This window comes from Leifsonia sp. PS1209 (assembly GCF_012317045.1).
In the GTDB taxonomy this organism is placed as follows: domain Bacteria; phylum Actinomycetota; class Actinomycetes; order Actinomycetales; family Microbacteriaceae; genus Leifsonia.
The window spans coordinates 3,645,092-3,699,691 of the sequence record NZ_CP051154.1 but is presented as its reverse complement, the minus strand read 5'-3'; the positions used below and the strand labels follow the sequence as shown (position 1 = coordinate 3,699,691).

Sequence of the window (54,600 nt, the reverse complement as noted above, 5' to 3'; positions counted from 1 at the left end):
GCGCATGTTCCCGACGCTCGGCTACGCCGACTCCGTCGAGGAGGCGGTGAACGGGGCAGACGTCACGGTCGTGCTCACGGAGTGGCCCGAGTTCGTGGAGGCCGACCCGGCCGCGCTCGCCGCCATCGTGCACGGCAAGACCGTGATCGACGCCCGCAACTGCCTCGACGCCACCGCCTGGTCGCGTGCCGGCTGGGCCGTGCACGTCATGGGCAGGGTGCCGGAGGGCGCCCCCATCGCCGACGACCTCGCCGCCCTTGCCGGCGTGCGCTGAACGAGAGGAAACCATCATGTCCAGTTACGTCACCAAGGCCGTCATCCCCGCCGCCGGGCTCGGCACCCGCTTCCTGCCCGCCACCAAGGCCATGCCGAAAGAGATGCTGCCGGTCGTCGACAAGCCGGCCATCCAGTACGTGGTCGAGGAGGCGGTCGGCGCGGGGCTCCACGACGTGCTGCTCGTCACCGGCCGCAACAAGAACGCACTTGAGAACCACTTCGATCGCAACACCGAACTCGAGGACACCCTCGCCAGGAAGGGCGACCTCGACCGCCTGGAGAAGGTGAACCAGTCCACGGCGCTCGCCGACATGCACTACGTGCGCCAGGGCGACCCGAAGGGCCTCGGCCACGCCGTGCTGCGCGCCAAGATGCACATCGGTCACGAGCCGTTCGCCGTGCTCCTCGGCGACGACATCATCGACGCCCGCGACCCGCTGCTGTCCAGGATGCTGGAGGTGCAGCAGCAGCTGAACACGACGGTCGTGGCACTCCTCGAGGTGGACCCCAGCCAGATCCACCTCTACGGCGCCGCCGCTGTGGTGGAGACGGACGAGGACGACGTGGTGCGCATCACCGGACTGGTCGAGAAGCCCGACCGCGCGAGCGCTCCGTCGAACTACGCGGTGATCGGCCGCTACGTCCTCCGCCCGGAGATCTTCGACATTCTCGAGAAGACGGAGCCGGGCAAGGGTGGCGAGATCCAGCTGACGGATGCGCTGCAGGGCCTCGCGACGGCTCCGGACTGGACAGGCGGCGTGCACGGCGTGGTCTTCTCCGGTCGCCGCTACGACACGGGCGACCGTCTCGACTACATCAAGGCGATCGTCCAGCTGGCCGCCGCCCGCGACGACCTCGGCAAAGACCTCGTGCCGTGGCTGCGCGAGTTCACGGCGGCGGAGGGCGCCCAGGATGCTCCTGCCGTGGATGCGCAGGCACCGAATGCGCAGGCACCGGCCGCCCCGGCGAAGCCCGCCGTTCCTGTCAAGCCGGCAGCGCCCCCCGAACCGGCCGTCGCCACCGCGCCGGCCGCTGACCGGTCGCCGCGCAAGCGCGACCTCGTCCCGGTCGCCGGAGCGTAACCTCGGCCGCACGCATCGAGCAGGCTCGGGCTAATCCAGCCCGAGCCGCTTGAGCGTGTGGTGGTCGCTGTGTCCGGGGTCCGACTCGATCTCGTCGACGGAGACCGGGATGCCCGGCCCGATCGCGAGCCACACGAAGCCGTCCCTGTGCACCAGGGGAACGAGATCGGTGGTGCCGTCTTTGAGCAGCGTCCGGATGCGCTTCAACAGCGCATACCCTTCGGACGGCTTGGTCACGTAGGTCTTGCGTCGGTAGTGGACCACGTGCGCGACGGTCTTCGCGCCCAGTCCGGCGACGACGGATTCGGTCAGCGTCTCGGTCATTTCGGTCCTTTCGGGTGCGGCATCAGCCGCTCACCGACGCTACTCGCCTCCCCGGCGGAGTCAACCGGCGATGCCATCGTTCCGGGATAGCGTTGCCGTCATGCAGTCCCTCCCGTCGCCCGCCGAGCTGGACGTGCTCGCCGACCGCGGCTGGCCCTCCGTCCAGCGCGAACCCCTCGGCTCCTGGACCCTCCGCTTCGCCTCCGGCGTCACCAACCGCGCCAACTCGGTCCTCCCCACCGGCCGAGTGGATGCGGAGAGCCTGCCCGCCACGCTCGCCGCGGCCGAGCGCGCATACCGCGACCGCGGCCTCCCCACGGTGTTCCAGGTCAGCCCGGCCACCGACCCCGCTCTCGTCTCTGCGCTCGCCGCGAGGGGCTATCGCGAACACTCCGACACCCTCGTCCTCGTCGCCGACCGAGCCGCTGTCGCGTCAGCCGGTGTCTCCACCCCTGCCGCACCGCTCTCCATCGCCACCACCCCATCCCGTGCCTGGATGGACCTCTGGTGGTCCGTCGACGGGCGCGGCGACGCCGACGCAGAGGCCGTCGCCGAGCGCATCCTCACCGGCGGCCCGGCGCTCTACGCCTCAACGGGCGACCCCGACCATCCGGACGCCGTCGCGCGCCTTGCCATCGTGGGCGAGTGGGGCGGCGTGTTCGCCGTGGCGACCAGGCCGGACCAACGCCGCCGCGGGCACGCAGCGGCCATCATCCGAGCTCTCGCCGCCGACGCCGAACGGCACGGGATCCGGTACCTGTGGTTACAGGTCACAGCTGCCAACTCCCCGGCTCGCGCTCTCTACGAGCGGCTCGGTTTCGTCGAGGCGTCCCGCTATGCGTACTGGACCGAACCCGCCACCGAACCCACCCGTTAAACCCACGATGCCGGGTGCGGGGACCTAGGGAATCCACGCAGCCCGGCATACGTTCGGGGTTACCTTCGGAGGATATTCGGGTTCCTCCGCCGGCTATTACAGACTAGCGAAAAAAGTGCTCGTGTGGGTCATATGGAGGACACGTTTTGTACCCCAGTAGGAGTGTCATTCTGGCCCTCACTTGGGGTGTTCGCACCTCTTGACGTCAGAAATCCGACGCTGTAGCGCAAAAACCGCACTGCTTAGGCGGCGAGCTCCTGCTTCAGGGCGTCCACGAACGCGTCGATGTCGTGCTCGGTGGTGTCGAACGAGCACATCCAGCGCACCTCGTGACGCGCCGCATCCCAGTCGTAGAAGCGGAAGTGCTCGCGCAGGCGGTCGGCGACGCCGGCGGGCAGCGTGGCGAACACGCCGTTCGACTGCGTCGCCTGGCTGAACCCGACACCCTCGATGCTCCCGTCGGCGATGCCGGCTTCGAGCGCCGTACGGAGACGGTGCGCCATCGCGTTCGCGTGCGATGCGGAGCGCAGGTAGAGGTCGTCCGTGAGCAGCGCGATCAGCTGGGCCGAGATGAAGCGCATCTTCGACGCGAGCTGCATGTTCAGCTTGCGCAGGTAGATCAGCCCCTCGGACGCCTCGGGGTTGAGCACGACGACGGCCTCGCCGTAGAGCATCCCGTTCTTGGTGCCGCCGAAGCTGAGCACGTCCACGCCGGCGTCGGTGGTGAACGCGCGCAGGGGGGCGCCGAGCGATGCTGCAGCGTTCGCGATGCGTGCGCCGTCCATGTGCAGCTTCATGCCGAGCGAGTGGACATGGTCGGCGATCGCCCTGACCTCGTCGACGCTGTATGCCGTGCCGAGCTCGGTGGTCTGGGTGATGGACACGACGAGCGGCTGGGCCCGGTGCTCGTCGCCCCAGCCCCACGCCTCCTTGTCGATCAGGTCGGGGGTGAGCTTGCCATCCGGGGTCTCGATCTGCAGCAGCTTGATGCCGGCGACCCGCTCGGGAGCCCCTGCCTCGTCGGTGTTGATGTGCGCCGTCTTCGCGCACACCACCGCGCCCCAGCGGGGGAGCATCGACTGCAGTCCGACGACATTCGCCCCCGTGCCGTTGAACACAGGGAAGACCTGGACGCCCTCGCCGAAGTGCTCGGCGAACACGTCGTGCAGGCGTGCCGTGTAGACGTCTTCGCCGTAGGCGATCTGGTGGCCTTCGTTGGCGGCCGCGATGGCGTCGAGGATCTCGGGGTGGACACCCGCGTAGTTGTCGGAGGCGAATCCGCGCAGGTTGAGGTCATGGAGTTGTAGCGTCACGTATCCATCCTTGCAGGAGTGAGAGAGTCAGTTCGCGGCGTCGGCGGAAGTTGTGAGCAACTCGCGCGTGCCGTTGATTGTGGAGGGATCGCCCTCCCAGAGCTGCACGACGGCTGCGCCGAGCGTGTCCTCGAGCCCGGACAGCGACGTCACCACGAAGACGACGGCCGCCGCGTTCGGCGCCTCTTTCGCGAACCCCTGCGCGACCGACCTGGTCCACGCGTCTGCGGCCGCCTTCGCCGCGGCGTAGTTCGCGCCACCGGCGTACGGCCGCTCCACCGCGGTGGACGACACGATGGCGAGCCGCCCGGCCGGCGACGCGACGAGGTCGTCGTAGACCACCCGCGTCGTGTTGCGCAGCGTGCGGAACCCGCGCTCCAGGAAGTCCCAGTCGTCGTCGGACTGCCCCGCGATCCCGCCGCCGCCTCGCCAGCCGCCGACCAGGTGGATCAGCCCGTCGATCGCGCCGAACTTCAGGTGGATGCGCATGGCCAGCTCGGCCACAGCATCCCGGTCGGCCAGGTCGCAGACCCGGGTGTCGACGCCCGGCACGGCAGCGGCCAGGGCGTCGAGCGCCTCCGGCCGCGTGCCGACGGCGAGGACCGTCGCGCCCGCCTCGACGAGCGAGCGCGACACGGCCTCGCCGCTGGTGCTGGTCGCACCCGCGACCAGCACCAGCCGCCCGGAGAGGGGCAGGCTTTCCGTCACTTGTCGTCCGAGTGGCCGGTGATGCCTGCGGTGGATTCGATGACGGTGGCCATCTTCTTGTTCAGCGCCTCGTAGAACATCGAGAGCGGGAACTCGTCGTCCAGCACCGCGTCGGTGTAGCCCTTCGGCACCCCGGCGAGGATCTCATCCGGAAGCCCTCGCGCCCAGTTGGATGCCGGGTTCGGGGTGAGCGTCTCGGTCAGCATCTCGTACGCGGCCAGCCAGTGCGCCACCTTGGGACGGTCGATGGACCGCCAGTACAGGTCGTTGATCCGGTCGCTGAGTGCGACGACGACCTCGGGAACACCGTCCCAGTCGATGGTGAGCTGCGTGTCCGTCCAGTGCAGCACGTCGTGCTGGTGCATCCACGCGAACAGCAACTGCCCGCCCAGGCCGTCGTAGTTCCGGACGCGGCTGCCGGTGATCGCGAACCGGAAGATCCGGTCGAAGATCACCGCGTACTGCACCAGCTTCGCGTGGTCACGGATCTCCCGCTGCGAGTCGGAGAGCTCCGCATCCGGCAGCGCCTTCAGCTCACGCTCCTGCCGCACGGACTCGCGGAACGCCGTCAGGTCGCAGCGCAGCTCCTCCAGCGAGTAGAGGAAGAACGGCATCCGCTGCTTGATCATGAACGGATCGAACGGCAGATCCCCGCGCATGTGACTGCGGTCGTGGATGAGGTCCCACATCACGAAGGTCTCCTCCGCGAGCTTCTGGTCGTCCAGCATCGCCGCCGCATCCTCCGGCAGTTGCAGCTTCGTGATCTCCGAAGCCGCGCGCACCACCCTGCGGTATCTGGCGGCTTCGCGGTCCTGGAAGATCGCGCCCCAGGTGAACTGCGGGATCTCGCGCATGGCCACCGTCTCGGGGAACAGCACGGCGGAGTTGGTGTCGTATCCGGGGGTGAAGTCAACGAACCGGAGCGGCACGAACAGCTTGTTGCCGTAGTCGCCCGCTTCGAGCTCCGCGATGAACTCCGGCCAGATCACCTCGACCAGCACGGCCTCGACGAGGCGGTTGGTCGAACCGTTCTGCGTGTACATCGGGAACACGACCAGGTGGCCGAGCCCGTCGACGCGGTGCTGCTGCGGCTGGAACGCGTTCAGCGAGTCCAGGAAGTCCGGGACGCCGAGGCCCTCGTCCGCCCAGCGGCGGAAGTCGGCCTGCAGCGCATCCAGGTAGGCGGCGTCGTGTGGGAAGTGCGGAGCGAGCTCGGCGATCGACGCGATGACCGCATCCACCTGCTGTGCTGCGCCGGCCTTGTCGGCCTCCTCCGGCACGGACCCATCCTTGACCTGCACCTGCTGCAGAGCGACGGCGGCCTCTTTGAGGGCCAGCCACGCGGGATGCGTCGCCAGCGACCGCACGGAACGGACGTCCTCGACGACCTCGGGCTCTCCGACAATGGCGTTTGCACTGAACTGGGAAACGAATTGTGACATGACGAACCTCCCGTCGTTGGTCGTCCGCGGCTGCGGCGCTTGGTCCGGACGCAGAGCGCGCCCGCATTCGAGCCTATCCACTCGTCTTCGAACTTTTATTGCCCATCCGGTGTCGTCCCTTGCGCCCCGCGGCTCGCCGACGCACTTTTCCAGCGCCAGGACGCCTCGCTATGCTCGCCGGGTGACGGCAGCAGAGGTGCGGGATGCGCTCGCGAAGGTGGCCAGCCCGGAGGACGCGGTGTTCCTGCAGCGCTTCTTCAAGGCGGGGAAAGGGGAGTACGGGGAGGACGATGTCTTCATCGGCGTGCGCGTGCCGCAGACCCGCGCCGTCGCCAAGCGCTTCGGCGGCCTGCCTCTCGACCAGCTGCGCGAGCTGCTGGACAGTGAGGTGCACGAGCACCGCCTCGCCGCGCTCATCATCCTCAATCGCGAGTTCGAGCTCGCCAGCCGTCCCGCGGCCCGTGACGACGCGCGGCGCGAGGAACTGGCGGCGTTCTACGTAGATGCGGTGCGACGAGGCCGCGTGAACAATTGGGATCTGGTCGACTCGTCCGCCGAGTACATCCTGGGCGCGTTCCTCTGGGATCGCCCCCGCGACGTGCTCGACGAACTGGCGGCCAGCAAGGTGCTCTGGGAGCGTCGCGTCGCCGTGCTCAGCACCTTCGCGTTCATCAAACGCGGGGACGCATCCACCACCGTCGACCTCGCGGCCAGGCTCCTCGACGACCGGGAGGACCTCATACACAAGGCGGTCGGCTGGATGCTCCGCGAGGTCGGGAAGCGCGTCGACCGGGAGGTGCTGCTCGCGTTCCTGGACGAGTACGCGCCCCGGATGCCGCGCACCATGCTGAGCTACGCCACCGAGCACCTGACGCCGGAGGTGCGGGCGGAGTACCGCGCCCGGCGGTGACGCAGCACGGGGCCTCCCTCGACTTGGGATGATGTACCTATGACGAGAACGGTTCGGGGTGCGCGCGTGCTGATCACGGGCGCCGCCTCCGGGATGGGATACCTGTTCGCGGAGCGCGCCGTGCGCGAGGGTGCGGCGGCCGTCGTGCTCTGGGACCGGGATGAGGCTGCACTGTCCGCGCTGACCGCCCGCCTGCGCGCGCAGGTGATGGAGCAGCGCTCGGCGTCGCCGTGGGGCGGCCCCACCCGGTCGCCGAGTTCGTCGGCCGGACGGCCCGGGACGACCGTGCATCCCTTCGTGCTCGACCTGGCGGAGCTGGGCGCCATCGCGCAGACGGCGCAGGCGGTCCGCAAGGAGCTGGACGGCGTGGATGTGATCGTCAATGCCGCGGGAATCGTGCGCAGCTCCCCGTTCTGGGAGCACGACAACGGCGACGACACCCGCCGCACCATGCTGATCAACGCGCTCGCCCCGATGCACATCGCGCGCGAGTTCCTTCCCGCCATGATCTCGAGCGCCAGGGAGGCCCGCATCGTCACCATCGCGGGCGGCACCGGCGCTGGGGCGGGCGCCGGGGCGGGCGATGTCGGGGCTGTCCACAGCGCGTCCGTGGCAGCGGTCGTCGCCTGGAGCGACAGCCTGCGTGCCGAACTGCGGCACCAGGGCTTCGGTCACGTCAGGGTCACCGCGGTGGTCCGGCCGTGGATGCTCGACGGAGCCGTCGACCCGCTGCTCGCGCGGGTGCTCACCCCCGAGCGAATGGCCGACGGGGTGTGGAAGGCGATGCTCGCCGGCCGCAAGCGCTGACTACGCCCCGCGAAGGCTGCTCGGCTTCCGCGTCGACCGGCCGCCGCGAGGGTATACCGGCATGTCGCGCCCCCTTCGGGTGACATTCCTGAGAACTTTCACATAAAGTAGCTCCCACCGTCGACCGACAACGGAGCCATCGTGAGCAATCCTTCCTGGACCCAGGTCATCAAGACCGCAGACAGCGAGCAGCCTGAACTGAAGCGCGCACTGGGCCCCGGCCTGCTGCTGCTCTTCATCGTCGGGGACATCCTCGGCACGGGCGTCTACGCGCTCACCGGCCAGGTGGCCGCCGAGGTGGGAGGCGCGGCCTGGCTGCCGTTCCTGCTCGCGTTCGCGGTGGCGACGGTCACCGCGTTCTCCTATCTGGAGCTCGTGACCAAGTACCCACAGGCCGCTGGCGCAGCTCTGTACACGCACAAGGCGTTCGGCATCCACTTCTTCACGTTCATCGTCTGCTTCATCGTGATGACGTCCGGCATCACGTCGGCGGCCACGGCATCCCGGGCGTTCGCGGTGAACCTGTCCGTCGGATTCGGGCTGCCGTCGGACAACCTCTTCACGATGATGGTCGCGCTCGCGTTCATCGTGCTGATCATGCTCGTGAATCTGCGCGGCGTGACGGAGAGCGTCTGGCTGAACGTGGTGCTGACCCTGGTGGAGCTGTCCGGTCTGCTGCTGGTCATCATGATCGGCCTGTGGGCGATCGGCGGCGGTAACGCGGACCTCTCCCGGGTGGTGGCGTTCGAGACGCCGGAGGATAAGGGCATCCTGCTCGCGGTGAGCACGGCGACGTCTCTGGCGTTCTTCGCGATGGTCGGCTTCGAGGACTCGGTCAACATGGCGGAGGAGACCAAGGAACCGAGCAGGATCTTCCCCAAGATGATGCTGACGGGCCTCGGGATCGCGGCGGTCATCTATGTGCTCGTCTCGATCTGCGTGGTCGCGCTGGTGCCGATCGGAGAGCTGGCCGGTAGCGAGACCCCGCTGGTCACCGCGGTCAACGCCGCGGCACCGGACTTCCCGATCGCCGACCTGCTGCCGTTCATCTCGATGTTCGCGGTGGCGAACACGGCGCTGATCAACATGATGATGGCGAGCCGCCTGCTCTACGGCATGAGCAAGCAGAAGGTGCTCCCGGGCTTCCTGTCCAAAGTGCAGAAGAAGCGCCGCACGCCGTGGGCAGCGATCCTGTTCACCAGCGCGCTCGCCCTCGGCCTGATCGTCTACGTGTCGCTCGACCCGAAGGGCTCGATCGTCGCCCTCCTCGGCGGGACGACCTCACTCCTGCTGCTCGCGGTGTTCGCGGTCGTCAACATCGCGGTGCTCGTGCTGCGCCGCCAGCCGGTCGACCACAAGCATTTCCGCACGGCGCGCGTCCTGCCGATCATCGGCGCGATCACCTGCCTGTACCTGGTCTTCCCCTGGACCTCCGGCCGTCCGGTCGGCCAGTACGGCATCGCGCTGGCCCTCCTGGCGATCGGCGTGATCCTGTGGGCCATCGCCCGCGCCTTCACCGCCGCCGCGGAGCGCCGCTCCCGCTGAGCGGTCCCGCCACGCGCCGCCCCGGTCCTGACCGTTCGACCGCAGCGCGCGTCAGCCCCAGCGCTTCGCCGACCAGCGTTCGAACAGGCCCACTAGGGAGTCGCTGAGCTTGCCCAGGATGGCGAGCAGGATGATCGCCAGGAACAGCCGGTCGGTGCGTCCGTTGCTCGCGGAGTCGTTCAACATGAAGCCGAGACCCATCGACGACGCGATGAGCTCAGCAGCCACCAGGAACAGCCACGACTGCGCGAGCGCGAGACGCAGCCCGGAGATGACCGTCGGCAGCACGAACGGCAGCTGCACCGTGGTGAACAGCCGCACCCCGCCCAGCCCGAACGCCCTGCCCGCCTCGACCAGATGCCGGTCGACGTGCTTGAGCGCCGCGGCGACCGTCGTGTAGACGGGGAAGAACGCCCCGATGGCGATCAGGATGACCTTGGACTCCTCGCCGATCTTGAACCAGAGGATCAGCAGCGGCACCCAGGCCAGCGACGGCACGGCCCGGATGGCGCTGAGCGTTCCGCTGAAGAAGATGTCCCACAGCCGGGACAGGCCGACCAGGGCGCCGAGCACCAGTCCGAGCAGCGCACCGCAGGCGAAGCCGATCAGCACGCGCTGGGTGGAGATCGCAATGTAGAGCCCGAGCAGTCCGCGCTGCGCCAGGTCGACCGCCGCGTCCCACACCATCGCGGGCGACGGGAGCTGCGCGGAGGTGAACGCACCGGAGGTCGAGGCGAGCTGCCACGCAACGAGCAGGATCAGCGGGAGGACGAAGCCGCCCACGATCCTGGTCGAGCGCCGCGACAGGAACGGGATGCGCGCATCCCGCGCCTGCACGCCGCCGCGCCCACCGGGCACCCGGCGCTCCGGCTCCTGCTCGCGTGACTCGCCGTCGCGCGCCACCGAGGTGCCGTACATCGACGTCGCGACGAGCGCCCCGTCGCCCTCCGGTGCGTTCTGGTAGCTCATGCGCTCACTAGCCTCCGATGGCGCTCGGGTCGGCCTTCTTGGCGAAGGTCGGGTCGAGCAGCGTGTCGAGCGCCTTGTCGATGTCGGACTGGCTGCGCACGTCACCGGTCGTCACGAAGATCGGGCCGACCTTCTTCAGGACCTTGAGCTGTGCGTCGCCGGGGATGTTCGACACGTCGAGGTTGGTGCGCTCCGTGATGACGGTGGTGGCGACAGCGGGGTCGATCGACGCGACATCGGACAGGATGCTCGCCGTCTCGTCCGGGTGCTTGAGTGCCCAGGCGCGGGCGTACTCATACGTGTTGACGACGGTCTGCGCCACATCCGGCTTGTTCTTGAGGAACGACTCGGTGGCGTTGAGGAAGCCGTAGGTGTTGAACCCGACGTTGCGGTAGATCAGCTTCGCGCCGGACTTCTCCGCGTTGGCCATGATCGGGTCGAGACCGGCCCAGGCGTCGACCGAGCCGTTCTGCAGCGCAGCCCAGCCGTCGGCGTGCTGCAGGTTCTGGATGGTGACGTCGCTGGCGGACAGGCCGTTCGCCTCGAGCGACTGGAGCAGGAAGAAGTAGGGGTCCGTGCCCTTGGTGGCGGCGACCTGTTTGCCCTTCAGGTCTTTGACCGACGTGATCGTCGAGTTCTGCCCGACCACGATGGCCGACCACTCCGGCTGCGAGAAGATGTCGATCGTCTTGATCGCCGAACCGTTGGAGCGGGCCAGCAGCGCGGCGGAGCCGGCGGTCGATCCCACGTCGATCGCGTTCGAGCGGAGCGCCTCGTTGGCCTTGTTCGACCCGGCCGACTGCACCCAGTTGACGGTGATGTCCTGCTTCTTCAGCGCCTTCTCGAGCCAGCCCTCCTTCTTGATGACGAGGCTGAGCGGGTTGTACGTCGCGAAGTCGATGTTGAGCGTTCCGCCCGTGGTGCCGGCCGACTTCGCGGGGTCTGCCGCTGCCTGCCCCTCTCCGGCGACGCAGCCGGTGAGCATCAGGCTGGCGGCGGCCGCGATGGCGGCGACGGCGGTGACGATGGTGGATGTGCGGCGCATGATGCCTCTCAGGTTGTCAGTCGTGCTGTGCTGTGGAAGTGCGTGGGTCGAGCATCCCGGACCTGCGCGGCCTGCGGGGGCCGCCTGCCAAAACTGTGGATGACTCGGGGCTGTGGATGATGCGGTGCGGTGGGAGAAGCACCGGCGGCCCGCACCAGTGCATCCGGGTCCCGGGTCCCGGATCCCCGATCAGTACGGGAAGGCCGGGATCGTGCTGGTCGCCGGGATCCCGCGCGCGTGACCGTGACGGTCGATGCCGAGTCCGTCGAGCAGTTCGGCGCGGAGCTCGGCGAGTTCCGCTGAACCCCGGTCGCGCGGGCGGCTGCCCGGCACGGTGACGACGCGGCGGATGGTCGCGCCCTGTCGTCCTTCCTCGGCGCCCAGCAGGATGATGCGGTCGGCGAGTTGGAGGGCCTCGTCGACGTCGTGGGTGACGAGGAGGATCGTGGTGGGGGCTGCTCCGTGCACGTCGAGGAGCAGGTCCTGCATCTTGAGGCGGGTGAGCGCATCCAGGGCCCCAAAGGGCTCGTCGAGCAGCAGGACGCCGGGGTTGCGGGCGAGCGCCCGTGCGAGGGATGCGCGCTGCGCCATCCCACCGGACACCTCACGGGGCCGCAGCCCGGCCGAGGCGGACAGGCCCACCAGGTCGAGGAGCTGGGCGACGCGTTCGCGCCCTGCCGTCCTGTCGATGCCGCGGGGGAGTCCGAGGGCGACGTTGTCGGTGATCGAGCGCCAGGGGAGCAGTCGGGGCTCCTGGAATCCGACGGCGCAGCGTCCGTCGATTCCGGCCACCGCCGTCCCGTCGATGAGCGCTGCCCCAGCGCTCGGGCTGTCGAGGCCACCCGCGATGCGCAGCAGCGTCGACTTGCCGCATCCGCTCGCGCCGAGGATGGCGACGACCTCGCCGGCCGCGACGGTCAGCGACACGTCGCGCAGCACGACCCGCTGGGTGGTGCCCCGCTCGCCCTTGGCCCGAGGCGCGACGAACGTGCGCCCCACGTCGACGAATTCGACGGGGTATGCGGACGGGGTGGCGGGCATGGTGGTTCGACGCTATCGCTCGGCACTTCTCCCCGCAGCGCCCGCTGAAACGCGGCGTAACGAAACCGTGCGTTCCGTTCGTTGCCGCCCGAAAAGGAATGCAACGTTATTGCGACCGCTGTCTCGGCTCTAACAGCGTGAACATTTCGCACACCACCCGGAGAAGACAGAGCTATGAGCGTGCTATCACCCGAACGAGACATGGAGGGCGGGATCGACGCCCCGCCGCCGGAGCGCGGCAAACGCAGAAGCCGCGGAGCCCGGATCGCGCTCGCCATCGTCGCCTTGGTCACCGTGTGGCACATCTTCGCGAGCTTCCTCTGGATCGGCCCGCCCACCCCGCTCCGCCAGGTCGTGCCAGGCAATCTGCTGACCCAGTACATGATCCCGTGGCTCGGTCAGAGCTGGAGCGTGTTCGCGCCGGAGCCGATCAACGGCGACTACGACCTCAAGGTCCGTGCCATCCTGGCGGACAAAGACGGCGCCGAGATCGCCACGGAGTGGATCTCCACCGTCGACGCCGAGCAGAAGATGCTGGTGCACAACCTGTTCCCGCCCCGCGCATCCAACCTCGCCGTCAAGCAGGCGTCCGCGCTCAAGGGGGCGTGGGATGCGCTGACCCCCGAGCAGCAGAAGATCGCCGAGCTCAATTACTTCAAGGGCGACGACTGGCTCGGCAGGATGCAGGCCGCGATGAACGAGGCGAACGGCCAGAAGAACCCGATGGTCGTCGCGTCGTACATCGTGCAGGAGCGGTACACCGACGCATATGCGGTCCAGGCCGCCAGGGCCGTCTGGGGCAAAACGGTCGTGCGGGTGCAGTACATGACCAGCCGCCAGAACATCATCCCGTTCGCCGAGCGGAACAACCCGAACGCGAAGCTGCCCCCGCTGCAGTTCGCGACCACCGGCTGGCGCGGTCTCATCGTCATGCCAGGACAGTCGGAGGAGCAGTTCGCCGAGATCTTCGCTCCCCTCCACGCGAAGGTGAGCAAGAAATGACCGTCTCCGGCTTCTTCCGCAGGCTCGGCGCCCTGGTCGCCGACCTCCTCCAGCGCGGGATGCGCGGGGCGCTCGCCCTCGTGAGGTCCCTGTATCTGCAAGGCGAGTCCTGGATCCTCGACGGCAAGCGCGCCTCGTACGGCCTCGCGGTCACGCGCATCCTGCTCGGCACGATGATGCTCGGGCTGATGCTCACGAACTTCTCCACGCGGTTCTACACCTGGGGCGCCGGCATGGCGTGGAGCGGACAGTTCGCCTATCCCGCCAACGACTTCGTGAAGCTGTGGCCGTTCCGGATGTTCCTGGATCAGGCGCAGAATCCGTTCCTCTTTACTGTGCTGTATCTGATCGCGATCCTGCTCGCGGTGAGCTTCGCCATCGGCTACCGCACCAGGCTCTCGCAGTTCCTCCTTTTCTTCTTCTGGGTCGCGCTGGTCGAGTCGAACTCGAACGTCAACGACCAGAGCGACAACCTCACGCGCATCGCACTGATGGTCATGTTCTTCACGGCAGCGGGCGACCGGTGGTCGATGGATGCGCGTCGCCGCAGGAAGGCGGAGGAGCGGGCGCAGGAGAGGGGCACGAACGCGGTGTTCCTCGTGCGCTGGTGGCGGTACCAGCGGGTCGTTCCCGAGCACTACACGAACATCCTGCACAACTTCGCCATCATCGCGCTGGCGGCGCAGGTCTCGTTCATCTATGTCTCCGGCGGCCTCTACAAAGCAGGGGGTGCGCCGTGGTCGGGCGGCACGGCCATCTACGACCCCATCCACGTGACCCAGTTCGGTCCGTGGCCGGAGCTGAGCGCCTTCGTCACCACGTGGGGGCCCGGCGTCGCCTTCGCCACCCTGCTGACGCTGATGGTGCAGGTCAGCTTCCCGCTGCTGCTGATGCGCCGCGGCACCCGCATCTTCGCGCTGGTTGTGATGCTCGGCTTCCACATCGGCATCGCCGTGCTGATGGGGTTGCCGTGGTTCTCGCTGGCGATGATCGCGATCGACGCGATCTTCATCCGCGACGTGACGTACCTGCAGCTCAGCGGCGGTCTGGCCAAGGCGTGGCGGAGGACGCGCACAGCCGGTGCGTCGATGGAGGCACCCGCCGACGCCGCGGCCGACGCTGACGCCGCCCCCGCCCGGGACGCCGACCACGACACCGACCCCGCCGAGGAAGACGTCCCCGTGCTCGCGTCCACCGCCTCCGCTCCGTGACGGACAGTCTCGACGCCATCGTCGTCGGCAGCGGCCCCAATGGACTGGCCGCTGCCGTCACGATGGCCAGGGCCGGGATGCGCGTCCGCGTCTACGAGCGAGCGGCCACCGTGGGCGGAGGCACCCGCACCAGCGAGCTGACCCTCCCCGGCTTCCACCACGACGTCTGCTCCGCCGTGCACCCGATGGCGTTCGCCTCCCCGTTCTTCCGGGCGTTCGGGCTGGCGGAGCGGGTGGGGTTCGTGATTCCCGAGGTGTCGTACGCGCATCCACTGGCCGATGGCACCTCCGGGATCGCCTACCGCGACCTGGACCGCACGGTCGACGCCCTCGGCGTGGACGGGCGGGCCTGGCGTGGGCTGATGGAGCCGCTGGTGCGGCACGCGGCGGACATTGCAGGCATCTCCGCCGGGCACCTCTTACACATCCCGACCCCGCTGTCGGCCGCGGTGCCTCTCGGGCTGGCGGTGCTCGAACACGGGACCCCGGCTTGGTCGGCGCGCTTCCGCGGCAGGCACGCTCCGGCCATGATCGCCGGTCTCGCGGCACACTCCATCCAGCCGCTGCCGTCTCTGGCGGCCGCAGCCACCGGCATCGTGATCGGCGCGTACGCGCACGCCCACGGCTGGCCCATCCCCGTCGGCGGCAGCCAGGCCATTGCCGACGCGCTCGCCGCGGAGCTGGTGCGGCTCGGCGGCGAGGTGGTGCTCGAGCATCCGGTGTCGTCGCTCGCCGAACTGCCTCCGGCGCGTGCCGTTCTGCTCGACGTGAGTGCTCGCACGATGCTCGATCTCGCGGGCGGGGCGTTCCCGCCGAGGTACGAGCGCGCTGTCCGGGCGTTCCGGTACGGCCCCGGCGTCGCCAAGGTCGACTTCGCGCTCTCCGGTCCCGTGCCGTGGACAGACCAGGAGCTCGCGAAGGCCGCCACCGTGCACCTCGGCGGCACCCAGGCCGAGGTGCAGGCCGCGGAGCGCGCCGTCGCGCGCGGTAGGCACGCGGACGCCCCGTTCATCCTGGCGTCGCAGCCGAGCACGTTCGACCCGTCCCGCGCCCCCGACGGCGCACACACGCTGTGGACGTACACGCACGTCCCGTCCGGCTCGGACGTCGATCAGCGCGAGACGATCACTCGCGCCATCGAGCGCCTCGCCCCCGGCTTCCGTGACCTCGTCGTCGGCTGCCACAGCACGACGGCCGTGGATGCGGCCCGCTACAACCCGAACTACGTGGGCGGCGACATCTACGCGGGTGCTCCGAGCATCCGGCAGCTGCTCAAGCGGCCCGTTCTGTCCGCCGACCCGTGGCGGACGCCGCTCCGGGGGGTCTATCTGTGCTCGTCCTCCACCCCGCCGGGGCCGGGCGTGCACGGACTGTCCGGCTGGAACGCCGCCCGTTCAGCACTGCGTCACGAGTTCGGCGTGCTGGACGATCCGATGGGCGCGGACGACGGCGATCGCACCGGCGGCATCGCCGCCGGGTGACCGTCCGCATCCTTCGACGATTCCCATGCCTTGCGCAGCCCCTGCCGAGCGCGGAACGCCAGCATGGCCGCCGCGGACGACGAGATGCCGAACACCTCGCCGAGTTCTGCGGGACTGAGGTCTTCCACCTCGCTGTACCAGAGCGCCTTCCTCCACCGCTCGGGCAGGGAGCGGAACGCTTCGAATCCGGCGAGTCTGTCCAGCCGGTCGAGGCCGGTGGACGTCTGCGGCAGGTCGTCCAGGTCGTCGTATTCCTGCAGGGTGAGCCTGGCCGCGTGCCGTGCCCATCCCGCCGCGACGTTGCGCATCGTCACGATGAGGTACGCGCGGAACGACAGGTCGGGGCCCCGCCCGGCTTGCAGCGAGACGAGCACGCGTGCGAACGCCTCCGATGCGAGGTCCGCCGCTTCATAGGAGAGCGTGATGCGTCTCGCCGCGGCGAGGGCCGCGGGCAGGTGGCGCTTCCACAGCTCAGCGAACGCCTCCGTCGCCTGGCACTCGCCCGCGCGCACCAGGGCGATCAGGAGATCGTCGCCGAGGTCGTCGACGGGCCCGAGCTGCATCTCCGATGGCTGGGACGAGCGGGGTGCCAGGTAGCTGGTCTCTCCGGGATGGGTCATTCTCTGAGCTTCGAACCGAGGTTTCTCATACGTGTAGTTAGAAATACCTAATCTACTGCCTCAAGTGAGGTATCCGCGAGTCCGCAACCGCCAGGCCGCCACCTGAGTGCGCGACGTGAAGCCGAGCTTGGCCAGGATGCGTTGGACGTGGTTGTTCACGGTGCGCACGGACAGCACGAGCCGTGCGGCGATCTCCCGATCGGTCAGCCCCTCGGTGATCAGGTCGCACACCTCCAGCTCGCGCGCGCTCAGCTGCCCGTCGACCAGGCGTCGGGCAGACGTCGGCGGAACGGCGATGGCCTCGCCCAGAGCGAGGCGGATGGCGTCCTCCATCGGAAGCTCGATCGCGCTGTCCTCGCCGTCGGCGGCCCGCCCCTGGCGGGAGGGCGAGCCGTTCCGCGCGCCCAGCCGGGCGGCATCGCCGGGAAACGGTCCAGGCTGCGGAAGCTCGCCCGCTCCCCGCCACACGGCTTCCGCTGCATCGATGATGACGTGACCCTTCGCGAGGTCCCCGGCCGCCAGGTCGGCCCGCCCGATCGCGTGCAGCGCGTGGGCGATGCCGAGCGGGGCACGCAATTCCCGCAGCAGCACGAGCGACTGCCGCGCGAGCTCCTGCGCCTCCTTCGCGTCGCCGCGGCGCAGGCGGTACGCGGCCGAGTGCAGGAGCAGGGCGGCTCCCTCGTAGCGCTCGCCGTTCGCCGCTGCGGAACGCAGGAAGCGTTCGCGCACGATGGTGGCACTCTGATCGAAGCCGAGACGTTCGTATGCGAGCGCCAGCCCGGAGGTGAAGAAGGCGACGTCGGCCGGTGATCGCGGTTGAGGGTCGAGCCGCAGCGCGCTGTGGAAGAGCCGGATGGATTCGCGAGCGTCCCGAGCCGCCGACGCGGCAGCTCCGTCGACGAAGGCCATCGTCGCCGCCTCGCAGAGTGCGCGGGCGATACGCCGGGCCTCCGCGAAGACGCCGTGCGCGCCGGCGTCTCCGTCGAGGCCGAGGAACGTCCCGCTGATCGCCAGGGCGGTCGCGTGCTCGGCCGTCTCGAGCCCGGACGCCGCCTCCAGGGCGCGGTCGAGTAGCGTGCGGAACTCGGCGAGCCTGCCGTGGCTGCCCCAGGCGATCCTCCACCCCCGCACCAGCAGAGCGAGCGCGGCGTCGGGGCCCAGCTCGGCGAGGGAGAACTCCACCGCGGCCGTGAGGTTGGGCAGCTCGTGGGCGAACCGGGTGAGCCACGCGCCCTGCCGGTCGCTGAGCCAGGTCTCGTTCGCCTCGACGAGCTGCTGCAGATACCACTCGCGGTGCCGCATCCGGGTCGCCTGGTACCCGGGATGATCCTGGAGGAGTTCGCGCCCGAACCGCCTGGTGCCGTCGAGCATCGAGTACCACACCTGCCCGTCGGTCTCCTCGCTGTCCACGATCGACTTCGCCACGAGCGCCTGCATCAGGTCGAGCATCCGGATGGGGGAGAGCGCGCACGGCGCGAGGACGGCCGCCGTCGCCTCAGGACACCAGCGACCGTCGAACACCGACAGCAGCGTCCATGCCTCCTGCTCGAGCGGTGTGAACGCGTCGTAGCTCCACTGCAGGGCGGCGCGGAGGCTGTGATGCCTCTCCGTCAAGCCCCTGTCCTGGCTCGACAGCAGTTCCAGGTCGAGCCGTTCCAGGATGTGTCGCGCCGAGAGCACGACGCGTCGGCCCGCGGCGTGCTCGATCGCGAGCGGAACGCCGTCGAGGCTGCGGCAGATCGCGGAGATGGAGGCGAGGTCCGGGCCGCCGGCGGGTGGTGCATCCCGGTCCGGTTGGGAGCGATCCAGGAAGAGCTCGACAGCGCCCGTCGTGCTCTGCCGAGGGTCGGCGGCCTCGGACGTCGGCGCCGATAACGGGTGCACGACCTGGATGCGCTCCCCGGCGATGCGCAAGGCCTCCCTGCTCGTCGTGACCACCTTGACGTGAGGGCACGCGTCGATGATCGAGACGATGAGGCTGGCACATCCGTCGAGCACCCTGTCGCAGGTGTCGAGCACGAGCAGCAGTTCTCGTCCAGCGAGCGCTGAGATCACCTCAGCGTGCGTGTTCTCGGTCGAGGTGGAGCGCCCCAAGCCCTCGGCGACCGCGTGGACGACGTCGTGCGCGTCCGATGCGTCATCCAGCCGCACGAGGAGTGCGCCGTCGCGGAAGCGCCGCTTGACGTCGTGCGCGAGCCGGAGAGCGATGCGGGTCTTGCCGATGCCCGCCGCACCGACGATGGTCAGGATGCGGGTCTCCCCCAGCGCAGAGCGCGCGTCGGCGATATCCGCCTTCCTTCCGATGAGGGGCGTTGTCTCGGTCGGGAGGTCGGCGGTCGACGACATGGCGGTGCTCTGTTCTCGGGCGGGTTCTCCAGTCAACGCCGGCGCAACCGTCGCCGAAATCCGCTCAGGGTGTGCGAACTATCCACTTTCGGCCGCCCGGCGACGCGATAACGCGGTCGCCGCTCCCATCGGCTCGCGCCCGCGTTATCGCGTCGCTGTGCCGGGCTCTTATCCATCGAATGGATGCCAGAGGCAAGGAGCGACATGACGATCGAGGAGAGCGGGTTCACGGAGCCGCTGCGAACGACGATGACGGTCCGCGTGCGTCTCTCCGTGAAGAAGAGCGCAGAGACCGCCGTGCTCAGTACCGCGGGCAGGGCAGGAGGCCATTCCTCGATGAACTCTCTCGTCGAGGCGGCCATCCAGCGCGAGCTCGAGAGCCTGGCGACGCAGTTCAACGAAGGCGACCCGTTTCCGCCGAACGACGGCCGGTTCCGCAAGGGCAGACCGGCCATGACGAACACACTCGATGGAGATGAAGCATGAGCACGATACCGTCCGACCGTCCCACCCAGCAGGTGGCAGACGCGTCCCACTTCGAGCAGTCGATCAGCGGCGTGACCGGGGAGCTGATCCGCATCGAATGCGACTGCCCGATCGGTGAAGACCACACGTACGCCGACTGGCTGGCGCGGTTCACCAGGGCGGGGTTCTGATGCAGCGCTACGAAGCGGTCGTCGAGACCGCGCAGCAGCGCAGGTTCGTGGTCGAAGTCGAGGGGGACGACCCGGTGACCGCCACGGCGCGGCTCCGTCGCGCCTTCGGCAGCGACGTCGTGGTCTTGACGTTGAAAGCGTCCCGTCGTCGCCTGTAGCGCTCAGCCCTCGACCGCCGCTCGATCGTCCGCCCGCTCCGCCGTCCCTTTGGCGGGGCGGGCGGACGGCCGTCTGCGCCCCAGGATCATGATGGCCACGAGCGCGAGCACGTACAGCCCGATTGCGGTCAGCCCGAACGGCGTCCGGGCTGCGAGGGCGAGCGTGCCGACCCACGGCACGTGGAAGAGGTACATCCCGACCCTTGTCGTGACGTACGGCAGCGGGTCCTCCGTGGTGTTCGCATCGCCCTTCAGCCGCAGCGTGGTGGTCGTACCTGCGGTCTCCACGCTCACGACCCGGTGTGTGATGAGGCCCTTCGCGCCGTCCTGACGCTGCGTCGTGACGATGTCGCCGACCCGCACCGTGCTGGCGGGAACGTCCTGCGCGAAGACCATCGAGCCGACCGGGAGGACGGGCTCCATCGAGCCGGAGATCACGACCACGGGCCGGATGCCGAGGATGGCGCTCGCCGCGACGGCCAGCACCGCGGCGACACCGACGATCGCGGCGATGGTGAGCATGACCGAGCCGACCATGCCGAGCACGCTCCGCCTCGGTCGAGCGCGCCTACGAGCTCGACGAGCCATCGAACACCACCTCCAGTGCCGTCGCGCCGCCGTTGTACGCGCTGGTCTCCGGTGTGTCCACGTAGTAGAGGACGATCGTCAGGTCGCGGCGGCTGTCCGCTGCGCCCGGCGCCCACGTGTCGCCGTCGGTCAACGGGGCCGCCCCCCGGGCGCCGAGGCGCCCGATCACCGCGTTCGCCGCGCCGACGGACACGCCCTGCGATGGATCGCTCGCGCTCCCGCCGAGCAGGAGCTGACCGGTGCTGGTGTCCACGACGGTGACCCGGATGAACGGGGTGATGTTCGGCGCGCTGCCCACCTGGCCCGTGCCCGCCGCATCAGAGGGGCCGATCGTCATCGTCACCTGTGCGGCGACGCCGGGAGAGTTGTTGGCGACACCGAGGTCGACGGAGAGGGAACGGCCGGGCACGAACGCGTCGTCTCCTGTCAGCGGGACCGCGGCGGCCGCTCCGGGCGGGGCGTGGTGCACGGTGCCGTCCGGATGGACTGTCACGATCCCGAAGGGCACGTCAGTGCCAATGCCGCCCTGGCCGAGGTTGAGCGCGGCCGTGTCGGTCAGGGCGCTCATCGTGGAGGTCGTGCCGAGGACCGCCAGGGCGGTCGCGACAACGCCGGCGGTGATCAACGGGAGGGTGATTCTGATGCGCGGCATGTCACAGTCCTGGTGGGGTCATCGGCAGAATGCCTTGGACGGCATTGTTCGTCGGTTGGGTCGTATACCAGTCGGGCCTGATCGAGTTGTACAGGTTGCTGTTCCCGCCCTGGGTGCTCCCTCCCCAGGAGGCAAGCGTGCCGTCGGCCAGCAGCGCGGTGCCCGAGTACCCGAAGCCACCGACGGCGGCCACCGGCCCGGAGAACGCCGTGATGGCTGTCGGGGTGACGATGTTCGTCGCCGAGACGGCACCTGTGGCAGGGTTCGGACCCCAGGCGAACGAGTACCGGCCGTAGATGTAGAGCGTTCCCGACGCTGCGAGCACCTCCACGTAGTCGACGGTGACGGAGACGGATGCGACCGTGTCGCCGTTCGGAAGCGGCACGACCGTCGGCGTGGCCGACTCGGCCCCGCTGACGTATGGGCGGCCTGTGCCGTACTGGTTGCCGGCTCCCCAGGTGACGAGTTGTCCGTCGGAGGTGACCAGCTGGTTCCCGAAGTAGTGCCCGTTCAGCTGTTTGATCGAGCAGTGATCGTCCGCCGAGCCCATGATCACACCGACGGTGTCGCATCCACTGGTCGCGTATGCAGACAGCGCCGTCGAGCGGGTGGGAGAGTTGGCGTTGGCCCCGATGTTGTCTCCGGACGGGTCGGAGGCGTACAAGGAGCCCGTGTTCGCCCAGCCCCACCAGAACACGCCTGTCGTCGTGTCGCCCGGGCTCGAGTCGCCTCTGATCGCCCAGCCGTTCCACATCCCGGATCCGATGCTGTGGACACCGGACATGATGAGGGAGGGGGCGGCCGACGAGGCGGTCGCTGTGCCCTGCCCGGTCGCGCCCCTGGCCTGCGCATAGCCCCAGGTGTAGAGGTCCCCGGTGTCGGTGAGCGCCATGTACACCGTGGCGGACGAGGTGAGATCGATTACCCTTCCCGGGATGGAGACGAGGCCGGGCAGGGTGAACGGAGTCGGTGCGGACGGGCGCCCCATGATGTTGTTGGCCGAGTTCCCTCCCCAGGTGTACACCTGCCCGTCGTCGGAGAGCGCGGCCAGCCCGGTGGTGTTGATGTCGGTCGGGTAGTAGTTGTCCTGGCTGGTGCCTGCGACCTTCACGATGCTGCGGCGGCCGGGGCCGGCGTACCCGTCGTTCGGGAGGATCACCGCGGACGGCGCGGTGTTGTTGTTGGGGACGGTGGCAGACCCGGACCCGGAGAGCCCGTTGCCGCGGAAGCCCCACACCCACAGCGTCCCGTCGCTCTGCAACCAGGTGATCGTGTTGGCGATCCGCGTCTGCGTCGGGAACATCCTGGCCGACTGCGAGGTCAGCGGCGTTTGGCTCTGCGAGGTCTCCGCCGCCGTGGTGTCGGTGTACGCGGCGGTCGTGGTGCCTGCACCGAGTCCGAGCGTTGCGAGCACCAGCCCTGCGGCGGCGACGGCGCCGATGGATGCGGTAAGGATGCGCGATCGAGGTGCGCTCACGGCTCCTCCCTCCTCGTCTTCTTTCGTCGGACGATGAGCAGGATCGCGCCGCCGAGGATGGCGACGGCCGCGACCGCGATGGCTGTGACGGCGATGATCGACCCCGTGTCCGGCAGTGCGATGGGCAGGGCGACCGGCGGGTGAGGCTGCGTCTTCTCGACGGCGGTGAGCTGGAATACGACCGCTGCGCTGAGACCCTGGAACTCGTCCCCGGCATCCCTCGCCAGCGTGACGGTGCCGCCGATGGTGACCGTGGCTCCTGCGGCGATAGGGCCGAGGGGGATCGGCGCTCCGCCGAGCATCCGGGCGACCGGCGTCTCCGCGATGAGCACCCTGACGGACGGGAGGGTGACGGTGGCCGTCAGCAGATCGCCGAACGCGTCGGCGGAGCCGCCGACCTCCGTCACCGTGAGGAACGCCTCCGCCGCATCCCGTCCGGGGTTCGCGATGGAGCCGGACCAGGAGGAGGAGTGACCGGGACCCGGCATGGCCACGCTCACGGTGGACGATCCGGAGGGTGCGGCCTCGGCGGCGCCGGAGGGAAGGAGTGCGCTGCTCAGCGCGAGCGACGCGGCGACTGACACCGCGACGATGGAGGTGGTCACGGCCCGGATGGCGCTCACGGCGCGCGCGCCGCCCATCCGCCTGGTCACGATGTCGCCCCGTCGAAGCGGATGCCGATGGCGAACGACCTGTTGAACGCGTAGGCGTTGCCCGCCGCGCGCATCATCTGCGGCTGGACGGTGATGGTCTTCGGCACATCCTTCGTCCATCCGCCGATGACGATGGCTGCGGCGTTGAGGTCGGTGGCGGACAGTGCTGTGGCCACGGGTGTCCCGTCCACACTGACCGTGTAGAGGGCGTAGTCGTACGGGTCGGCTCCCGCCCCCGCGATGCCGGGGTCGCCGGGGCGCGTGCCCTGGTACGCGTTATAGAGCGTGAGGTGCACGGGGCCGGTCGCAGCGGTGGTGGTCACGACGCGCGTCTCGACGGAGGTGGACGCCGAGGCGTCGAGGGTGACCGTGCCGGTGTTCGTGGTGTCGAGGATGACGGGGTCAGGGTCGCCCTGCACGACGGAGTCGTCCGGTGCGAGCTGGGCGATGTCGTACGAGCCGCCGACAGAGCCGTTCGTGCCGATGGCGCTGGCGGCCTGGTCGGTGAAGCTCGCCGACGTGACGCCGATGGATGCGACGGCCGCGACCGTCGCGGTCGTCAGCAGGGCGGCGACGGCGACGCCGGGAAGCCGGCGGACGTGGGGTCCGCGGAGGATGCGGGGTCTGCTCGTCATTCGCTCACTCCGGAGAATCGGACGGACACGGGGGTTCTGAGCCCTTCGAGCTCGTCCGTGGCATCTGTAGGGACGGACACGGTCACGTCGAGCGTCCGCGACGCTCCGGATGCGGTCGGTCCGGTCAGCGCGATGGCCGACGCGTGCGCCGCATCCACATCGCTGGCGTAGACGTGGCCGCCCTCGGAGACGGTGAAGCGGAGCTGGTCGAAGAGGGGGTTGGGGGTGGCGGGGCGCATCACATGGAAGACCACGATGGCGCCGAGCCGCGGGCTGGCGTTCCGCACCGCGACGCGCGTGGCGATGGACGTGCCCGGCCCGATCGTCGCGTCCCGGAGGACGACGACGATCGGGTCGGGGCGGCCCTGCTCCCACGACGCCGCGGTGGGTGTCCAGCCCGGCTCGTCACTGCCTGCTGCCTGCAGGTCGAAGGTGTTGTCCGACCCGTCGACCGCGACGATCAGCTGACCCCAGTCGACCGTGCTCGCGGCGGTGAGGCCGACGAGAGCGAACGCTCCGACGCCGACGAGCGACGCGAGCACGCGGACCACCGGGGGTCGACGCGACGACGGGCTGAACAGGCTCACGGCGGTGATCAGACAGACGTGCCGTTGAACTGCGCCTGCACGAACGCCTTCGCGCCGTTCAGCGAGTTGTCGTCGAAGGCGGCGCCGGACTCGGCCTGGTCGAGCAGTCGGACCGTGATCGTCACGCTCGACTCCTCGCCGGCGGCGAGGCCGTTGAGAGCGACGTCGTTGAGCTGAGCGAAGGTCAGGTCGGTGCCGCTGATGGCGGTGCCGTCGACGGACGTGGCGGCCTGCGCGTATGAGAACCGCAGGCTCGACAGGTAGTTCGCGTCCGTCACGTTCGCGCCGGCATCCGGGAGCTGCGCCAGGGTGAGCGTCAGCGTGGAGCCGAGTGTGGTGGATGCGTTGCGGACGGGGATGTCGACGCTGATCGCCGCGCTTCCGGGGAAGAGCGTCTGCGCGCCGACGAGCTCGATCGGAGCACCGGCGGGGGTGTCGGCCTCCTGCCAGGATCCCGGGTTCTGAACGCCGGTGATCGGGTCGGTGTCGACGACCTGGATGTTGTACTGGTCGGCGCCGATGCCGTTCGCCCCGAGGTTCAGGTTCGCGAAGTCGGTGAAAGCCGCTGCGGTGATGCCTGCGCCCACCGCGACCACTGCGCCGAGGGCGAGGAACGCCCGCTTACGGCTGGAGCGTCGCCGAGGCTGCGCATTCTCGATTGTCATGCTGATCTCCTTGCTGTGGGCACGCTGTCGGTGATGCGCGGAGCTCCGGTCGAGCCACCGCGCTGCCCTCAGGCGCTCATTCTTGCCCGCCCGACATGGTTACGCAATGCATGCTTAATATCAGTTTGGAAGCGGCATCAAGAACTGAAGAGCGACCATTCCGAGATGGGCAGCACGACGCGGTCTGTGCCGCTCTGAAGCAGCCAGTGCGTGGTGTTGTGCGCCACGTAACTGCCGGCGCGCACATCGAAGGCCCACCCCTGCTTGGTGCGTCGCCACGAGATGAGGGTGATCGCCTCTCCTGTCCGAAGATGCGGGATGCCCAGCCCGACCTGATCGGTGCGGCTCGGCGACGTGATTCGATGAGGGTCATTTGCCATGCGCAAATACTGACCCAAAAGTGTTCCGAATACCAATATCAATTCTAGGCAATATGGACGTTTGTTACGCTCGCCTCGTGAACGACGCTGACGACCAGGGCTGGACGACCCCAGCGTTCCGTCACTGGGCGCCCAGCGTTCCGGGCTACCGACGCTCGGAGGTCTCCGCCCCCATCGGCTCCGGAGACGAGCAGTGGATGCGCGCGGCCACGGACATCCTGCGCTGGCGGGTGAAGACGGCGAGCGGCTTCCTGGTCGGCGGCACGGCCGACCCGCCGCGCGTGATCCCGGGGCAGCGGCAGGTGATCACCGCGCGCGTCCTCGGTGTCACCGTGACGGAGCCGGTGGAGGTGGTGCGCGTGGTGGACGACCCGGATCGCGTCGGATTCTCCTACCGCACGCTCCCCGGGCATCCGGTTGCCGGCGAGGAGGCGTTCATCGTCGAGCGCGACGGCGACGAGGTGCGCATCGTGGTGCGCTCGCTGACCAGGGCGGCGCCGCAGCAGCCGTGGCGCGCGCTGTTCCCGGTGCTTCTGGTCGCGCAGCGCGTCGCGAAGCGGCGGTATCTGCGGGCGTTGCGCTGAGCGTGGGCAGGCTACTCTCGCTGTCGTCGAACGTTTACCACGACTCCGACTGCGCACGCTAGGGCGGCGATGGGGATGCCCGTGCTGAGGAGGGTCTTCCCCGTGTGTTCGACGCCGAGGATGGTGAGAGCGGCGCCCAGCGCAAACAGGAGCAGGCCCACGATCAGGATGCTCACGCTGGCCCGATTGGGACGGAGCAGCCGCGGGTCGAACGGTCGCCCGTCGCGCCGAAGGTTGACGAGAAACCCCACGACGGCTGCCGCGAGCGCCGCCACCGTCGCGAGGAGGAAGAGTGTCTGGGAGCCGCCGTCGGCACCCGGTATCCCCGCGACGGCCAGAATCACGCCGCCCGCGAGGAGACCCGCTCCGATGCCGAGGATGGTGATGCTGGCGGCGTTGGGACGGAAGTCGTCAGCGATTCTCCGCATTTCACGTCCATTCGTGAGGTCCCCGTCGATGGGGAATCACGACCAGGAAACCGTCACAAACGCAGAATGTCAGGATATTCTCCGGCCGCAGACGCGACCGCCGACCCCTATCCGAAGATCATCGGCCGGTCGTCGTCGTCCTCGTCGCCCCCGAGATCGAGTTCGACCAGCACCGGCACGTGGTCGCTCGGGGCTTCGCCCTTGCGCTCGTTGCGGTGGATGCTCGCCGACGTGACCAGATCGGCGAACGGCTTGGAGCCGAGGATGAAGTCGATGCGCAGGCCTTCGTTGCGGGGGAAACGCAGCTGCTTGTAGTCCCAGTACGTGTAGCCCTCCGGCACGAGCGGGCGCACGACGTCCGTCAGCCCGATCGCCTCGAACGCGCTGAACGCGCTGCGCTCCGGCGGGGAGATGTGGGTCGAGACGCCCGGGATGAGGCTTGGGTCGCCGACGTCGGAGTCGAGCGGGGCGACGTTCCAGTCGCCCATCAGCGCGAGCGGCAGGTCCGGCTGTTCGGCGAGCCAGCGCTGGGTGTCTGCGGCGAGGGTGGCCAGCCAGTCGAGCTTGTAGTGGAAGTGCGGGTCGTCGAGCGCCCTGCCGTTCGGCACGTACAGGCTCCACACCCGGATGCCGCCGATGGTCGCACCGATCGCCCGCGCCTCCTTGGGCAGGTCGGGGCCCTCGTGTCCTTTGAGGAAGCCCGGCATGTCTGGGAAGCCGATCTCGACGTCCTCGATCGGCAGACGGCTCGCGATCGCGACGCCGTTCCACTGGTTGAGCCCGTGCAGCACCACCTCGTATCCGGCGTCCTCGAACTGCTGCATCGGGAACTGCTCCGGCTTGCACTTGATCTCCTGCATGGCCAGCACATCCACGTCTTCGCGGACCATCCAGTCGACGGTACGGCCCACTCGGGTGCGGATCGAGTTCACATTCCAGGTCGCAACGCGCATGCCTCGATCGTATCGGCCACCGCAGACAGCCACGGGTCACGGCCTGGTGGGGAGGCGTTTTCGCCGTGTTCCCCCCTAGAATCGGGGACGTGACCGACGCAAGACAGCAGCTCATCGACTACATCTCGGCCGAAGCCGTGTTCCACGGGGACTTCACACTCACGAGCGGCAAGAAGGCGAGCTACTACGTCGACCTGCGCAAGGTCAGCCTCGACCACCGTGTCGCGCCCCTCATCGGCCAGGTGATGATCGACCTCATCGCCGACGTCCCCGACGTGTTCGCGGTCGGTGGGATGACGATGGGCGCAGACCCCGTCGCCGCCGCGATCCTGCACCAGGGCGCCGCCCGCGGGCTCGCGTACGACGCGTTCGTCGTCCGCAAGGAGCCCAAGGACCACGGCCGCGGCAAGCAGGTCGAGGGCCCGGACCTCGCCGGCAAGCGCGTGATCGTGCTCGAAGACACGTCCACGACGGGCGGTTCGCCGCTGAAAGCGATCGAAGCGCTGAAGAAGGTCGGTGCGGAGATCGTCGGCGTCGCCGTCGTGGTCGACCGCAACACGGGCGCGCGCGAGGTCATCGAAGAGGCCGGCTACCCGTACTTCGCCGCCATCGGCCTGAAGGACCTGGGGCTCGAGTAGTGACCGACGAACGCCACCCGGGATCGGACGACGCCGAGGGCGACGAGCGCCCCGACACGCACGAACCCGAGTTCGGCAGTTCGGAATGGCTGCTGCAGCAGCTCACCGGCGGGCGGCGCGTGGCGCGCCCGGCGGAGCAGGCGGATGCGGCGGATACGCCGGATGCGGGTGGGGTGGATGCGCCGGATGCTGGTGCTCCGGACGCTCCGGACGCTCCGGATGCTCCGGATGCTCCGGATGCAGATACTCCGGATGCTCCTGCCGTCCCCGCCGCCCCTGTCGCGCCGGAGACCGCTCCGGTGCCCAGCCGCGAACCGGAGGCCGCAGACCCGACGGTCGCGTTGCCCGTGGTCTCCGAGGCCGAACAGCACCCCTCCGTCGAGGCGCCGTACGCCCAGGACACGTTCGAGTTGTTCCTGAACCCGGTGGTCGAGCCTGAGCTCCCGGCCGAGGGTCCGGTGCAGCCCGAGCAGGCAGCCGAACCGGTCGAGGAGCCCGAGCAGGGTTCCGGCTTCAGCTGGCACCTCACGCCCGGCGTCGGGACGGACCCTCTCGTGGACGAGCCCGCCCAGCCCGCCCCCAGCACCGTCTGGCACCTCGACGACACCAGCACCGAGCAGGCGGAGACCCCCGACGCGTCCGCGCCGGCCGCGGAGCCCGTGGCGGAGCCGATCGCTCCCGCGGCGCCGGCAGTGCCGCCGGTGATCCCGGTGCCGTCGTTCGATTCCTACGAGTCGTCGTCCCACACGGAATCCGCGGAACCGGCGGCAGCCGAGCCGGAGCGCCGCGAGCCGACGCCGCCGGACACCACCACCTTCGAGCCGCCCAGCTTCTACGAATCCCTCCGCCTCCCGCAGCCCCCCGTGTGGAACATCGACGCCGAGCCCGAGGCGACACCCGTGCCCGCCGCCGAGTCTGCTGCTCCCGCCGAGCCTGCGGTGGCACCCGTGCCCGCCGCCGCCGAGCCTGCTGCACCCGCCGTGCCCGCTTCCTCCGCGCCGGACGAACCAGCAGAGCCGCCGCTGTTCCGCCCATCCATTGCTGTCCCCGTGACGCCCGAGCCAGTGCCTGCGCAGCCAGCACCGGAGCCTGAGCCGGAACCAGCGCCCGAGCCCGAATCGACACCAGCGGGCGAGCCCGAGGAGGAGAGCCACGGCCTCGCCGCGCTGCTCGGCTTCTTCGGGGAGGACGACGAAGAGCCCACCTCCACCAGCCGCTCGGTGATCGGCGACACCACTGGCATCATCCCGATCCCGCCCGGCGCGCTGACGCCTCCGGAAGCCGCACCCGCCGCCTTCACGCCTCCTGCGCCTCCTGTCCCACCGACGTCGCCCGTGCTCCCGCCCCCGGACGCGTCGCGCCTCTTCGAGCCGACCGCTACCCCGGAGCCGAGCCAGGCCGACGTCCCCACGGCCAAGCTCGACACGGCGGAGATCGCCGCACTCCTCCGCGCCAGGCCCGGTGACCCCGAGCCGGGCGAGCCGGAGCCCAGCGAGCTCGCCCCCACCGACACCGACTCGATCCCGGATGTTCCTCCGGCCACGGTCCCGCCGATCGAGGAGGCGACGCTGCTGCTCGGCGCTCTGCCGTCCCCGGCCACCCAGCCTCTCGACGCCGAGAGCATCGGCGAGGCCAGCGAGCCCGCACCGTTCACCGGATCGACCGCGGCAGTGGATGCGGGAGCCCCCGACGACCACGACAGCGAGCAGGACGACGACACCCGCGACACCGACGAGGAGGGCCAGGCACCCACGGCGGCGACCATCCTCTTCCCCGAGCTCGCCTCCCCCGCGACGGCGGAGACCATCGCCCTCGTGCCGCCGGTTGCGCCAGCCGCCCCCGCGCCGGTAGCCACCGGCCAGACTCCCACCGCCTCCGGCCCCACACCTTCACGCTCCGGCGGCCCCGCCGCTCCCACCGGCCCCACCGCACCGCCGCCCACCGGACGCGGCGGCTCGCACCGGGTCAACCGCATCCTGTACTGGGTGGCGGGCGGTCTCGCCGTGATCCTCGTGCTGATCGGCCTGTTCGCCCTCGGCACGCGCATCCCGCAGATGTTCGGGGCCGACGCCAAGCCGTCCCCCTCCGCGACCGCGAGCAAGACACCGAGCGCGACTCCGACGCCGACCCCAACGCCGACCGTGCAGGCCAAGCCGGCCGGGCCTGTCGGGCCGGGCACGCACGCCTGGAACACGCTGGGCGGCGGGGAGTGCATCCAGCCGTACACGTCGCCGTGGGTGGAGACGTTCACCGTGGTCGACTGCGCGGCGCCGCATACCGCGCAGCTGGTGTACACGAACCTGTTCTCGGCCGACATCGCCGCGCCGTATCCGGGTGCCGACGCTCTCGCCGGGCAGATCAACGCGGTCTGCACCCAGCCGGGGATCGTCGACCTGGCTGCGGCCGCCGCCTATCCCGACCTGCAGCTGCAGGGCACCTTCCCCGCCACGGAGCAGCAGTGGAAGGACGGGCAGCGCTCGTTCTACTGCTTCGCCAGCCGGTCGGGCGGGGAGCCGCTCACGTCGTCCGTCGCCGGACCGGGCCCGGCCGCCTAAGCGCAACCGGCGCCGCGCCCACCAGGACGCAACCCCGGGCCCGACCCCTTACAGGTCGGTCTCGTGCGGCTCCGCCACCAGCTCGCTCACGCCGGTCAGGATCTCGTCCGGCCGGAACGGGTAGCGGTCGATCTCGCTCTGGTCGCTGATGCCGGTGAGCACCAGGATCGTGTGCAGTCCGGCCTCGATGCCCGCGACGATGTCGGTGTCCATCCGGTCGCCGATCATCGCCGTGTTCTCCGAGTGCGCGCCGATGCGGTTCATCGCCGAGCGGAACATCATCGGGTTGGGCTTGCCGACCACGTAGGGCTCCATGCCGGTCGCCTTGGTGATCATCGCGGTCACAGCGCCGGTCGCAGGCAGGGGGCCGTCCGCGCTCGGGCCCGTCGCATCCGGGTTGGTGGAGATGAAGCGCGCGCCCTTGCCGATGAGCCGGATCGCCTTGGTGATCGCGTCGAAGGAGTACGAGCGGGTCTCGCCGACGACCACGTAGTCCGGGTTCGTGTCGGTCATGATGAAGCCCGCCTCGTGCAGCGCGGTCGTGATGCCGGCCTCGCCGATCACGTAGGCGCTGCCGCCGGGGATCTGCGACTTGAGGAAGTCCGCCGTCGCCAGTGCGGAGGTCCAGATGGACTCCTCCGGCACATCCAGTCCGGATGCGCGCAGGCGGGCCGCGAGGTCGCGCGGCGTGAAGATGGAGTTGTTGGTGAGCACCAGGAAGGGCGTGCCGTCATCCCGCCACTGCTGGATGAGGGCGGAAGCTCCTGGCAGGGCGTGGTTCTCGTGCACCAGCACGCCGTCCATGTCGGTGAGCCAGCATTCGATCTCGTCGCGTCGCGCCACGCAATCCCCTTTCGACGGGTACAGCTTATTCGCTCGGTGGCGCGCGGTACGCTCGACGGGTGGATGGGACAGCCGAGCAGACGACGTACGGCGTCGGTCCCTGGCAGGGCGAGTGGCCCGTGGACGAGCATTACGACCGCGACCTGCTGCAGCACGGCGACACCCGCAACGTGATCGACCGCTACCGGTACTGGCGTATGGAAGCCATCGTCGCCGACCTCGACCAGCATCGCCACCCGTTCCATGTCGCCATCGAGAACTGGCAGCACGACATGAACATCGGGTCGATCGTGCGCAGCGCGAACGCGTTCGCCGCGGACACCGTGCACATCATCGGGCGCCGCCGCTGGAACAAGCGCGGCGCGATGGTCACCGACCGCTACCAGCACGTCATGCACCACGACGACGTCGCCGCGTTCGTCGCCTGGGCCCGGGATGCGTCCCTGCCGATCATCGCCATCGACAACGTTCCCGGGTCGGTCATCATCGAGACGTTCGCGTTCCCGAAGGAGTGCGTGCTGCTGTTCGGTCAGGAGGGGCCCGGGCTCTCACCCGAGGCCATCGACGCCGCGGATGCGGTGGTGGAGATCTCGCAGTTCGGCTCGACGCGGTCGATCAACGCGTCTGCTGCCGCGGCGGTCGCGATGCACGCCTGGGTGTTGCAGCACGTGTCGTTCAGCGGTTCTCGCGCCGCCACACCAGCTTGAGCCCCGACCAGTTCGTGTCGACGGCCGCGACCTTCACATCCACGAGCCCACGTTCGATCGCGGCGTTCCTGATGAGGTTCTCGTCGAGGTCGCTCACGTGCCCGGCCGCCTTGCGCGGCCAAGCCGCCCAGAGCATCCCGTCGGGGCGGATGCGCGTGCCGATGTCGTCGAGCTCGGCCAGGAACTCGCCGGCGCCGCGGTAGAAGGCGAGCACCAGCCCGGCCTGGCCATCGTCGTCCTCCGGGAGCCAGACGATGCCGTCCGGCGCGCCGTCGAACGGGATGCGCCACCCGTCGTCGGCGTGCAGCACCTGTGCCGTCATGCCCGGTTTGAGGCCGAGCTTCTTCCACAGTGGGGTGCCGGAGTATCCTGCGGCGTCGCTCATGCGCGCACCGACCATCCCGCGCTGTCGGCGATCCGCTGGATGGCCGCCGGGTCGAGGTCGTAGACCGTCTCGCCGTCGTCCGGCGCTGGTGCGGAGACCAGGTGAGCACGCACCGGCCCGGCGACCGGCAGCTGCACCACCGCGAAGCCGGAACCGCGCACGGCCCGCTCGCGCTCCGGCGCCCACAGCACGTCCGTCGTGTTCGCCACCGCAGGCGCGACCACGACCGGGATGCGCCGAGGTCCCATCTCCGTGACGAGCGAGTGGTGGTAGTGCCCGGCGAGCACGAGGCGCACGTCGGCGGCCGTGCAGAGGTCGATCAGCGCCTCCGGGTCGACCAGGCGCAGCGTCTCGAACAGGCCGGTGGTCGGCGGCACGGGCGGGTGGTGCAGCACCACCACGGTTCCGTGCTCCGCCGGCTCGGCGAGCGCAGCCCGCAGCCGGTCGAACCGGGCGGCGTCGATGCGGCCGTACCCGGCTCCGGCCACAACGGTGTCCACGGTCACGACCCGGAAGCCGTCGACGACGGTGACCGCCTCGCGAGGCCCGAGCACCTGCTCGAACGGCCCGGCCAGATCGTGGTTGCCCATCGCGTAGACCACCCGCGCGTCCCGCTCGGACGCCCACGGCTCGAGCCGCCCGGCCAGCAGCCGGTACGACTCTGCACTCCCGTCGTCGGAGAGATCGCCGGAGGCGACCACCAGGTCGATCGCCTCGATGGTCGCCGCGCGCGCCAGCACCCGGTCGAGCGCCGCCAGCGTGTCCACCAGCCCGTAGTGCAGGCGGCCGTCGCCGTACAGGTGCGTGTCGCTCAGGTGCAGGATGCGCAGGGTCTCGCTCACGCGGACACCATACCGCCTGGCACCGTCACCCGATGAGGCTTGGCCTCAGATCGCGCAGGGTGCGGAAGTGCGTCATCCGGGTCACGCCGATGGCGGAGACCAGCAACGCGATGAGCAGCCACAGGCCGAGCACCCCGGCGTCCGCCAGTGCGGTGGCGGGGTTGCCTCCGTACATCAGCTGCCGGATGCCGTCCACGGCGTACGACATCGGCAGCACGTGGTGCAGTGCGGCGAGTGGTCCAGGCAAGGTCTGCCAGGGGAACGTGCCTCCCGCCGTCACGAGTTGCAGCACCATCAGCACCAGGCCGAGGAACTGGCCGACGCTGCCCAGCCAGACGTTCAGGGCCAGGATGATCGCGGCGAACGTGAGGGAGGCCAGCGCCATCAGCCCGTACATCCCGAGCGGGTTGTCGATGCGGAAGCCGAGCGCGCCGGACACGATGGCGAACAGGCCGATCATCTGCACCGCGCCGAGCAGGCCGGGGGTAAGCCAGCCCGCGAGGGTGATCTTCACCGGGGAGTGCAGTGCCGTGATGGCGCGGCGGGAAACCGGCTTCACGATGAGGAACAGCGCGTAGATGCCGATCCAGCCGGCCAGGGCGACGAAGAACGGCGCGAGGCCGGCCCCGTAGGTTCCCGCAGAGGTGATGGAGTCGTTCTTCAGGTTGACCGGGTCGGCGATGGTCGTCGCCTGCTTCTTCTGCAGGGCGGGGGAGTTGTCCGGGATCTGGCCGACGCCGTCGGTGAGGCCGTCGCGCAGCTTCGCCGTGCCGTCGTGCAGCGTGGTGAGGCCGTCGCGCAACTGGGATGCGCCGGATGCGGCCTGCTTGCTGCCGTCCGCGAGCTGGGCGGCGCCACCGGCGGCCTGCGTGGAGCCGGACGCCACCTGCGACGCTCCGGATGCGACCTGGTCGGCGCCCGCCGCGAGCTGGTTGACCTGCCCGACGAGCGTCTGCACCTGGGTGTTGCCGTCCTGCACCTTGGCGTCGATCTTGCCGAGAGCAGCGGACACCTGGTCGAGCTGCTCCTGCGTCGCTCCGGCCTGCTTCAGCTGGTCGAGCAACTGCTGCCCGACCGCCGGCGCGTCGGCCGCGAGCTGGGCCGCCGCCGTTCCCGCCTGGGTCGCCTTCGCGGCGAGCTGGTCGTTTCCGGCCGCCACCTGGGCGGCGCCGTCGCTCACCTGCGCTGCTCCTCCGGAGAGCTGGGCCAGCGCATCCGACAGCTGTTGCGAGCCCGTCGCCAGCTGGCTGGTGCCGTCGGCGAGAGTGGATGCGCCCGAGCGCGCCGTCTCGCTGCCGTCGACCAGCTGGTTCGCCCCATCCACGGCCGTGACCAGGTTGGAGCGGATGTCGGCGAGACCGAGGAGGAACTGCTCCGCCGCCTGCTGGTTGACCTTCTTGACGATGGAGGTGCGGATCTTCTCCGCGGCCTGCGTGCCGATCGTGGACGCCAGATAGCTGTTGGTGTCGTTGGTGGTGAGCGTCACCGTCGCGCGGTGCGGCGTCTTCGTGGAGGCGGAGGCGAGCGCTTCGGAGAAGTTGGCGGGGAAGGTGATGCTGAAGTCGTACTTCGAGTCGTCGACGCCGCTCGCCGCGGAGCCGGATTCGACCCTGTGCCAGTCGAACGAGCCGTCCCTGATGAGCTCGTCGGCCACGTCGCTCCCGTAGTTGACCGTCTTGCCGTCGTCCGTCGTTCCGCTGTCGTCCATCACGATGGCCGCGGGGATCTTGTTCAGGTTCGCGTACGGGTTCTGGTTGGCCCACAGGTACAGCCCGCCGTAGAGCACGGGGACGCACATGAGCGCGATGAGCGCCACGATCGACATCGGGCTGGCGGTGAGGCGACGGAACTCCGCCGCGATCATCTGGGGGATCTTCATTCGGCTTCCTCCGCGCGGTCGGTGCCGCGCTGTTCGAGTGCTGGGGCGACGATGAGGTCGGGCAGCTCGTCGGTGTCGTCGCGTCCAGGGTCTTCGTCGAAGGTGCTGGCGGGGCCCTGCGTGGCCGTCTCGCCCATCCGGGAGATCATGCCGGACGCCGCGATGGCGGCAGCGGAGGCGTCGCCGGCCACGACGAGCACGGCGATGTCGCGGGCCGCGATCCGGCGTGCGAGCTCCCACCACTCGTTCGGGTCGCCGCCGTGCCGGTCCGGCGACGTGATGACGAGCCCCTCCACACCCTGACGCATCAGCGCGAGCTCGGCCAGCAACCGGATGCGCACGGTCGGCGGCACGGTGCCGATCGCGAACCGCGCCCACTCTGACGCGCCCAGCTCGTTCAGTCTCCTGTTGACGGCGATGGGGTTGGATGCGCGCCCGGCGAACATCAGCTCCTCCGCCACGATCCCGGCGACCGTCACGTCGGCGGCGGGCTCGCACACATCCGGTGCGTCGATGAGGGCGATGCGCTTGCGCATGGCGGAGTAGTCGCTGGCGCCGTCGATGGTGACGGTTCCGGCGTCCGGGCGCATCCGGCCGGATGCGATCAGTCCGAGCACGGTCGGCCGCTGCTCGGTCTCCGCCCTGGCGAGCGTCACCTCTCCGGTCTGGAACGTCGCGGAGGTCGGGGGCAGGGCGGCGTTGTGCGCGCCCTTGGCGACGCGATCGAGCACGATCTTCATGCTGTGACCTCCTGGAAGGCGAGTTCGGGGGTTTCGGCGATGAGGGCGCCGGCTTCGCGCCAGCTCAGACCGGCTGCGCTGAGTCCGGCGAGCATCACGAGCCTGTGTCCTTCGCTGTTGGTGAGCTTGGCGCGCATCGCCTCGTCGAGCACGGAGACGGCGGCGTTCTCGATGAGTCTGGTGACGGTCTCGAGGTCGAGATCTGTGCGCAGCTGCTCCGTTGCCATGCCGCGGCGCACGGTGTCGCGCAGCCGCTCGCGGGCCGGGTCGAGCGCTGCGCCGACGATCTCGCGGTGCGGGCCGCGAACGGCGAGGGCTGCGCTGACGCGCACGTGCTCGACCTCGGCCCAGAGGGTCGCGCCGAACAGTGCGATCTCGACCCGCGCATCCGGATGGGAGACGGGGTCGAGCAATGCTGCGAGGCGGGCTGCCCCGCGTGTGAAGACGTCGACGAGCAGGTCGTCCCTGGTGGCGAAGTGGCCGTAGATGGCCCGGCGGCTGAGGCCGGCGCGGGCGGCGATGGTCTCGAGCGAGGCGTCGATGTCCTCGTTGAGCGCGGCGGCCGCCGCGGCGATAATCGCCTCCCTGTTCGCTGCTGCGTCGCGCCGAGGAGCGCGGGTCGTGGAGGAAGGCATGCATTGGATACTACTCTTCTTGCACACGACTGTGCAAGATAATGGCGCGATAGGATCGAGTGCGACGGTCAGCCCGATGGGCACCGGCGCGCACATCCCATCGAGAGGACCGAAAAGTGCCCGCGATCGTGATCATCGGCGCCCAGTGGGGCGACGAAGGCAAAGGCAAAGCGACCGACCTCCTCGGCAGCCGCATCGACTACGTCGTCAAGTTCAACGGGGGCAACAACGCCGGCCACACGGTCGTCGTCGGCAGCGAGAAGTACGCGCTGCACCTGCTCCCCTCCGGCATCCTGACCGAGGGCGTCACGCCCGTCATCTCCAACGGCGTCGTCGTCGACATCGAGGTGCTGTTCGAGGAGCTGGACGGGCTGATCGCCCGCGGCGTCGACGTCTCCCGCCTCAAAGTCAGCTCGAACGCGCACGTCATCACGTCCTACCACCGCACGATCGACAAGGTCACGGAGCGCTTCCTCGGCAAGCGCCAGATCGGCACGACCGGCCGCGGCATCGGCCCGACGTACGCCGACAAGATCAATCGCGTCGGCATTCGCATCCAGGACCTGTTCGACGAGAACATCCTGCGCCAGAAGGTGGAGGGCGCCCTCGACCAGAAGAACCACCTGCTGGTCAAGGTCTACAACCGCCGGGCCATCAGCGTGGACGAGGTGGTCGAGCAGCTGCTCGGCTACGCGGAGCGCCTGCGCCCGATGGTCGTCGACAGCTCCCTGCTGCTGCACCAGGCCCTCGAAGACGGCAAGTACGTCCTGTTCGAGGGCGGCCAGGCCACGATGCTGGATGTCGACCACGGCACGTACCCGTTCGTCACCTCCTCCAACTCCACTGCCGGAGGAGCGGCGACGGGATCCGGCATCGGCCCGAACCGCATCGACCGCGTCATCGCCATCGTGAAGGCGTACACCACCCGCGTCGGCGCAGGGCCGTTCCCGACCGAGCTGTTCGACGAGTGGGGCGAGTTCCTGCGCGAGCGCGGCTTCGAGTTCGGCACCACCACGGGCCGTCCGCGCCGGACCGGCTGGTACGACGCTCCCGTCGCCCGCTACACGGCGCGCATCAACGGCGTCACCGACTTCGTGCTCACCAAGCTGGACACGCTCACCGGCATCGAGCGCATCCCGGTCTGCGTCGCGTACGACGTCGACGGCGTGCGCCACGACGAGGTGCCTGCGTCGCAGAGCGACTTCCACCACGCGGTGCCGATTTACGAGGAGTTCCCCGGCTGGACCGAGGACATCAGCGGAGCGCGCACCTTCGACGACCTGCCGAAGAACGCCCAGGACTACGTGATCGCGCTGGAGAAGCTGTCCGGCGCCCGCATCTCGGCGATCGGCGTCGGGCCGGCGCGCGACGAGATCGTCGTGCGGCACGACCTGGTCGACTGACGGAGGCGTGCTCAGCGACCGCTGAGCGCGTGCAGCAGCGGGAGCAGTGCATCCGGAGCTGCTGCCGTCGCCGGCGTGAAGAACTCGGTGTCCGCCGACTCGACCGACTGGATCGCCGAGGCCGCCACGGCTCGTCCCGCCTCTGTCACGTGCAGCACTTTGGCGCGTGAGTCCGCCGGGTCCTGCTCGCGGTCGATCAGCCCTTTCGCGATCAGGCGGCGGACCACCTCGGAGGTCATCCGCGCATCCGACCCTGTGAACTCGGACAGCCGCGCCTGGTTGGGCCGTTCGTCCGTGCCGTTCAGCCACCACGTGGATGCCAGGATGACGAACTGCGCGTGCGTCAGGTCGAGCGGCGTGAGCGCGTCGGCCATCGCGCGCTGCCAGCGCAGGGTGGCGTGCCAGAGCAGGAAGCCGGGACTCGTGGTCGGACCCTCGGGAAAGTCGGTCATGCTCTGCGCGCCGCCTGCTCGAACAGGGCGGCCATCGACTCGGGGAAGTCGTCGCTGATCTGCGGGCCGAGCTCGGGACCGACCTCGTCGGCGCCCGGGCCGGTGATGTCGAGGCGGTGTGTGACGCGCGTGCCGGTCGGGGTGTCGACGAGCGTATGGCGGAAGGTGAGGACGATGTCGCCGAACTCGGTGCGGTCGGCATAGGTCTCCGTCTCGACCAGGTCGACGATGGTCGAGCGGAACGGGTCCTGGCCGACGGGGGTGATGGTGAGCTCGGTTCCGACGGCGAACGGGCCGTCGAGCTCGAACGCGTCGGCGCCCTCGTAAGTGAGGTCTCCGGTGTGCAGGTCGCGCAGTGCGGCCCAGACGGCGTCGCGGGAGAGCGTGGTCTCCGCGATGTGCTCGGTGCTCCACATGATCGTGCCTTTCTGTCTAGGTGTAGATGATCTATGCGTAGAGAATATGCCTGACGGGCGACCTGCGCAAGACCCGGGGCGCACCTCCTCTCCATCCGGAGGATGACGCACCGCCGCCCAGGATGAGGCCCGCGGCCGATGTGCCTGGCGCGGCACACGGAGACGATGGATGCATGACCTCCCTTCCCAGCGCCCAGCAGCATCCCAGCGTCCAGCGGCATCCCGCCCTCTCCGCCATCGGACTCACCAAGGCGTACGGCACGGCCGTCGCGCTCGCCGGAGTCGACTTCCGGCTCAACGTGGGTGACTCCGTGGCGATCATGGGCGCATCCGGCTCTGGCAAGACCACGCTCCTGCACGTGCTCGCCGGCATCGTGCGGCCGGACGAGGGGAGCGTCACCTTCGCCACCCCGCACGGCCCGCTCGACGTGACGGCGCTCGGCGAGAAGGAGCGATCGCGGCTGCGGAGGGAGGCGTTCGGGTTCGTCTTCCAGCAGGGCTTCCTGCTGCCCGAGCTGACCGTGATCGAGAACGTGGCCCTCCCGCTGATGCTCGGCGGCGCCGCTCGCTCGGTGGCCGAGCAGAACGCCGCAGGCTGGCTCGCCGCCCTCGGTCTCGCCGGCTTCGAGGCACGCCGCATCGGCCAGCTGTCCGGGGGGCAGGCGCAGCGGGTGGCCATCGCGCGCGCCCAGGTGACCGGAGCATCCGTGGTCTTCGCCGACGAGCCGACCGGGGCACTCGACTCGCACACGTCCGTCGAGGTGATGGATGCGCTGATCGGCTCGACCACCGGCCGCGGCCGGTCGCTCGTGGTCGTCACCCACGACGAGGAGGTCGCCGCCCGCTGCTCCCGGGTGCTGCGGCTCGCCGACGGCTGCATCGTCGACGAGGCGGTCACCCGATGAACACCCTCAGACTGGCCTGGCTGCTCGGCCGTCGCTCCGCCACAGACCGGGCGACCATCGTGCTCCCCGTCGTCGCCTTCGCCGTGGTCACCGCCCTGCTGCTCGTCGTCGCGGGCGGCGCCCAGGCGTTCTTCTCCTGGACGGACGAGACGGCCTTCCTCTACCAGCTGCTCGCCGTGGTCGCCCTCGCGCTGCTGATCGTGCCGCTGGTGGCGCTCGGCGGCTCTGCGGCGAGGCTCTCCGCCCGCCGTAGGGACGACAGGCTCGCCAGCCTGCGCCTGCTCGGCGCGACGCCGGGCACCGTCACCGCCCTGACCGTCATCGAGTCGACCGTGCTCGCGCTGGTCGGTGCGCTCGCCGGGGTGGTGATCTCGCTCGGCGCCGTGCCGCTGGTGGGGCTCATCCCGTTCCGCGGGGAGCCGCTCGGCGCTGCTGCGGTGTTCCTGCATCCACTGCTCGTCGTGCTCGTGGTGGTCGCCGTCGGGGCGCTCGCCGCGGTCAGCGCCGTGGTCGGGCTGCGCGGCGTCATCCTGTCGCCGCTCGGAGTCCGCACCAGGCAGACGGCGCCCAGGATGCACTGGGTGCGCGTGGTGGTCGGCCTGGCGGTGGTCGCCGTGACGTTCGTGGCGATGTACATCGTGCAGCTGGTCTCCGGCTTCGGCGTGATCCTGACGATCCTGGCCGTCGGGTTCGGCGGCACCATCGCGGTGCTCAACCTGGTGGGACCGTGGGTGATCAGACTGGTCGCCTCCGGTCAGGCCAAGCGTGCGGGAACGGTGACGAAACTGCTCGCCGCCCGCGGCATCCTGGAGTCGCCCAAGGCGGCCTGGCGGCAGGTGTCCGGTGTCGCGATGACCAGCTTCATGGCCGTCTTCGCGGGGGTCGGGGTCGCCCTGCTCGGCGTCGCGGCCGACAGCGGGAAGGCGGACGCCGCATCCCTGCAGCTGTTCGCGGACATCCGCACCGGCGTCATCATCACGGTGGTCGCGTCGTTCCTCATGGTGGCCTGCTCGGTCGGCGTGAACCAGGCGTCGGCGGTGCTCGACCGCAGGGCCGTGTACGTCAGCCTCGACAGGCTCGGGATGCCCGTGGAGACGATGAACGCCGCCCGCTCCCGCGCCGTACTCTCCCCGCTCCGCATCACGACGATCGGCTCTGCGGTGACGGCGGCGGTCGTGATCTTCCCGCTCGCGGAGATCAGCCTGATCGTGGCGCCCGCCAGCATCCTGATGATCGCCGGCTGCCTGGCCGCCGGGATCCTGCTGGTCTGGCTCGGCCTGCGCGCAACGCGGCCGGTGCTGACGCGGGTGCTTGCCGACCCGTCGCCGTCGCTGTAGCCGCGCGGGCCGGCGCGGGCCAGTGGTATACAGCCCTGTCGGATAAAGTCGGAGGATGGGTCAGAACGAGGACGCCGCCGCAGCGATCGAGCGGCTGCACAGCATCCGGCAGAGCATCGACAACATCGACGCGGCGGTGGTGCACATGCTCGCCGAACGGTTCAAGTTCACGCAGCAGGTCGGCGCGCTGAAAGCGGAGCACGGGCTCCCCGCCGCCGATCCGGAGCGTGAGCGCGAGCAGATCCAGCGCCTGCGCGCGCTCGCCGAGGAGAGCCACCTCGACCCCGCGTTCGCCGAGAAGTTCCTCAACTTCATCGTCGCCGAAGTCATCCACCACCACGAACGGATCGCCACCGAGAGCGCCAAGTGACCTGGCACCCGGAGGCCGTGCCTGACGCGCACGGCAACACGGTCGTGGTCACCGGCGCGAACGCCGGAGTCGGCTACTTCGCGAGCGAACAGCTCGCCGCAGCAGGAGCGCACGTCGTGCTCGCCTGCCGCAGCCAGGAACGGGCGGAGGCGGCCGTGTCCGCGATCCGTCGCCGCGTGCCGGGTGCGAGCGTCGAAGCGACACCGCTCGACGTCTCCGACCACGCTTCGGTCGCCGGGGCCGCCGCCGCGCTGCTGGAACGGGAGCGGCTGGACGTGCTGCTCCTCAACGCCGGCATCGTGCACGCACCCGCCGACCGGGCAGTGGATGCGCGGGGCAACGAACTCGTCCTCTCCACCAACGTGCTCGGCCACTTCCAGCTGACGGCGCTCGCCCTGCCAGTGCTCGAACGCACCCCGGGAGCGAGAATCGTGACCCTCGGCTCCCTGGCAACGCTGCTCGCCCGCTTCCCGCTCGACGACCTGCAGCTCGACGGTTCGTACACGTCGTGGAAGGCGTACGCGCAATCGAAGATCGCCGCGCAGGTCTTCGGCTTCGAACTCGACCGCCGGCTGCGCGCCGCCGGTGCGGACATCGCGAGTGTCGTCGTGCATCCCGGATACTCGACCTCTGGCCGCACCCCGGGCATCCGGGGCGTCAACCAGCCGTCGAAGGTGAAGCGCTTCGCGGACAACCTGCAGGCGGCCTGGACGCAGGGCAAAGATCACGGCGCCTGGGTTCCGGTGCGCGCGGCATTGGACCCGGAGGTGCGCGGCGGCGACTTCCTCGGCCCGCGCTGGGTGACCAAGGGCGTGCCGGCTCGCGCGCTCGCGACGCCGACCACGCGCGACCGGGCGGTCGGCGAGCGGGTGTGGGCGCTGCTGGAGGAGTACTCGGGGCAGCGGTTCCCGCTGGGGCGGTAGCCACCCATTACACCCACCCCTCCCGCACCCCTCCCAGCGCCCGTTCAGAGCGCTGCTGTGTGCTGAAGGCATGGATATCGCTTACACCGCAATCGCGCACGCCACTGGTGGGGGACGGGACGGCCACGTCCGCAGCGAGGACGACCTCCTCGACTTCGACACGCGTCCGCCGAAGGAGCTGGGCGGCTCCGGCGAGGGGACCAACCCGGAGCAGCTGTTCGCCGCCGGGTACGCTGCGTGCTTCCTCAGCGCCATCCATGCCGCCGGGCGCAGCGAGAAGCTGGACACCACGGACGCCTCCGTGTCGTCGAGCGTCGGCATCGGGGCGAACGGGGACGGCGGGTTCGGGCTCGCGGTCGAGCTCGACGTCTACATCCCGCGCGTCGGTCGTGAGCAGGCCGATCTGCTCGCGGAGAAGGCGCACCAGCTCTGCCCGTACTCGAATGCCACCCGCGGGAACATCCCGGTGAAGGTCACGATCGTCGAATAGGCGACGCGCGCCTCAGTTCGTCGCGACTCTGCCGACCTTCTCGGTCTTGTCCCAGCGCGCCTCGACGTGGGCGAGCTCCTTGAGGTAGGAGTCGAACGTGATCGCGCACAGCAGCGAACCGTATCCGGCCAGGTAGATCAGCGCGGGCGCCAGCCAGCGGCCCGCGCGCGTGCGGTCCGCCTTGCGGGCGAGCCACGCGACGACCATCGAGAACGGGATCCAGATGTAGATGGCGAGCGTCAGCCAGAACAGCGCCGGGCCGTCCAGTGTGGCGCCGAACAGGCCGGGCAGCCAGACCAGCATCACCTTCGGGAACAGCGCCGTCAGCATCACCAGGATGTTGACGATGCCGGGGAACAGCAGGATCTGGCCCAGCTCGCGTTTGCTGGTCTTCGCATCCGTCAGCGAGCCCAGGATCAGGATGAACAGGTAGGCGAGGGCCGCGGAGATCCAGAGCACGCGGAAGACGTTCGTGGCGAACTCGGCCTGCAGGAACAGCAGCCCGGCCAGGCCGATCGACGACACGATCATGATGAGCGGCAGCAGCCACAGGCTGAACCAGACGATGCCGAACGTCCACGCGCCGAGGTGGTGGGTGCCGCTCGGGCGGAACCAGATGTTCTTGTAGCGCGCCGTCACCGTCACGTTGCCGCGTGCCCAGCGCAGCCGCTGCTTCCACAGGGCGTCGACCGACCGCGGCTCCTCCGCGAGGACGTGCGCGTGCGGCTCGAACACCACCGTGCGGCCCTTGAGCTGCGTCTCGAACGTGGTGATCGTGTCCTCCGCGAGCGATGACGTGTCGATCTGACTGCCGATGGCGAGCAGGTTCTCGCGCGTGTGCAGCTGCGCGCCGCCCGCCAGGCAGGCCTGCGCGCCGAGCACGTTCTGGGCGCGGCGCGCTGCCGGCTGCGACAGCACGTATTCGACGCCGATGAACTTGGTCAGGTAGTTGCGGTCGCTGCTGCCCTCGCGGATGTACGCGGAGACGGCGCCCACCTCCGGGTCGGCGAAGTGGCGGGTCATCTTGCGCAGCGAGTCCGGGAGGTAGATGACGTCGGCGTCCATGATCAGGAGGGCCTCCATCCAGTCGTCCTTGAGGATCTCCCGGATGCCGTGGTTCAGCGTGTGCGCCTTGCCCTCGCCGCCCTTGTCGCGGCGCAGCAGCACCACGTTGCCCGGGTAGAGGGCCTCCTTCTCGCGCACCACATCCGGGGTCAGGTCGGTGCTCGCGTCGTCGACGACGAAGATGCGGAGCGCCTCGCGCGGGTAGTCGAGCTTCATCAGCCGGTCGATGGATGCGCCGATCACCGCGCCCTCGTTCCAGGCCGGCACCACGATGGCGACGCGCGGGAGGTACGGCTTGGCCTTGCCGTAGTGGTTGATGAAGGCGTGGAACGGGATGACGACGAACGTCGCCGCTGCTGCGATGACCGGGATGAGGCCGGTCAGCGCCAGGATCAGGCAGACCCAGACGCCGATCGATTGCAATACAGCCACCACGTCCATGAATGCCTCCCCTTCGACGGCCAACGATACCAACAGGAGACAGACCGGTCGGGATGCGGGATGCATGCGGGATGCATGCGGGATGCATGCGGGATGCTGCGCCATGTCCGATTCGTGCGAGCGGACGTCGGCGGGGACCGATAGCGTCAGACCGTGAAGGTCGCACTGCAGTTCATCGCCATGGGTCTCGTCTGGGGAGCCAGCTTCCTGTTCATGAAGGTAGGGCTCGAGGGTGTGAGCTTCGGGCAGGTGGTGTGGGCGCGCCTGGTCTTCGGCGCGGTGACGCTGGCGGTGATCGCGATCATCACCAAGAGCAGGCTGCCGCGCGAGCCGATCGTGTGGCTGCACTTCCTGGTGGTGGCGATCACGTACTGCGTCATCCCGTACCTGCTGTTCGCCTGGGCGGAGCAGTACGTCTCGTCGAGCCTGGCGAGCATCTACAACGCGGTCACGCCGATCACCACGGCCATCCTGGTCACGGCGGCGTTCCGGGTGGAGAAGCTGAACCGCGACCAGGTGCTCGGGGTGCTGATCGGCGTGCTCGGCGTGGTGATCGTGGTCGGCCCGTGGCAGATCGCTGCCCTGTCCGGCAGCGTCTGGGGGCAGCTCGCCTGTCTCGGCGCGGTCACCTGCTACGGCTTCAGCTTCGGCTACATCCGCCGGTTCATCAGCCACAGGGCGATGCCGGCGACGACCATCGCCGTGATGAACATCGGAGTCGCGGCGGCCATCATGCTCGTGCTGACGCCGGTGATCGCCTGGGGTCCGATCACGTTCAGCTGGCCGGTGCTGCTCAGTCTGCTCGCGCTCGGCGCGCTCGGCACGGGCGTCGTCTACATCTGGAACATGAACGTGCTGCGCGCGTGGGGTCCGACGGCGACCTCCGGGGTGACGTACGTGACGCCGGTGGTCGGGGTGGCGCTGGGCATCCTGGTGCTCGGCGAGACGCTCAGCTGGAACGAGCCGGTGGGCGCCGTGGTGGTGCTCGCGGGCATCCTGCTGACGCAGCAGCGGGTGCGGCTGTTCACGCGCAGGCAGGCCGAACTCGTGGACGAGCCGGCCTAGCCGGCCGCGCTACGCGACGACCGGGCCGAAGTGCTCGGGGAGGGTCGAGCGGTGGGTGCCGCGCAGCTCCTCGAGGCCGACGGTGAACAGGTCCTGCACTTCGAGCACCGGCTGCGCGCCGACCTCGGCGTCGGTGACGCCGATGCGCAGTGCGGGGATGCCGCGTCCGTCGCAGAGGCCACGGAACTTCACGTCGTCTTCGCGCGGGACGGAGACGAGAACGCGTCCGGTGGACTCGCTGAACAGGGCGGTCGCCGCATCCACGCCGTCGCGCTCCATGATCTCGGTGAGCCACACGCGGGCGCCGACGCCGAAGCGCATGACCGACTCGGCGAGAGCCTGCGCGAGGCCGCCGTCGGAGAGGTCGTGCGCGGAGGCGACCAGGCTCTCCAGCGAGGCGGCGTGCAGCAGCTCCGCCAGGTTGCGCTCACCGGCGAGGTCGACCACCGGCGGGCGTCCGCCGAGGTGGCCGTGCACCGTGCCGGCCCAGGCCGAGCCGTCCAGCTCTTCGCGGGTGACGCCGAGCAGGTAGATGTTGTCGCCCTCGTCCTGCCACCCGCTCGGGATGCGGCGGGCCACGTCGTCGATGACGCCGAGCACACCGACCACCGGGGTCGGGAAAATCGGCTTGGTGCCGGTCTGGTTGTAGAACGACACGTTGCCGCCGGTGACCGGGATCTCGAGTTCGAGGCAGGCGTCCGACAGGCCCTCGACGGCCTGCGAGAACTGCCACATGACCTCGGGGTTCTCCGGGCTGCCGAAGTTGAGGCAGTCGGTGACGGCGGCGGGCACAGCACCGGACGACGCGACGTTGCGGTACGCCTCGGCCAGCGCCAGCACGGCGCCCTGCTTCGGGTCGAGCTGGCAGTATCGGCCGTTCGCGTCGGTGGCGATGGCGAAGCCGAGTCCGCTCTCCTCGTCGACGCGGATCATGCCGGCGTCGTCCGGGAAGGCGAGGGCGGTGTTGCCGCCGACGAAGTAGTCGTACTGGTCGGTGATCCAGCCCTTGTCGGCCAGGTTCGCGCTGCCGAGCAGGGCGAGGAACTGGTCGCGCAGCTCGTCGCCGCCGGCCGGGCGGGAGAGGCGCGAGGCGCTGTCGGCCTGCAGGGCGTCGATCCACGCCGGGTAGGCGACGGGACGCTCGTAGACCGGGCCGTCGACGGCGACGGTGCGCGGCTCGACGTTGACGATCTCCTCGCCGTGCCAGTTGATGACGAGGCGGCCGGTGTCGGTGACCTCGCCGAGCACGCTGGTCTCGACGTCCCACTTCGCAGTGACCGCGAGGAACGCATCCAGCAGCTCCGGCTTGACGACGGCCATCATGCGCTCCTGGCTCTCCGACATGAGGATCTCCTCAGCGGTGAGCGTCGGGTCGCGCAGCAGCACCTTCTCGAGCTCGATGAACATGCCGCCGTCGCCGTTCGACGCCAGCTCGCTCGTCGCGCAGGAGATGCCCGCAGCGCCCAGGTCCTGGATGCCCTCGACCAGCTTGTCGCGGAACAGCTCCAGGCAGCACTCGATGAGCACCTTCTCGGCGAACGGGTCGCCGACCTGCACGGCAGGACGCTTGGTGGGGCCGCCGGCCGAGAACGTGTCTGACGCCAGGATGCTCGCACCGCCGATGCCGTCGCCGCCCGTGCGGGCACCGAACAGGACGACCTTGTTGCCGAGGCCGGACGCGTTGGCGAGGTGCAGGTCTTCGTGGCGGAGGACGCCGACGGAGAGGGCGTTCACCAGCGGGTTGCCCTGGTATACCGGGTCGAAGTACGTCTCGCCGCCGATGTTCGGCAGGCCGAGGCAGTTGCCGTAGAACGAGATGCCGGAGACGACGCCGTGCACGACGCGCGCGGTGTCCGGGTTGTCGATGGCGCCGAACCGCAGCTGGTCCATGACCGCCACCGGACGCGCGCCCATCGAGATGATGTCGCGGACGATGCCGCCGACACCGGTCGCAGCGCCCTGGAACGGCTCGATGTACGAGGGGTGGTTGTGCGACTCGACCTTGAAGGTGACCGCCCAGCCCTCGCCGACATCCACGACGCCCGCGTTCTCGCCCATCCCGACCATGAGGTTCTTCTTCATGGCGGGGGTGACCTTCTGCCCGAACTGGCGCAGGTACATCTTCGACGACTTGTACGAGCAGTGCTCCGACCACATGACGGAGTACATGGCGAGCTCGCCGCTCGTCGGACGCCGGCCCAGGATCTCCCGGATGCGCGCGTACTCGTCCTCCTTCAGGCCGAGCGCCGCATACGGCTGCTCGCGCTCGGGAGTGGCGATCGCATTCTCGACGGTGTCGACGACGTGCGTGGTGGTGGTGTCGGTCACGCTGGCACTCCAAAGAGGGGAGACGGTGGCGGGGATGCGACCAGTCTACCGGGGGTGGAGGGGTGCGGAGGGCGGGGTGGCCGGGGGCCGTCGATCGCTCCGGCGGTGAGGCGCTAGCCGCGGGAGCCGGTCTCTGCGGCGGCGGCGCTGTTCGACTTCTCACCGTCGCGGCTGACCGTCGCCCGCAGCAGGTTGTTGAGCCCGGCGAACGTCGCTGCGCCGCTCAGCACGAGGAGCTCGACCGGCAGGTGCGTCGTGAACGCCCCGATCAGGAGGGTCAGCGCGCCGACCAGGAAAGCGAAAGACGACCAGCCGGCACGATGCATGGACTCAGCGTTCCACCTCGGTGCGGCGAAAGCAATCGACGCACGGAGTGGGCCGCCGGGATGCCTGCACGCACTCAGCTCAGTTTCGGCGGGCCGATCATCAGCAGCGTGCCCATGATCGCGGCGATGAGGACGACCAGCGTGACAGCGAGCACGGGGACGTGGTTGAGCATCCACCGGAACAGGCGGCCGATGGCGGTGTGGTCGCGCGGGTCGTCGGTGGGGGTGGTGCGCCAGCGGCCGTGGAGGCGGCCGGTGCGGTCGGCCCACAGGTCGAACGGGATGGTGGCGTACGGCACGATCGCCGATGCCACCGCCACGACGATGACCGGGATGCGCCACCGCTGGTTCACGCCGACCAGCACGGAGGCGACGGCGTAACTGATGAACACCAGACCGTGGACGGACCCGGCGACGAGCACCGGCCAGTCGCCGACCTTCGCCACGTACTTGAGCAGCATCCCGGCGATCAGCAGGGTCCAGGTGATCGCCTCAGCGATCGCGAGCGTCCGGTACAGCACACGAGGGGTCATGCTTCCAGCCTGACGGCTCGGCGTGCATCCCGAATCGTCCGAAAGTTGGAAAGCTCCCTGGTGCTGTTTACGCCTCGACGAGGGTGGAGCGGATGACCGAAGTGAAGAAGGTGAGACCGTCGATGCCGGAACGCATCGCGGCATCGGTGTCCGGGCCGAAACCGGGCTCGACCGCGTGCTCGGGGTGCGGCATGAGGCCGACCACGTTGCCGCGCTCATTGCGGACGCCGGCGATGTCGTCGAGCGAGCCGTTCGGGTTGACGCCCTTATAACGGAACACGACCAGGCCTTCGCCCTCGAGGCGCTTCAGCTCCTCGGCGGACGCGATGAAGCCGCCCTCGCCGTTCTTCAACGGAATGACGATCTCCTGGCCGGCCTCGAATCCGCTCGTCCACGGGGTGTCGGCGTTCTCGACCGTGAGGTGCTGGTCGCGGCGGATGAAGTTGCCGTGATCGTTGCGGATCAGGCCGCCGGAGACGAGGTGCGCCTCCGCGAGCATCTGGAAGCCGTTGCAGATGCCGAGCACGGGCATGCCCTTGCCTGCGGCATCCACGACCTCGGTCATGATCGGCGAGAGGCTGGCGATGGCGCCGCAGCGCAGGTAGTCGCCGTAGCTGAAACCGCCAGGAAGGACGAGGGCGTCGACGCCGTGCAGGTCGTGCTCGCCGTGCCAGAGGGCGACCGGCTCTGCACCGGCCAGACGGATCGCACGCAGGGCGTCGCGGTCGTCGAGGGAGCCGGGGAAGGTGACGACGCCGATGCGCATCAGGCGTCGACCTCTGCGGGGTAGTGGATGCCGACGACGTCTTCGATCACGGAGTTCGACAGGATCTCGCCCGCGATCTCCTCGACCGCGGCGCGCGTGGCGTCGTCGATCGGTCCGTCGACGGTCAGCTCGAACCGCTTGCCGACGCGGACGCCGGTGAACTGGCCCTTACCGGTGCGCGCGAGAGCGCCGGCGACGGCCTTGCCCTGCGGGTCGAGCAGTTCGGCTTTCGGCATGACTTCTACAACGATCGTTGGCAAGGCTTCACTCCGCTCGCGTGGTCCGGGGGATGCCACGATTCTACCGTGCTGCGGCGCGCTCATTCGCGCGGGCGGGCGGAGGCGCCGTCTGGTCGGGCGCCGCGACGGCGGCCGCGTAGGAGATGGCGACCGGTTCGAGTCGTGCGCGCAGGGCGGCGAAGGTGACGGAGGCGGCTGCGCCCGGCCAGTCGGACGGCAGAGCGGCGAGCGGCAGCCCGGGATCGAGGTAGGGGATCACGCGCCACTCGTCGAGGGCGCGCACCCAGCGGGCGAAGGCGTCGCGGGGGGTCGTGTCTGAAGTCGGGTCCGGGTCGGCCACCGGATGCGCGTGGCGCGCCAGAAACCCGTCGTACGCGGCGCGGATCGCCTCCAGGTCGTACCAGCGCGGCAGCGCGTCCGAGAGGTTCCCGAGCGCGATGGCGTGAGTGAACAGGACGGCCTGGTCGCGCATCCCGAGCTCGTCGATGGTCTCGGAGAGTTCGGCCTCGAGTCTGGCGGGCGCGATCCAGAGGCCGTCGGCGACGGTGCCGCAGCCGAGCGCGGAGAGACGGCGGCGCAGCTGGTGGCGGCGTGCGCGCTGGTGCTCGGGGAGGGAGAACGAGACAAGGCACCAGGAGGCCGGAGCCTCGGCATCCACCGGGGTGAAGATGCGGGCGTCCCCGCGCTCCAGCATGGGGAACGCGCCCGGGTCGAGCGCGTAGCCGGCCGCGTCGCCGAGCGACCGGCGCTCCAGCACGCCTCGCGCGCACAGCCTGGCGAGGCTGGACCGGGCCGTGCTGGCCGGGATGCCCAGGGCGCCGAGCAGGTCGACGGCCCCGGATGCGCTCATCCAGCCACCGATCGGGCGTAGCACGCTGCCGACGATGGTGCGGAGGAGCGCCGTGGAACTGCCGGTGCTCGCTTCGAGGTCTTCGCGCGGAGTGTCCGGTGGTGGTGTGCCTGCTTTCGCTGTCACTGCCGCCGTCGGCAGGTCAGTCATGCGTGAGCTCGCCGAGCGCATCCCGCACGGCGACGATTCCCCGGTACGTTTCCTCGAAGCTCGTGCTCAGGGGGGAGAGGCCGAGGCGGAGGCCGTCCGGGTCGCGGTAGTCGGGGATCACGTCGCGCTCCCACAGCATCGCGGTCACCTGACGCATCGCCGGATGGTCGAGGGTCACGTGCCCGCCCCTCCGCTCGGCGTCGCGCGGGCTGACCACGGTGACGCCGAGCGGCGCGAGCCACTCGTCGGCCACGGCGATGGCGAACTCGGTCAGCGCGACCGACTTGGTGCGCACGGCGTCGATCCCGCACTCGGCGATCATCGCGATGGTGTCCTGCATGGCGAGCATCCCGACGATCGGAGGCGTCCCGCTGATGAACCGCCGGATGCTCGGGGCCGGCTGATACTCCGGACCCATCGCGAACATGTCGGCGGTGCCCATCCAGCCCTGGATCGGCTGGACCAGACTGTCCTGCAACCCGGCACGCACGTAGCCGAAGGCCGGAGCGCCGGGGCCGCCGTTCAGATACTTGTACGTGCAGCCGGCCGCCAGGTCGACGCCCCAGGCGTCGAGTTCGACCGGCACGGAGCCCGCCGAGTGACAGAGGTCCCAAAGCACGAGAGCGCCGGCGTCGTGGGCGATGCGCGTGATCGTCGGCACGTCGGCGAGGAACCCGGAGCGGTACGCGACCTGACTCAGCACCACGAGCGCGGTCTGCGGCCCGACGACGGCGGCGACCTGCTCGGGGGTGACGCCCGCGTGCGTGTCCGCCTCGATCCAGACCAGGGTGAGGCCGCGCTCGCGCGCGATCCCGTCGAGCACGTAGCGGTCGGTGGGGAAGTTGTCGGTGTCGAGCACGATCTCGGTGCGCCCTGGCTGCGCATCCACTGCCGCGCGGGCCAGCTTGTAGAGGATGACGGTGGTCGAGTCGCCGACGAACGTCTGCCCGGGCGCCGCCCCGACCACGGAACGGCCGATGGCGTCGCCGATGGTGAACGGCAGTTCGAGCCACTCTTCATCCCAGCCGCGGATCAGCCGCCCGCCCCAGCCGTCGAGCAGGAAACGGTGGATGCGCTCGACGCTCGCCCGCGTCGGACGTCCCAGCGAGTTGCCGTCGAGGTAGGCGACCACGCTGCTGGTGTCGTCGTCGATGCCCGCGAACCGGGTGCGGAATGCGGCGAGCGGGTCGGCGGCGTCGAGGGCGCGTGCCGTGGCGAGCGGGTCGGGGATGGCGCTCGGGTCGGCGAAGTCGGACGGGGTGGATGGGGTGGGGAGGTCGGCGGCGGTGAACGGGGGCGGGGTGGGTGTGCCGGGGGAGCCCGGGGTGGGTGCGGTCTGGTCGGTCATGCGGGCTCCTGGGTGTGGGTGCGGAGGGATGCGACGGTGCAGCCGCGAGCGGTGGCGAGCCACGCGGGGACGCGGGAGGGAGTGCCGGGGGTGGGGGCGGTGAGCGGCGGGAGGACGGTCGGGAGCCACGCGAAGCGGGGGCCGATGAGGTCGGTGGGAGAGGTGGGGGTGTGCGCTTCGGCGGCCGACGGTGCGGGCGCTGTGCCCGCGGGGGCTGTGGCGATCGACGTCAGCAGTGCTGCGTCGTCCAGCCCGCAGTCGGAGAGCGCTTCGAGCTCGCGCTGGTTGACGCCCACCGGGAGCGGGCCGTTTCCAAGGTCGGTGCCGTAGAGCATCCGGCCGCCCAGGGCGACGAAGCGCCGGATGTTGTCCTGCGCGACCGCGAAGTCGGCCGTCGGCGTTCCCCAGCCGTGGATGTCGATGGTCGACACCCAGGACATCCCGGCGTCGACGGCACGCACGAGGTCGTCGTCGGCGACGCGTTCGGAGAACGGTGCGTGCGCGAGCTGATCGGCGCCGGCGGCGATGGCGCGGGCCACCTGACCCTCGCCCTGCGCGTGGACCGTGACGGGGACTCCGGCGGCCGCTGCCTCCTCCACAATCGCGGCGAGCGTGGAGTTATCCACGGTTGTTCCCGCGTCGGAGTTGAGGGCGACTTTGATGCGAGAGGCTCCCAGCATGACTTGTTTACGAACCGCATCCCGCGCAGCACTCGGCCCCGTCAACTCGGCGCTCGACCCGGGAGGTCCCCAGCCCGCGTTGACCGGGTATCCGCCCGGAGAGGTGAGGAGAGCCCCGGCGATCGCAACCGCCGGCCGGTCGAGATCGCCGTCCAGCCAGGTGGATGCGACTTCGGGGATCCAGCCGAGATCGACGGCGTCGGTGATGCCGGCGGCGAAGAGCGCGCGCTGGTCGGTGAGGCCGAGGTGCGTGTGGTGGTCGGTGAGGTGCGGGATGAGGGCGCCGCCGAGGTGGATGGGGGTGGGTTCCGCGGGCGTGGGGGTGGGTGCTGCGACCGCGGATGGCGCCGCGGGGGTGGCCCTGGCGGGTGTGTCAGTGACGGCGCGCAGCAGGTCGCCGTCGACCTCGTAGGTGGCGGGGCCGCGGAAGGCGTGGCCGTCCCAGACCGTGTCGAACGTGTACCTCTGCGCGGTCGGGGTCATTGCGGGGCGCCGATCTCGGTGCGCACGGCGAACAGTTCGGGGAAGAAGGTGAGTTCGAGGGCTTTCTGCAGGAAGCCGACGCCGGTCGAGCCTCCTGTGCCCGTCTTCATGCCGATCGTGCGCTGCACGGTCTTGAGGTGGCGAAAGCGCCAGAGTTGGAAGTTGTCCTCCAGGTCGACGAGTTCTTCGCAAGCCTCGTACTCCGCCCAGTTGTCCGAGGCGTTCTCGTAGATGCCGCGGAAGACAGGGACGAGTTCGGGAGTGAAGACGTATGCCTCCGTCACGTCGCGGTCGAGCACGGATTCGGGCACGGCGAACCCTGCCCTGGCCAGGTAGCGCAGGAACTCGTCGTAGATGCTGGGCGCTTCCAGCAGCTGGGCGAGGAGGGCGTGCGCGACGGGGTCGTTCTCGAAGACGCTGAGCATCCGGCGGTTCTTGTTGCCGAGCACGAACTCGACGGCCCGGTACTGGTACGACTGGAAGCCGGACGAGTTGCCGAGGAAGCCGCGGAATTCGGCGTACTCGGTGGGCGTCAGCGTGGCGAGCACCGACCACTGCTCGGTGAGGGTCCTCTGGATGTGCTTGACGCGGGCGATGCGCTTCAGCGCGGGGGCCAGCTGGTCGGCGCGGAGGAGGTCGCGGGCCGACTCGAGTTCGTGGAGGACGAGCTTCAGCCAGAGCTCCGTCGTCTGGTGCTGGATGATGAACAGCAGCTCGTCGTGATGCTCAGGCATGCTCACCGGTTTCTGGGCGCTGAGCAGGGTTGCCAGGTCGAGATAGGAGCCGTACGACATCCGCTTTCGGAAGTCGGTGACGATCCCCGGATCGAACGCGCGCGTGTTGTCGTCGACGGTCATGCTGCAATATTGCACCGGTCGTCACGAAACTGCAACAGGTGGATGCGCGGGCCCGCCGATATCGGCGAGAGGGTCGAGCGTGCCGGGCCCGCCGATCCGCCTCCGCGCGTTCATCGAGCCGTAACCGGAGGTTGCCGGGCGCGTCGCATGGCGACCGTACCGTTCCAACGTCCCACAGCAGCGCCGTCCGGCGCAGATGCCTCAGACCACGCACCACACCAGGAAGGTCTTCGATGAAACTGTCCATCTCCAAGACGCTCGCCGTCGGCGCAGCGCTCGTCCTCTCCCTCGGCCTCGCCGCCTGCACCGGGTCCGCGAACGCCAGCTCGACCGACGGCGCATCGTCCGGCGCGTCGGCCGCGACCTTCGCGAAGGACTCGAGCACGCTCGTCTTCGGTGTCGTTCCCGACACCGTGAACACGCAGTCCAACTACCAGCCGATCGCCGACTACATCGCGAAGATCACCGGCAAGAAGGTCGAGTACCGCGAGTCGAGCGACTACACCGCGCTGATCCAGGCGGCCATCGCCGGGC

At 69.7% G+C, this 54,600-nt stretch carries 61 protein-coding genes (2 of these 61 only partly in view); 24 read left to right on the top strand and 37 right to left on the bottom strand.

The window, feature by feature from the left end; genetic code table 11:
• Positions 1–274 carry the final stretch of a UDP-glucose/GDP-mannose dehydrogenase family protein gene (locus HF024_RS17695; protein ID WP_168690467.1) on the top strand. Its footprint begins 1,121 nt before the window's first position, so 274 of the gene's 1,395 nt are visible here — the last part of the coding sequence; its start codon lies off the left edge, out of view; its stop codon occupies positions 272–274.
• Positions 275–290: 16 nt separating this feature from the next.
• A complete protein-coding gene (galU, locus tag HF024_RS17690; RefSeq protein WP_168690466.1) occupies positions 291–1,358 on the top strand; it encodes a UTP--glucose-1-phosphate uridylyltransferase GalU in 1,068 nt (355 codons plus the stop codon).
• A gap of 30 nt (positions 1,359–1,388) precedes the next feature.
• On the opposite strand, the gene HF024_RS17685 is transcribed toward galU, so the two are convergent.
• Entirely contained in the window at positions 1,389–1,682 is a 294-nt protein-coding gene (locus HF024_RS17685) for a hypothetical protein (protein ID WP_085368174.1), read from the bottom strand.
• Positions 1,683–1,782: 100 nt separating this feature from the next.
• On the opposite strand from HF024_RS17685, the gene HF024_RS17680 reads away from it, so the two are divergent.
• Positions 1,783–2,559: a GNAT family N-acetyltransferase gene (locus HF024_RS17680; RefSeq protein WP_168690465.1), complete on the top strand. Its 777-nt coding sequence runs from the start codon at positions 1,783–1,785 to the stop codon at positions 2,557–2,559.
• Positions 2,560–2,801: 242 nt separating this feature from the next.
• On the opposite strand, the gene HF024_RS17675 is transcribed toward HF024_RS17680, so the two are convergent.
• The 3 genes from HF024_RS17675 to HF024_RS17665 are packed head-to-tail and all read right to left on the bottom strand — an operon-like array spanning position 2,802 to position 6,022.
• Positions 2,802–3,872, bottom strand: coding sequence for a low specificity L-threonine aldolase (locus HF024_RS17675; protein ID WP_168690464.1), 1,071 nt, complete (start codon positions 3,870–3,872; stop codon positions 2,802–2,804).
• Positions 3,873–3,899: 27 nt separating this feature from the next.
• On the bottom strand, positions 3,900–4,580 hold the full coding sequence (locus HF024_RS17670) for an SDR family oxidoreductase (protein WP_247597184.1): 681 nt from the start codon (positions 4,578–4,580) through the stop codon (positions 3,900–3,902).
• Positions 4,577–6,022 carry a DUF6421 family protein gene (locus tag HF024_RS17665; protein ID WP_168690463.1) on the bottom strand — a complete coding sequence of 482 codons (1,446 nt, stop codon included), beginning with the start codon at positions 6,020–6,022 and terminating at the stop codon, positions 4,577–4,579. The genes HF024_RS17670 and HF024_RS17665 overlap by 4 nt, the downstream gene beginning before the upstream one ends.
• A 181-nt stretch (positions 6,023–6,203) precedes the next feature.
• On the opposite strand from HF024_RS17665, the gene HF024_RS17660 reads away from it, so the two are divergent.
• The 3 genes from HF024_RS17660 (at position 6,204) to HF024_RS17650 (ending at position 9,284) form a co-directional block, all read left to right on the top strand.
• Complete coding sequence (locus HF024_RS17660; protein ID WP_210723978.1) at positions 6,204–6,932, top strand: DNA alkylation repair protein; 729 nt, start codon at positions 6,204–6,206, stop codon at positions 6,930–6,932.
• Between the two features lie 39 nt (positions 6,933–6,971).
• Positions 6,972–7,739 (top strand): SDR family NAD(P)-dependent oxidoreductase, encoded by a 768-nt coding sequence (locus tag HF024_RS17655; RefSeq protein WP_085368164.1) that lies wholly within the window; start codon positions 6,972–6,974, stop codon positions 7,737–7,739.
• 141 nt (positions 7,740–7,880) lie between these two features.
• Complete coding sequence (locus HF024_RS17650; RefSeq protein ID WP_168690461.1) at positions 7,881–9,284, top strand: APC family permease; 1,404 nt, start codon at positions 7,881–7,883, stop codon at positions 9,282–9,284.
• 51 nt (positions 9,285–9,335) lie between these two features.
• Here the strand turns inward: HF024_RS17650 and HF024_RS17645 are convergent, their stop codons facing one another.
• The 3 genes from HF024_RS17645 to HF024_RS17635 form a co-directional block, all read right to left on the bottom strand.
• Positions 9,336–10,253, bottom strand: a complete 918-nt coding sequence (locus HF024_RS17645) for an ABC transporter permease (protein WP_247597183.1) — start codon at positions 10,251–10,253, stop codon at positions 9,336–9,338.
• Positions 10,254–10,260: 7 nt separating this feature from the next.
• Positions 10,261–11,298: an aliphatic sulfonate ABC transporter substrate-binding protein gene (locus tag HF024_RS17640; RefSeq protein WP_168690460.1), complete on the bottom strand. Its 1,038-nt coding sequence runs from the start codon at positions 11,296–11,298 to the stop codon at positions 10,261–10,263.
• Between the two features lie 189 nt (positions 11,299–11,487).
• Positions 11,488–12,339, bottom strand: a complete 852-nt coding sequence (locus HF024_RS17635; protein ID WP_168690459.1) for an ABC transporter ATP-binding protein — start codon at positions 12,337–12,339, stop codon at positions 11,488–11,490.
• Positions 12,340–12,513: 174 nt separating this feature from the next.
• On the opposite strand from HF024_RS17635, the gene HF024_RS17630 reads away from it, so the two are divergent.
• The 3 genes from HF024_RS17630 to HF024_RS17620 are packed head-to-tail and all read left to right on the top strand — an operon-like array spanning position 12,514 to position 16,033.
• Positions 12,514–13,341: a DUF5819 family protein gene (locus tag HF024_RS17630; RefSeq protein ID WP_247597182.1), complete on the top strand. Its 828-nt coding sequence runs from the start codon at positions 12,514–12,516 to the stop codon at positions 13,339–13,341.
• Positions 13,338–14,552, top strand: a complete 1,215-nt coding sequence (locus tag HF024_RS17625) for an HTTM domain-containing protein (RefSeq protein ID WP_168690458.1) — start codon at positions 13,338–13,340, stop codon at positions 14,550–14,552. Before HF024_RS17630 ends, HF024_RS17625 begins: the two co-directional genes overlap by 4 nt.
• Positions 14,549–16,033 carry an NAD(P)/FAD-dependent oxidoreductase gene (locus HF024_RS17620; protein WP_168690457.1) on the top strand — a complete coding sequence of 495 codons (1,485 nt, stop codon included), beginning with the start codon at positions 14,549–14,551 and terminating at the stop codon, positions 16,031–16,033. The genes HF024_RS17625 and HF024_RS17620 overlap by 4 nt, the downstream gene beginning before the upstream one ends.
• Here the strand turns inward: HF024_RS17620 and HF024_RS17615 are convergent.
• Both HF024_RS17615 and HF024_RS17610 read right to left on the bottom strand, forming a co-directional pair.
• Entirely contained in the window at positions 15,958–16,653 is a 696-nt protein-coding gene (locus HF024_RS17615; protein WP_168690456.1) for a sigma-70 family RNA polymerase sigma factor, read from the bottom strand. The two genes, HF024_RS17620 and HF024_RS17615, sit on opposite strands and share 76 nt — an antisense overlap.
• 60 nt (positions 16,654–16,713) lie before the next feature.
• Positions 16,714–18,999 (bottom strand): LuxR C-terminal-related transcriptional regulator, encoded by a 2,286-nt coding sequence (locus tag HF024_RS17610; RefSeq protein WP_168690455.1) that lies wholly within the window; start codon positions 18,997–18,999, stop codon positions 16,714–16,716.
• A 204-nt stretch (positions 19,000–19,203) separates the two neighbouring features.
• Between HF024_RS17610 and HF024_RS17605 the strand changes: the two genes are divergently transcribed.
• From HF024_RS17605 to HF024_RS17595, 3 genes are read left to right on the top strand one after another with little or no spacing between them, the layout of a single operon-like run.
• Positions 19,204–19,485 carry a hypothetical protein gene (locus HF024_RS17605; protein ID WP_168690454.1) on the top strand — a complete coding sequence of 94 codons (282 nt, stop codon included), beginning with the start codon at positions 19,204–19,206 and terminating at the stop codon, positions 19,483–19,485.
• Entirely contained in the window at positions 19,482–19,655 is a 174-nt protein-coding gene (locus tag HF024_RS17600; protein ID WP_168690453.1) for a hypothetical protein, read from the top strand. The genes HF024_RS17605 and HF024_RS17600 overlap by 4 nt, the downstream gene beginning before the upstream one ends.
• Positions 19,655–19,813, top strand: coding sequence for a hypothetical protein (locus tag HF024_RS17595; protein ID WP_168690452.1), 159 nt, complete (start codon positions 19,655–19,657; stop codon positions 19,811–19,813). The genes HF024_RS17600 and HF024_RS17595 overlap by 1 nt, the downstream gene beginning before the upstream one ends.
• 3 nt (positions 19,814–19,816) lie before the next feature.
• Here HF024_RS17595 and HF024_RS17590 read toward each other — a convergent pair whose 3' ends face one another.
• From HF024_RS17590 to HF024_RS17555, 8 genes are all read right to left on the bottom strand, one after another.
• Positions 19,817–20,350 (bottom strand): signal peptidase I, encoded by a 534-nt coding sequence (locus tag HF024_RS17590; RefSeq protein ID WP_168690451.1) that lies wholly within the window; start codon positions 20,348–20,350, stop codon positions 19,817–19,819.
• A gap of 31 nt (positions 20,351–20,381) precedes the next feature.
• Positions 20,382–21,053 carry a hypothetical protein gene (locus tag HF024_RS17585; RefSeq protein ID WP_168690450.1) on the bottom strand — a complete coding sequence of 224 codons (672 nt, stop codon included), beginning with the start codon at positions 21,051–21,053 and terminating at the stop codon, positions 20,382–20,384.
• A 1-nt stretch (position 21,054) separates the two neighbouring features.
• Complete coding sequence (locus HF024_RS17580) at positions 21,055–22,530, bottom strand: hypothetical protein (RefSeq protein ID WP_168690449.1); 1,476 nt, start codon at positions 22,528–22,530, stop codon at positions 21,055–21,057.
• Complete coding sequence (locus HF024_RS17575; protein ID WP_168690448.1) at positions 22,527–23,183, bottom strand: LPXTG cell wall anchor domain-containing protein; 657 nt, start codon at positions 23,181–23,183, stop codon at positions 22,527–22,529. Before HF024_RS17575 ends, HF024_RS17580 begins: the two co-directional genes overlap by 4 nt.
• A complete protein-coding gene (locus HF024_RS17570) occupies positions 23,180–23,818 on the bottom strand; it encodes a hypothetical protein (RefSeq protein ID WP_168690447.1) in 639 nt (212 codons plus the stop codon). The genes HF024_RS17575 and HF024_RS17570 overlap by 4 nt, the downstream gene beginning before the upstream one ends.
• On the bottom strand, positions 23,815–24,405 hold the full coding sequence (locus HF024_RS17565; RefSeq protein ID WP_168690446.1) for a hypothetical protein: 591 nt from the start codon (positions 24,403–24,405) through the stop codon (positions 23,815–23,817). Before HF024_RS17565 ends, HF024_RS17570 begins: the two co-directional genes overlap by 4 nt.
• An 8-nt stretch (positions 24,406–24,413) precedes the next feature.
• Positions 24,414–25,070, bottom strand: a complete 657-nt coding sequence (locus HF024_RS17560) for a hypothetical protein (protein ID WP_168690445.1) — start codon at positions 25,068–25,070, stop codon at positions 24,414–24,416.
• 137 nt (positions 25,071–25,207) lie between these two features.
• A complete protein-coding gene (locus HF024_RS17555) occupies positions 25,208–25,450 on the bottom strand; it encodes a hypothetical protein (protein ID WP_168690444.1) in 243 nt (80 codons plus the stop codon).
• 77 nt (positions 25,451–25,527) lie between these two features.
• Here HF024_RS17555 and HF024_RS17550 point away from each other — a divergent pair, with 77 nt between their 5' ends.
• Positions 25,528–26,034, top strand: coding sequence for a DUF1990 domain-containing protein (locus HF024_RS17550; protein ID WP_247597181.1), 507 nt, complete (start codon positions 25,528–25,530; stop codon positions 26,032–26,034).
• Between the two features lie 11 nt (positions 26,035–26,045).
• Here the strand turns inward: HF024_RS17550 and HF024_RS17545 are convergent, their stop codons facing one another.
• Both HF024_RS17545 and HF024_RS17540 read right to left on the bottom strand, forming a co-directional pair.
• Positions 26,046–26,462: a hypothetical protein gene (locus HF024_RS17545; RefSeq protein ID WP_168690442.1), complete on the bottom strand. Its 417-nt coding sequence runs from the start codon at positions 26,460–26,462 to the stop codon at positions 26,046–26,048.
• 107 nt (positions 26,463–26,569) lie between these two features.
• Entirely contained in the window at positions 26,570–27,415 is an 846-nt protein-coding gene (locus HF024_RS17540; RefSeq protein ID WP_168690441.1) for an exodeoxyribonuclease III, read from the bottom strand.
• An 89-nt stretch (positions 27,416–27,504) separates the two neighbouring features.
• Here HF024_RS17540 and pyrE point away from each other — a divergent pair, with 89 nt between their 5' ends.
• Together pyrE and HF024_RS20005 are read left to right on the top strand one after the other, a co-directional pair.
• The gene (pyrE, locus tag HF024_RS17535; protein WP_085368122.1) at positions 27,505–28,053 is read left to right on the top strand and encodes an orotate phosphoribosyltransferase; all 549 of its coding nucleotides are present in this window, start codon (positions 27,505–27,507) and stop codon (positions 28,051–28,053) included.
• Complete coding sequence (locus HF024_RS20005) at positions 28,053–30,608, top strand: septum formation family protein (protein WP_168690440.1); 2,556 nt, start codon at positions 28,053–28,055, stop codon at positions 30,606–30,608. The genes pyrE and HF024_RS20005 overlap by 1 nt, the downstream gene beginning before the upstream one ends.
• Before the next feature lie 48 nt (positions 30,609–30,656).
• Here HF024_RS20005 and HF024_RS17525 read toward each other — a convergent pair whose 3' ends face one another.
• Positions 30,657–31,451, bottom strand: a complete 795-nt coding sequence (locus HF024_RS17525; RefSeq protein ID WP_143466093.1) for an HAD-IIA family hydrolase — start codon at positions 31,449–31,451, stop codon at positions 30,657–30,659.
• A 59-nt stretch (positions 31,452–31,510) separates the two neighbouring features.
• Between HF024_RS17525 and HF024_RS17520 the strand changes: the two genes are divergently transcribed.
• The gene (locus tag HF024_RS17520) at positions 31,511–32,158 is read left to right on the top strand and encodes an RNA methyltransferase (RefSeq protein ID WP_168690439.1); all 648 of its coding nucleotides are present in this window, start codon (positions 31,511–31,513) and stop codon (positions 32,156–32,158) included.
• Here HF024_RS17520 and HF024_RS17515 read toward each other — a convergent pair.
• From HF024_RS17515 to HF024_RS17495, 5 genes are read right to left on the bottom strand one after another with little or no spacing between them, the layout of a single operon-like run.
• Positions 32,127–32,543, bottom strand: coding sequence for a DUF3052 family protein (locus tag HF024_RS17515; RefSeq protein ID WP_210723977.1), 417 nt, complete (start codon positions 32,541–32,543; stop codon positions 32,127–32,129). The genes HF024_RS17520 and HF024_RS17515 overlap by 32 nt on opposite strands.
• Positions 32,540–33,385 (bottom strand): metallophosphoesterase, encoded by an 846-nt coding sequence (locus tag HF024_RS17510; protein ID WP_168690437.1) that lies wholly within the window; start codon positions 33,383–33,385, stop codon positions 32,540–32,542. Before HF024_RS17510 ends, HF024_RS17515 begins: the two co-directional genes overlap by 4 nt.
• A 25-nt stretch (positions 33,386–33,410) precedes the next feature.
• Positions 33,411–35,264 carry a YhgE/Pip domain-containing protein gene (locus HF024_RS17505; protein WP_168690436.1) on the bottom strand — a complete coding sequence of 618 codons (1,854 nt, stop codon included), beginning with the start codon at positions 35,262–35,264 and terminating at the stop codon, positions 33,411–33,413.
• Complete coding sequence (locus HF024_RS17500; RefSeq protein ID WP_085371364.1) at positions 35,261–36,004, bottom strand: hypothetical protein; 744 nt, start codon at positions 36,002–36,004, stop codon at positions 35,261–35,263. The genes HF024_RS17505 and HF024_RS17500 overlap by 4 nt, the downstream gene beginning before the upstream one ends.
• On the bottom strand, positions 36,001–36,639 hold the full coding sequence (locus tag HF024_RS17495) for a TetR/AcrR family transcriptional regulator (protein WP_168690435.1): 639 nt from the start codon (positions 36,637–36,639) through the stop codon (positions 36,001–36,003). Before HF024_RS17495 ends, HF024_RS17500 begins: the two co-directional genes overlap by 4 nt.
• Positions 36,640–36,755: 116 nt before the next feature.
• Between HF024_RS17495 and HF024_RS17490 the strand changes: the two genes are divergently transcribed.
• A complete protein-coding gene (locus HF024_RS17490; protein WP_085371362.1) occupies positions 36,756–38,042 on the top strand; it encodes an adenylosuccinate synthase in 1,287 nt (428 codons plus the stop codon).
• 11 nt (positions 38,043–38,053) lie between these two features.
• Here the strand turns inward: HF024_RS17490 and HF024_RS17485 are convergent, their stop codons facing one another.
• Both HF024_RS17485 and HF024_RS17480 read right to left on the bottom strand, forming a co-directional pair.
• A complete protein-coding gene (locus HF024_RS17485) occupies positions 38,054–38,494 on the bottom strand; it encodes a MarR family transcriptional regulator (RefSeq protein ID WP_168690434.1) in 441 nt (146 codons plus the stop codon).
• A complete protein-coding gene (locus tag HF024_RS17480; RefSeq protein ID WP_168690433.1) occupies positions 38,491–38,910 on the bottom strand; it encodes a polyketide cyclase in 420 nt (139 codons plus the stop codon). Before HF024_RS17480 ends, HF024_RS17485 begins: the two co-directional genes overlap by 4 nt.
• A gap of 173 nt (positions 38,911–39,083) precedes the next feature.
• On the opposite strand from HF024_RS17480, the gene HF024_RS17475 reads away from it, so the two are divergent.
• The 5 genes from HF024_RS17475 to HF024_RS17455 all read left to right on the top strand — a co-directional run bounded on the left by HF024_RS17475 (position 39,084) and on the right by HF024_RS17455 (position 42,935).
• A complete protein-coding gene (locus HF024_RS17475; RefSeq protein WP_168690432.1) occupies positions 39,084–39,815 on the top strand; it encodes an ABC transporter ATP-binding protein in 732 nt (243 codons plus the stop codon).
• Complete coding sequence (locus HF024_RS17470) at positions 39,812–41,152, top strand: FtsX-like permease family protein (protein ID WP_168690431.1); 1,341 nt, start codon at positions 39,812–39,814, stop codon at positions 41,150–41,152. The genes HF024_RS17475 and HF024_RS17470 overlap by 4 nt, the downstream gene beginning before the upstream one ends.
• Positions 41,153–41,207: 55 nt before the next feature.
• A complete protein-coding gene (locus tag HF024_RS17465) occupies positions 41,208–41,522 on the top strand; it encodes a chorismate mutase (protein WP_085371357.1) in 315 nt (104 codons plus the stop codon).
• The gene (locus HF024_RS17460) at positions 41,519–42,445 is read left to right on the top strand and encodes an SDR family NAD(P)-dependent oxidoreductase (protein ID WP_168690430.1); all 927 of its coding nucleotides are present in this window, start codon (positions 41,519–41,521) and stop codon (positions 42,443–42,445) included. The genes HF024_RS17465 and HF024_RS17460 overlap by 4 nt, the downstream gene beginning before the upstream one ends.
• 70 nt (positions 42,446–42,515) lie before the next feature.
• Entirely contained in the window at positions 42,516–42,935 is a 420-nt protein-coding gene (locus HF024_RS17455) for an organic hydroperoxide resistance protein (protein WP_085371355.1), read from the top strand.
• 12 nt (positions 42,936–42,947) lie between these two features.
• Here HF024_RS17455 and HF024_RS17450 read toward each other — a convergent pair whose 3' ends face one another.
• Positions 42,948–44,441: a glycosyltransferase gene (locus tag HF024_RS17450; protein ID WP_168690429.1), complete on the bottom strand. Its 1,494-nt coding sequence runs from the start codon at positions 44,439–44,441 to the stop codon at positions 42,948–42,950.
• A 153-nt stretch (positions 44,442–44,594) separates the two neighbouring features.
• On the opposite strand from HF024_RS17450, the gene HF024_RS17445 reads away from it, so the two are divergent.
• Entirely contained in the window at positions 44,595–45,506 is a 912-nt protein-coding gene (locus HF024_RS17445; protein WP_168690428.1) for a DMT family transporter, read from the top strand.
• Positions 45,507–45,515: 9 nt separating this feature from the next.
• Here the strand turns inward: HF024_RS17445 and purL are convergent, their stop codons facing one another.
• From purL to kynA, 9 genes are all read right to left on the bottom strand, one after another.
• Positions 45,516–47,834 (bottom strand): phosphoribosylformylglycinamidine synthase subunit PurL, encoded by a 2,319-nt coding sequence (purL, locus tag HF024_RS17440; RefSeq protein WP_085371352.1) that lies wholly within the window; start codon positions 47,832–47,834, stop codon positions 45,516–45,518.
• 113 nt (positions 47,835–47,947) lie between these two features.
• On the bottom strand, positions 47,948–48,160 hold the full coding sequence (locus tag HF024_RS17435; protein WP_168690427.1) for a hypothetical protein: 213 nt from the start codon (positions 48,158–48,160) through the stop codon (positions 47,948–47,950).
• Between the two features lie 74 nt (positions 48,161–48,234).
• Positions 48,235–48,693 carry a DUF3817 domain-containing protein gene (locus tag HF024_RS17430; protein ID WP_168690426.1) on the bottom strand — a complete coding sequence of 153 codons (459 nt, stop codon included), beginning with the start codon at positions 48,691–48,693 and terminating at the stop codon, positions 48,235–48,237.
• A gap of 67 nt (positions 48,694–48,760) precedes the next feature.
• A complete protein-coding gene (gene purQ, locus HF024_RS17425; RefSeq protein ID WP_085371445.1) occupies positions 48,761–49,459 on the bottom strand; it encodes a phosphoribosylformylglycinamidine synthase subunit PurQ in 699 nt (232 codons plus the stop codon).
• Positions 49,459–49,719 (bottom strand): phosphoribosylformylglycinamidine synthase subunit PurS, encoded by a 261-nt coding sequence (locus tag HF024_RS17420; RefSeq protein ID WP_055898292.1) that lies wholly within the window; start codon positions 49,717–49,719, stop codon positions 49,459–49,461. Before HF024_RS17420 ends, purQ begins: the two co-directional genes overlap by 1 nt.
• 40 nt (positions 49,720–49,759) lie before the next feature.
• Complete coding sequence (locus tag HF024_RS17415) at positions 49,760–50,698, bottom strand: PaaX family transcriptional regulator C-terminal domain-containing protein (RefSeq protein ID WP_168690425.1); 939 nt, start codon at positions 50,696–50,698, stop codon at positions 49,760–49,762.
• Positions 50,691–52,046, bottom strand: coding sequence for an aminotransferase class V-fold PLP-dependent enzyme (locus HF024_RS17410; RefSeq protein WP_168690424.1), 1,356 nt, complete (start codon positions 52,044–52,046; stop codon positions 50,691–50,693). The genes HF024_RS17415 and HF024_RS17410 overlap by 8 nt, the downstream gene beginning before the upstream one ends.
• Positions 52,043–53,209, bottom strand: coding sequence for a hypothetical protein (locus HF024_RS17405; RefSeq protein WP_168690423.1), 1,167 nt, complete (start codon positions 53,207–53,209; stop codon positions 52,043–52,045). The genes HF024_RS17410 and HF024_RS17405 overlap by 4 nt, the downstream gene beginning before the upstream one ends.
• Positions 53,206–54,066, bottom strand: a complete 861-nt coding sequence (gene kynA / locus HF024_RS17400; RefSeq protein ID WP_168690422.1) for a tryptophan 2,3-dioxygenase — start codon at positions 54,064–54,066, stop codon at positions 53,206–53,208. The genes HF024_RS17405 and kynA overlap by 4 nt, the downstream gene beginning before the upstream one ends.
• Positions 54,067–54,299: 233 nt before the next feature.
• On the opposite strand from kynA, the gene HF024_RS17395 reads away from it, so the two are divergent.
• Positions 54,300–54,600: the 5' portion of a phosphate/phosphite/phosphonate ABC transporter substrate-binding protein gene (locus tag HF024_RS17395; RefSeq protein ID WP_168690421.1), read on the top strand. The gene runs 638 nt beyond the window's last position; 301 of the gene's 939 nt are visible here — the first part of the coding sequence; it begins with the start codon at positions 54,300–54,302; the stop codon falls past the right edge of the window.

Coding starts and splice junctions, on each gene's coding strand:
- purQ (WP_085371445.1), bottom strand. CDS start 49,459: ATGCGCATCGGCGTCGTCACCTTCCCCGGCTCCCTCGACGACCGCGAC.
- HF024_RS17680 (WP_168690465.1), top strand. CDS start 1,783: ATGCAGTCCCTCCCGTCGCCCGCCGAGCTGGACGTGCTCGCCGACCGC.
- HF024_RS17685 (WP_085368174.1), bottom strand. CDS start 1,682: ATGACCGAGACGCTGACCGAATCCGTCGTCGCCGGACTGGGCGCGAAG.
- HF024_RS17605 (WP_168690454.1), top strand. CDS start 19,204: ATGACGATCGAGGAGAGCGGGTTCACGGAGCCGCTGCGAACGACGATG.
- HF024_RS17655 (WP_085368164.1), top strand. CDS start 6,972: ATGACGAGAACGGTTCGGGGTGCGCGCGTGCTGATCACGGGCGCCGCC.
- HF024_RS17540 (WP_168690441.1), bottom strand. CDS start 27,415: ATGCGCGTTGCGACCTGGAATGTGAACTCGATCCGCACCCGAGTGGGC.
- HF024_RS17485 (WP_168690434.1), bottom strand. CDS start 38,494: ATGACCGACTTTCCCGAGGGTCCGACCACGAGTCCCGGCTTCCTGCTC.
- HF024_RS17645 (WP_247597183.1), bottom strand. CDS start 10,253: ATGAGCTACCAGAACGCACCGGAGGGCGACGGGGCGCTCGTCGCGACG.
- HF024_RS17590 (WP_168690451.1), bottom strand. CDS start 20,350: ATGGTCGGCTCGGTCATGCTCACCATCGCCGCGATCGTCGGTGTCGCC.
- HF024_RS17465 (WP_085371357.1), top strand. CDS start 41,208: ATGGGTCAGAACGAGGACGCCGCCGCAGCGATCGAGCGGCTGCACAGC.
- galU (WP_168690466.1), top strand. CDS start 291: ATGTCCAGTTACGTCACCAAGGCCGTCATCCCCGCCGCCGGGCTCGGC.
- HF024_RS17635 (WP_168690459.1), bottom strand. CDS start 12,339: ATGCCCGCCACCCCGTCCGCATACCCCGTCGAATTCGTCGACGTGGGG.
- HF024_RS17415 (WP_168690425.1), bottom strand. CDS start 50,698: ATGACTGACCTGCCGACGGCGGCAGTGACAGCGAAAGCAGGCACACCA.
- HF024_RS17430 (WP_168690426.1), bottom strand. CDS start 48,693: ATGACCCCTCGTGTGCTGTACCGGACGCTCGCGATCGCTGAGGCGATC.
- HF024_RS17570 (WP_168690447.1), bottom strand. CDS start 23,818: ATGACGAGCAGACCCCGCATCCTCCGCGGACCCCACGTCCGCCGGCTT.
- HF024_RS17640 (WP_168690460.1), bottom strand. CDS start 11,298: ATGCGCCGCACATCCACCATCGTCACCGCCGTCGCCGCCATCGCGGCC.
- HF024_RS17505 (WP_168690436.1), bottom strand. CDS start 35,264: ATGAAGATCCCCCAGATGATCGCGGCGGAGTTCCGTCGCCTCACCGCC.
- kynA (WP_168690422.1), bottom strand. CDS start 54,066: ATGACCGTCGACGACAACACGCGCGCGTTCGATCCGGGGATCGTCACC.
- HF024_RS17455 (WP_085371355.1), top strand. CDS start 42,516: ATGGATATCGCTTACACCGCAATCGCGCACGCCACTGGTGGGGGACGG.
- HF024_RS17625 (WP_168690458.1), top strand. CDS start 13,338: ATGACCGTCTCCGGCTTCTTCCGCAGGCTCGGCGCCCTGGTCGCCGAC.
- HF024_RS17450 (WP_168690429.1), bottom strand. CDS start 44,441: ATGGACGTGGTGGCTGTATTGCAATCGATCGGCGTCTGGGTCTGCCTG.
- HF024_RS17545 (WP_168690442.1), bottom strand. CDS start 26,462: ATGCGGAGAATCGCTGACGACTTCCGTCCCAACGCCGCCAGCATCACC.
- HF024_RS17475 (WP_168690432.1), top strand. CDS start 39,084: ATGACCTCCCTTCCCAGCGCCCAGCAGCATCCCAGCGTCCAGCGGCAT.
- HF024_RS17500 (WP_085371364.1), bottom strand. CDS start 36,004: ATGAAGATCGTGCTCGATCGCGTCGCCAAGGGCGCGCACAACGCCGCC.
- HF024_RS17585 (WP_168690450.1), bottom strand. CDS start 21,053: ATGCCGCGCATCAGAATCACCCTCCCGTTGATCACCGCCGGCGTTGTC.
- HF024_RS17515 (WP_210723977.1), bottom strand. CDS start 32,543: ATGAGCGACGCCGCAGGATACTCCGGCACCCCACTGTGGAAGAAGCTC.
- HF024_RS17555 (WP_168690444.1), bottom strand. CDS start 25,450: ATGGCAAATGACCCTCATCGAATCACGTCGCCGAGCCGCACCGATCAG.
- HF024_RS17610 (WP_168690455.1), bottom strand. CDS start 18,999: ATGTCGTCGACCGCCGACCTCCCGACCGAGACAACGCCCCTCATCGGA.
- HF024_RS17495 (WP_168690435.1), bottom strand. CDS start 36,639: ATGCCTTCCTCCACGACCCGCGCTCCTCGGCGCGACGCAGCAGCGAAC.
- HF024_RS17600 (WP_168690453.1), top strand. CDS start 19,482: ATGAGCACGATACCGTCCGACCGTCCCACCCAGCAGGTGGCAGACGCG.
- HF024_RS17435 (WP_168690427.1), bottom strand. CDS start 48,160: ATGCATCGTGCCGGCTGGTCGTCTTTCGCTTTCCTGGTCGGCGCGCTG.
- HF024_RS17410 (WP_168690424.1), bottom strand. CDS start 52,046: ATGACCGACCAGACCGCACCCACCCCGGGCTCCCCCGGCACACCCACC.
- HF024_RS17595 (WP_168690452.1), top strand. CDS start 19,655: ATGCAGCGCTACGAAGCGGTCGTCGAGACCGCGCAGCAGCGCAGGTTC.
- HF024_RS17470 (WP_168690431.1), top strand. CDS start 39,812: ATGAACACCCTCAGACTGGCCTGGCTGCTCGGCCGTCGCTCCGCCACA.
- HF024_RS17630 (WP_247597182.1), top strand. CDS start 12,514: ATGAGCGTGCTATCACCCGAACGAGACATGGAGGGCGGGATCGACGCC.
- HF024_RS17480 (WP_168690433.1), bottom strand. CDS start 38,910: ATGTGGAGCACCGAGCACATCGCGGAGACCACGCTCTCCCGCGACGCC.
- HF024_RS17560 (WP_168690445.1), bottom strand. CDS start 25,070: ATGACAATCGAGAATGCGCAGCCTCGGCGACGCTCCAGCCGTAAGCGG.
- HF024_RS17405 (WP_168690423.1), bottom strand. CDS start 53,209: ATGACCCCGACCGCGCAGAGGTACACGTTCGACACGGTCTGGGACGGC.
- HF024_RS17615 (WP_168690456.1), bottom strand. CDS start 16,653: ATGACCCATCCCGGAGAGACCAGCTACCTGGCACCCCGCTCGTCCCAG.
- HF024_RS17665 (WP_168690463.1), bottom strand. CDS start 6,022: ATGTCACAATTCGTTTCCCAGTTCAGTGCAAACGCCATTGTCGGAGAG.